This window comes from Proteus sp. fly-1067, from assembly GCF_040139345.1.
GTDB lineage: Bacteria > Pseudomonadota > Gammaproteobacteria > Enterobacterales > Enterobacteriaceae > Proteus > Proteus vulgaris_B.
On the sequence record NZ_JBEEUL010000001.1, the window covers coordinates 563,746 to 621,416 of the forward strand.

51 protein-coding genes and 1 pseudogene (1 of these 52 running past the window's edge) are annotated in these 57,671 nt (G+C 35.6%); 35 read left to right on the forward strand and 17 right to left on the reverse strand.

Translation table 11 applies throughout. The features are described 5' to 3' along the window. Both ABN217_RS02625 and ABN217_RS02630 read right to left on the reverse strand, forming a co-directional pair. Window positions 1–328, reverse strand: the 5' portion of a protein-coding gene (locus ABN217_RS02625; RefSeq protein ID WP_196554204.1) for a fimbrial protein. Its footprint begins 221 nt before the window's first position; the window shows 328 of its 549 coding nt (coding positions 1–328); it begins with the start codon at window positions 326–328; its stop codon lies beyond the left edge, outside the window. A gap of 351 nt (window positions 329–679) precedes the next feature. Next, window positions 680–1,303: an FMN-dependent NADH-azoreductase gene (locus tag ABN217_RS02630; RefSeq protein WP_196552960.1), complete on the reverse strand. Its 624-nt coding sequence runs from the start codon at window positions 1,301–1,303 to the stop codon at window positions 680–682. Window positions 1,304–1,554: 251 nt separating this feature from the next. Between ABN217_RS02630 and hrpA the strand changes: the two genes are divergently transcribed. Continuing rightward, on the forward strand, window positions 1,555–5,433 hold the full coding sequence (gene hrpA / locus ABN217_RS02635) for an ATP-dependent RNA helicase HrpA (RefSeq protein WP_349439201.1): 3,879 nt from the start codon (window positions 1,555–1,557) through the stop codon (window positions 5,431–5,433). Window positions 5,434–5,702: 269 nt separating this feature from the next. On the opposite strand, the gene ABN217_RS02640 is transcribed toward hrpA, so the two are convergent. After that, window positions 5,703–7,097 (reverse strand): basic amino acid/polyamine antiporter, encoded by a 1,395-nt coding sequence (locus ABN217_RS02640; RefSeq protein ID WP_196552962.1) that lies wholly within the window; start codon window positions 7,095–7,097, stop codon window positions 5,703–5,705. Between the two features lie 264 nt (window positions 7,098–7,361). Further along, a complete protein-coding gene (ydgH, locus tag ABN217_RS02645) occupies window positions 7,362–8,315 on the reverse strand; it encodes a DUF1471 family protein YdgH (protein ID WP_196552963.1) in 954 nt (317 codons plus the stop codon). Window positions 8,316–8,701: 386 nt separating this feature from the next. Between ydgH and pntA the strand changes: the two genes are divergently transcribed. Beyond that, the gene (pntA, locus tag ABN217_RS02650; RefSeq protein ID WP_349439036.1) at window positions 8,702–10,231 is read left to right on the forward strand and encodes a Re/Si-specific NAD(P)(+) transhydrogenase subunit alpha; all 1,530 of its coding nucleotides are present in this window, start codon (window positions 8,702–8,704) and stop codon (window positions 10,229–10,231) included. 11 nt (window positions 10,232–10,242) lie between these two features. After that, window positions 10,243–11,631 (forward strand): Re/Si-specific NAD(P)(+) transhydrogenase subunit beta, encoded by a 1,389-nt coding sequence (gene pntB / locus ABN217_RS02655; protein WP_349439034.1) that lies wholly within the window; start codon window positions 10,243–10,245, stop codon window positions 11,629–11,631. 71 nt (window positions 11,632–11,702) lie between these two features. Here pntB and uspE read toward each other — a convergent pair whose 3' ends face one another. Next, window positions 11,703–12,653, reverse strand: a complete 951-nt coding sequence (gene uspE / locus ABN217_RS02660; RefSeq protein ID WP_109408129.1) for a universal stress protein UspE — start codon at window positions 12,651–12,653, stop codon at window positions 11,703–11,705. Between the two features lie 143 nt (window positions 12,654–12,796). Then, on the reverse strand, window positions 12,797–13,555 hold the full coding sequence (fnr, locus tag ABN217_RS02665; RefSeq protein WP_072068170.1) for a fumarate/nitrate reduction transcriptional regulator Fnr: 759 nt from the start codon (window positions 13,553–13,555) through the stop codon (window positions 12,797–12,799). A gap of 572 nt (window positions 13,556–14,127) precedes the next feature. Here fnr and ABN217_RS02670 point away from each other — a divergent pair. The 9 genes from ABN217_RS02670 to ABN217_RS02710 all read left to right on the forward strand — a co-directional run bounded on the left by ABN217_RS02670 (window position 14,128) and on the right by ABN217_RS02710 (window position 26,109). Then, window positions 14,128–16,518, forward strand: coding sequence for a DMSO/selenate family reductase complex A subunit (locus ABN217_RS02670; RefSeq protein ID WP_349439033.1), 2,391 nt, complete (start codon window positions 14,128–14,130; stop codon window positions 16,516–16,518). Continuing rightward, entirely contained in the window at window positions 16,515–17,144 is a 630-nt protein-coding gene (locus ABN217_RS02675) for a DMSO/selenate family reductase complex B subunit (RefSeq protein WP_196552967.1), read from the forward strand. The genes ABN217_RS02670 and ABN217_RS02675 overlap by 4 nt, the downstream gene beginning before the upstream one ends. Next, entirely contained in the window at window positions 17,141–18,013 is an 873-nt protein-coding gene (locus tag ABN217_RS02680; protein WP_196552968.1) for a dimethyl sulfoxide reductase anchor subunit family protein, read from the forward strand. Before ABN217_RS02675 ends, ABN217_RS02680 begins: the two co-directional genes overlap by 4 nt. A gap of 14 nt (window positions 18,014–18,027) precedes the next feature. Further along, window positions 18,028–18,912 (forward strand): 4Fe-4S binding protein, encoded by an 885-nt coding sequence (locus ABN217_RS02685; protein WP_340893042.1) that lies wholly within the window; start codon window positions 18,028–18,030, stop codon window positions 18,910–18,912. Between the two features lie 131 nt (window positions 18,913–19,043). After that, window positions 19,044–20,081, forward strand: a complete 1,038-nt coding sequence (locus tag ABN217_RS02690; protein WP_196552970.1) for an NAD(P)H-quinone oxidoreductase — start codon at window positions 19,044–19,046, stop codon at window positions 20,079–20,081. A gap of 499 nt (window positions 20,082–20,580) precedes the next feature. Then, complete coding sequence (locus tag ABN217_RS02695) at window positions 20,581–22,416, forward strand: tyrosine decarboxylase (protein WP_340893041.1); 1,836 nt, start codon at window positions 20,581–20,583, stop codon at window positions 22,414–22,416. Between the two features lie 460 nt (window positions 22,417–22,876). Next, window positions 22,877–23,776 carry a PadR family transcriptional regulator gene (locus ABN217_RS02700; protein ID WP_349439031.1) on the forward strand — a complete coding sequence of 300 codons (900 nt, stop codon included), beginning with the start codon at window positions 22,877–22,879 and terminating at the stop codon, window positions 23,774–23,776. Further along, complete coding sequence (locus tag ABN217_RS02705) at window positions 23,769–23,924, forward strand: hypothetical protein (protein ID WP_164526352.1); 156 nt, start codon at window positions 23,769–23,771, stop codon at window positions 23,922–23,924. The genes ABN217_RS02700 and ABN217_RS02705 overlap by 8 nt, the downstream gene beginning before the upstream one ends. Before the next feature lie 667 nt (window positions 23,925–24,591). Then, window positions 24,592–26,109 carry a carbohydrate porin gene (locus ABN217_RS02710; RefSeq protein WP_340893038.1) on the forward strand — a complete coding sequence of 506 codons (1,518 nt, stop codon included), beginning with the start codon at window positions 24,592–24,594 and terminating at the stop codon, window positions 26,107–26,109. 120 nt (window positions 26,110–26,229) lie between these two features. Here the strand turns inward: ABN217_RS02710 and ABN217_RS02715 are convergent, their stop codons facing one another. Continuing rightward, window positions 26,230–27,015 carry an ATP-grasp domain-containing protein gene (locus ABN217_RS02715; protein ID WP_196552974.1) on the reverse strand — a complete coding sequence of 262 codons (786 nt, stop codon included), beginning with the start codon at window positions 27,013–27,015 and terminating at the stop codon, window positions 26,230–26,232. A gap of 253 nt (window positions 27,016–27,268) precedes the next feature. Here ABN217_RS02715 and ABN217_RS02720 point away from each other — a divergent pair, with 253 nt between their 5' ends. The 3 genes from ABN217_RS02720 (at window position 27,269) to ahpF (ending at window position 30,403) form a co-directional block, all read left to right on the forward strand. Next, window positions 27,269–27,919 carry a hypothetical protein gene (locus tag ABN217_RS02720; protein ID WP_349439030.1) on the forward strand — a complete coding sequence of 217 codons (651 nt, stop codon included), beginning with the start codon at window positions 27,269–27,271 and terminating at the stop codon, window positions 27,917–27,919. Between the two features lie 284 nt (window positions 27,920–28,203). Further along, a complete protein-coding gene (ahpC, locus tag ABN217_RS02725; protein WP_006536680.1) occupies window positions 28,204–28,767 on the forward strand; it encodes an alkyl hydroperoxide reductase subunit C in 564 nt (187 codons plus the stop codon). Between the two features lie 70 nt (window positions 28,768–28,837). Next, window positions 28,838–30,403 (forward strand): alkyl hydroperoxide reductase subunit F, encoded by a 1,566-nt coding sequence (ahpF, locus tag ABN217_RS02730; RefSeq protein ID WP_349439028.1) that lies wholly within the window; start codon window positions 28,838–28,840, stop codon window positions 30,401–30,403. A 131-nt stretch (window positions 30,404–30,534) separates the two neighbouring features. Here ahpF and ABN217_RS02735 read toward each other — a convergent pair whose 3' ends face one another. Together ABN217_RS02735 and ABN217_RS02740 are read right to left on the reverse strand one after the other, a co-directional pair. Next, entirely contained in the window at window positions 30,535–31,524 is a 990-nt protein-coding gene (locus tag ABN217_RS02735) for a phage integrase (RefSeq protein ID WP_109849561.1), read from the reverse strand. A 66-nt stretch (window positions 31,525–31,590) separates the two neighbouring features. Further along, window positions 31,591–31,890, reverse strand: a complete 300-nt coding sequence (locus tag ABN217_RS02740; RefSeq protein WP_349439200.1) for a helix-turn-helix transcriptional regulator — start codon at window positions 31,888–31,890, stop codon at window positions 31,591–31,593. A 101-nt stretch (window positions 31,891–31,991) separates the two neighbouring features. Here ABN217_RS02740 and ABN217_RS02745 point away from each other — a divergent pair, with 101 nt between their 5' ends. Genes ABN217_RS02745 through ABN217_RS02755 form a run of 3 tightly spaced genes read left to right on the forward strand, consistent with a single transcriptional unit; the run spans window position 31,992 to window position 32,738 of the window. Next, complete coding sequence (locus tag ABN217_RS02745) at window positions 31,992–32,252, forward strand: Cox family DNA-binding protein (RefSeq protein ID WP_349439026.1); 261 nt, start codon at window positions 31,992–31,994, stop codon at window positions 32,250–32,252. Further along, on the forward strand, window positions 32,249–32,440 hold the full coding sequence (locus ABN217_RS02750) for a hypothetical protein (protein WP_109849559.1): 192 nt from the start codon (window positions 32,249–32,251) through the stop codon (window positions 32,438–32,440). Before ABN217_RS02745 ends, ABN217_RS02750 begins: the two co-directional genes overlap by 4 nt. Next, on the forward strand, window positions 32,430–32,738 hold the full coding sequence (locus ABN217_RS02755; protein ID WP_349439025.1) for a hypothetical protein: 309 nt from the start codon (window positions 32,430–32,432) through the stop codon (window positions 32,736–32,738). The genes ABN217_RS02750 and ABN217_RS02755 overlap by 11 nt, the downstream gene beginning before the upstream one ends. Window positions 32,739–32,742: 4 nt before the next feature. Here the strand turns inward: ABN217_RS02755 and ABN217_RS02760 are convergent, their stop codons facing one another. After that, window positions 32,743–33,192, reverse strand: a complete 450-nt coding sequence (locus tag ABN217_RS02760; RefSeq protein ID WP_349439023.1) for a hypothetical protein — start codon at window positions 33,190–33,192, stop codon at window positions 32,743–32,745. Between the two features lie 199 nt (window positions 33,193–33,391). Between ABN217_RS02760 and ABN217_RS02765 the strand changes: the two genes are divergently transcribed. From ABN217_RS02765 to ABN217_RS02795, 7 genes are all read left to right on the forward strand, one after another. Beyond that, the gene (locus ABN217_RS02765) at window positions 33,392–33,613 is read left to right on the forward strand and encodes a DUF2732 family protein (RefSeq protein WP_349459026.1); all 222 of its coding nucleotides are present in this window, start codon (window positions 33,392–33,394) and stop codon (window positions 33,611–33,613) included. Next, on the forward strand, window positions 33,606–33,827 hold the full coding sequence (locus tag ABN217_RS02770) for a TraR/DksA family transcriptional regulator (protein WP_349439022.1): 222 nt from the start codon (window positions 33,606–33,608) through the stop codon (window positions 33,825–33,827). The genes ABN217_RS02765 and ABN217_RS02770 overlap by 8 nt, the downstream gene beginning before the upstream one ends. 76 nt (window positions 33,828–33,903) lie before the next feature. Continuing rightward, window positions 33,904–36,564 carry a toprim domain-containing protein gene (locus ABN217_RS02775; RefSeq protein WP_349459027.1) on the forward strand — a complete coding sequence of 887 codons (2,661 nt, stop codon included), beginning with the start codon at window positions 33,904–33,906 and terminating at the stop codon, window positions 36,562–36,564. A gap of 622 nt (window positions 36,565–37,186) precedes the next feature. After that, on the forward strand, window positions 37,187–37,651 hold the full coding sequence (locus ABN217_RS02780) for a GNAT family protein (protein WP_349439020.1): 465 nt from the start codon (window positions 37,187–37,189) through the stop codon (window positions 37,649–37,651). Between the two features lie 22 nt (window positions 37,652–37,673). After that, on the forward strand, window positions 37,674–38,255 hold the full coding sequence (locus ABN217_RS02785; RefSeq protein ID WP_349439018.1) for a hypothetical protein: 582 nt from the start codon (window positions 37,674–37,676) through the stop codon (window positions 38,253–38,255). Beyond that, a complete protein-coding gene (locus tag ABN217_RS02790; protein ID WP_349439017.1) occupies window positions 38,233–38,607 on the forward strand; it encodes an ASCH domain-containing protein in 375 nt (124 codons plus the stop codon). The genes ABN217_RS02785 and ABN217_RS02790 overlap by 23 nt, the downstream gene beginning before the upstream one ends. Before the next feature lie 611 nt (window positions 38,608–39,218). Then, window positions 39,219–39,620 carry an ASCH domain-containing protein gene (locus ABN217_RS02795; protein WP_349439015.1) on the forward strand — a complete coding sequence of 134 codons (402 nt, stop codon included), beginning with the start codon at window positions 39,219–39,221 and terminating at the stop codon, window positions 39,618–39,620. A gap of 434 nt (window positions 39,621–40,054) precedes the next feature. Here ABN217_RS02795 and ABN217_RS02800 read toward each other — a convergent pair. Further along, window positions 40,055–40,333: pseudogene (locus ABN217_RS02800) on the reverse strand (phage portal protein); the annotation flags it as partial. Between the two features lie 35 nt (window positions 40,334–40,368). Between ABN217_RS02800 and ABN217_RS02805 the strand changes: the two are divergent. The 5 genes from ABN217_RS02805 (at window position 40,369) to ABN217_RS02825 (ending at window position 44,027) form a co-directional block, all read left to right on the forward strand. Then, window positions 40,369–40,689 carry a phage tail protein gene (locus ABN217_RS02805; protein ID WP_502929683.1) on the forward strand — a complete coding sequence of 107 codons (321 nt, stop codon included), beginning with the start codon at window positions 40,369–40,371 and terminating at the stop codon, window positions 40,687–40,689. Beyond that, window positions 40,689–41,786: a phage late control D family protein gene (locus ABN217_RS02810; protein WP_349439014.1), complete on the forward strand. Its 1,098-nt coding sequence runs from the start codon at window positions 40,689–40,691 to the stop codon at window positions 41,784–41,786. The genes ABN217_RS02805 and ABN217_RS02810 overlap by 1 nt, the downstream gene beginning before the upstream one ends. Before the next feature lie 52 nt (window positions 41,787–41,838). Further along, the gene (locus ABN217_RS02815; RefSeq protein WP_349439012.1) at window positions 41,839–42,057 is read left to right on the forward strand and encodes an ogr/Delta-like zinc finger family protein; all 219 of its coding nucleotides are present in this window, start codon (window positions 41,839–41,841) and stop codon (window positions 42,055–42,057) included. A 155-nt stretch (window positions 42,058–42,212) separates the two neighbouring features. Then, window positions 42,213–42,695 (forward strand): hypothetical protein, encoded by a 483-nt coding sequence (locus tag ABN217_RS02820; RefSeq protein ID WP_349439004.1) that lies wholly within the window; start codon window positions 42,213–42,215, stop codon window positions 42,693–42,695. Window positions 42,696–43,034: 339 nt separating this feature from the next. After that, a complete protein-coding gene (locus ABN217_RS02825; protein ID WP_196552975.1) occupies window positions 43,035–44,027 on the forward strand; it encodes an alpha/beta hydrolase family protein in 993 nt (330 codons plus the stop codon). Window positions 44,028–44,121: 94 nt separating this feature from the next. On the opposite strand, the gene catA is transcribed toward ABN217_RS02825, so the two are convergent. Beyond that, complete coding sequence (gene catA, locus ABN217_RS02830) at window positions 44,122–44,763, reverse strand: type A chloramphenicol O-acetyltransferase (protein WP_349459028.1); 642 nt, start codon at window positions 44,761–44,763, stop codon at window positions 44,122–44,124. Between the two features lie 258 nt (window positions 44,764–45,021). Between catA and ABN217_RS02835 the strand changes: the two genes are divergently transcribed. Further along, a complete protein-coding gene (locus ABN217_RS02835) occupies window positions 45,022–45,504 on the forward strand; it encodes a hypothetical protein (RefSeq protein ID WP_340896581.1) in 483 nt (160 codons plus the stop codon). A gap of 88 nt (window positions 45,505–45,592) precedes the next feature. Here ABN217_RS02835 and ABN217_RS02840 read toward each other — a convergent pair whose 3' ends face one another. Genes ABN217_RS02840 through ABN217_RS02850 form a run of 3 tightly spaced genes read right to left on the reverse strand, consistent with a single transcriptional unit; the run spans window position 45,593 to window position 50,074 of the window. Beyond that, window positions 45,593–48,106: a PEP/pyruvate-binding domain-containing protein gene (locus ABN217_RS02840; protein ID WP_349459029.1), complete on the reverse strand. Its 2,514-nt coding sequence runs from the start codon at window positions 48,104–48,106 to the stop codon at window positions 45,593–45,595. After that, complete coding sequence (locus tag ABN217_RS02845; protein WP_196552978.1) at window positions 48,090–48,971, reverse strand: phosphatase PAP2 family protein; 882 nt, start codon at window positions 48,969–48,971, stop codon at window positions 48,090–48,092. Before ABN217_RS02845 ends, ABN217_RS02840 begins: the two co-directional genes overlap by 17 nt. Beyond that, on the reverse strand, window positions 48,965–50,074 hold the full coding sequence (locus ABN217_RS02850; RefSeq protein ID WP_349459030.1) for a lysophospholipid acyltransferase family protein: 1,110 nt from the start codon (window positions 50,072–50,074) through the stop codon (window positions 48,965–48,967). Before ABN217_RS02850 ends, ABN217_RS02845 begins: the two co-directional genes overlap by 7 nt. A 145-nt stretch (window positions 50,075–50,219) precedes the next feature. On the opposite strand from ABN217_RS02850, the gene ABN217_RS02855 reads away from it, so the two are divergent. From ABN217_RS02855 to ABN217_RS02870, 4 genes are all read left to right on the forward strand, one after another. After that, the gene (locus ABN217_RS02855) at window positions 50,220–50,711 is read left to right on the forward strand and encodes a GNAT family N-acetyltransferase (protein WP_349459113.1); all 492 of its coding nucleotides are present in this window, start codon (window positions 50,220–50,222) and stop codon (window positions 50,709–50,711) included. 185 nt (window positions 50,712–50,896) lie between these two features. Further along, on the forward strand, window positions 50,897–51,805 hold the full coding sequence (locus ABN217_RS02860; RefSeq protein WP_349459031.1) for an AEC family transporter: 909 nt from the start codon (window positions 50,897–50,899) through the stop codon (window positions 51,803–51,805). Between the two features lie 113 nt (window positions 51,806–51,918). Next, window positions 51,919–53,181 (forward strand): hypothetical protein, encoded by a 1,263-nt coding sequence (locus tag ABN217_RS02865; protein WP_349459032.1) that lies wholly within the window; start codon window positions 51,919–51,921, stop codon window positions 53,179–53,181. Window positions 53,182–53,255: 74 nt separating this feature from the next. Then, window positions 53,256–54,707 carry an AMP nucleosidase gene (locus ABN217_RS02870; RefSeq protein ID WP_349459033.1) on the forward strand — a complete coding sequence of 484 codons (1,452 nt, stop codon included), beginning with the start codon at window positions 53,256–53,258 and terminating at the stop codon, window positions 54,705–54,707. Window positions 54,708–54,799: 92 nt separating this feature from the next. Here ABN217_RS02870 and ABN217_RS02875 read toward each other — a convergent pair whose 3' ends face one another. Together ABN217_RS02875 and ABN217_RS02880 are read right to left on the reverse strand one after the other, a co-directional pair. Then, the gene (locus tag ABN217_RS02875) at window positions 54,800–55,792 is read right to left on the reverse strand and encodes a tyrosine-type recombinase/integrase (RefSeq protein WP_072068151.1); all 993 of its coding nucleotides are present in this window, start codon (window positions 55,790–55,792) and stop codon (window positions 54,800–54,802) included. A 331-nt stretch (window positions 55,793–56,123) separates the two neighbouring features. After that, entirely contained in the window at window positions 56,124–57,158 is a 1,035-nt protein-coding gene (locus ABN217_RS02880; RefSeq protein WP_197269168.1) for an isoaspartyl peptidase/L-asparaginase family protein, read from the reverse strand. Between the last annotated feature and the right edge of the window lie 513 nt (window positions 57,159–57,671).

Consider the following 57,671-nt stretch of genomic DNA (forward strand, 5'->3'; position numbering starts at 1 on the left):
TACCATTATCTACTAGGTTTTTTAATAAATTTTTTGTTTGTTTTGGAATTTTCAACTGAATATTAGAAAGACTTTCGCTACAATTAGTAAATTGAATGGAAAGCGGTTGAGCATCCGTTTTTGCTATATGATTATCTCCAAAATTATTTGCTTGAACTGGGGGTAATTGAACAGGTTGTATATCTTGTAATTGGCAAGTGGGATTCGCTGTAACAGAACCATTAATCGTAATTGTACCTACATTTTTTTCTGTATATTCAAGCGCATTTGATTGGGTTGATAAAAAAGTTGTAGATAAAATAAGCATTGAGAGTAAATTTTTTTTCATTTCAAATTCCATTTATTGAATTAATAAAATTATTTAATAATCTTCTTATCTCTAGAAGCCAAAAAATATTATTTATTTATCCTTTAAAAATCAAATTTAATTGAATTAAATGTTTTTATTTTAATGGTGAATAAAAGAATAAACAGTAATTAATTTTTATTAAAAACACGGACATTAAACTATTTGTTTAATAAAATAGTTCGTTTTAGAATTATCTTCTTTTAAGGCTTTTTAGTTATAATTTAGTAAGGTCTTTTTTATAAAAACAATTAAGTGGTATTGATATGTTTTTATATATTTAGATATAAAAAAAGCACCTGGTTAGGTGCTTTTATAAAAAGATAAAATTAATTATTTTGCGGTGATATTTTTTGTACTAATCACAGTATCAATTTCTTTTTGTGCTTGCAGATGAGATTGCTGAGTGTGCTCCTCACCAAAGGCTGTACCTTCAGCCATAATAAATTGTACGTCATTGATACCGATAAAAGCTAAAAACTGTGTAAGGTATGGAACAATCAGATCAGAAGGCTTATCTTTATGAATACCACCACGGCTCGTTAATATAACCGCTTGTTTATTTTCAAGTAAACCAACAGAACCCGCTTCGGTGTATTTAAATGTTTCACCTGCACGAGCGATATAATCAATGTAATGTTTTAACTGCGCCGGAATTGAGAAGTTATACATTGGTGCCGTGATAACAATGATATCATGAGCTTTTAATTCTCTAATTAATTCATCAGATAATGCTCTGGCAACTTTTTGTTCATCAGATAGCATTGCTGTTTCTTTTCCAAAAGCGAATAGAGTAGCTTGGTCTAATGTTGGTACTGTATCTTTAGCGAGATCACGTACAGTAATCAGGTCATCTTTATGGTTATTTTGCCAATTTTCAATCAAGTAATCAGCCATTTTATTGCTGTGTGAGTAGTTATCTAAAATACTTGATTTCAGTACAAGGATCTTTTTCATTATTTTCTCGTGGTCTATAAAGTGTTTTATTTATTTAAATTTATTAGTTAATAGTAGTTTACCCAATCTTTAAAATATCACATCACAATCCTTTGAATATGCTATTCAAAATTATTGATTATATGAAATCATAGGCTAAGAAATTTAACCAAGCCTTTATGTGCCAATAGCCTGTTGTGATATCATAAAGGCATTAGTTTTGATTAGAATAACCTCAAAAAGGATAATAAAAGGTGACATTATCATCTGCCATGCTCTATCAAGAAATAGAGCAATTATCGTTGCGGGAGCAGCAACGGTTAAGAAAACGTCTACGTGGCGTCGCTAAAATTAATAATGAAGAGTCCAAACAGGCGGTATTAAGTGCAATTAAGCAAGATATCACCACAGCACAACAGATGATAATTCGCCGCCAAGCTAATTGTCCTGAAATTACTTACCCAGAAAACCTTCCAGTTAGTCAAAAGAAAGATGCTATTTATAATGCAATAAGAGATAACCAAGTCGTTATTATTGCAGGGGAAACTGGCTCTGGTAAGACAACACAGATCCCTAAAATTTGTCTTGAATTAGGTCGAGGGATCAAGGGATTTATTGGGCATACTCAGCCGCGTCGTTTAGCTGCACGTTCAGTGGCTGAACGTATCGCTCATGAATTAAAAAGTACGTTAGGAGAATCTGTAGGTTATAAGGTTCGTTTTAGCGATCATGTTGGTGACAATACACTTGTTAAATTGATGACTGATGGAATTTTGTTAGCAGAATTACAGCAAGATAAACTGTTACTGCAATATGACACGATCATTATCGATGAAGCCCATGAACGTAGTTTAAATATCGATTTCATTCTTGGCTATTTAAAACAGCTATTACCTAAACGTCCTGATTTAAAAGTCATCATTACATCAGCAACTATTGATCCTGAGCGTTTTTCTAAACACTTTAGTCAAGCTCCAATTATTGAAGTATCAGGTAGAACTTATCCTGTTGAAGTGAGGTATCGCCCAATTGGTGGTGATGAACTGGATAGCGATAAGGATATGACTGATGGGATTATTGATGCTATTGATGAATTAAGCCGAGAAAGTGCGGGTGATATTCTTATTTTTATGAGTGGTGAACGAGAAATTCGCGATACTGCTGATGCTCTGAATAAATTACAACTTCGCCACACTGAAGTATTACCTTTATTTGCCCGTTTATCTAACAGTGAACAAAATCGAATTTTTCATCCCCATAATGGCAGACGTATTATTTTAGCAACTAACGTTGCCGAAACTTCATTAACTGTGCCAGGTATTAAATACGTTATTGATACGGGGTTCGCCCGTGTCAGTCGTTATAGTTATCGTACTAAAGTACAACGACTTCCAATAGAGCCTATTTCTCAAGCATCAGCCAATCAAAGGAAAGGGCGTTGTGGTCGTGTTTCTGATGGTATTTGTATTCGTCTTTATTCAGAAGATGATTTTATTTCTCGTGCTGAGTTTACTGATCCTGAAATATTAAGAACTAATCTTGCATCTGTTATTTTGCAAATGACCTCAATAGGATTAGGTGATATTGGTGCGTTTCCATTTGTACAGCCACCCGATAAACGTAATATTCAAGATGGTGTTCGATTATTAGAAGAGCTAGGTGCATTACAAGAGGGAACCGATAACAATGGCGCTTATCGTTTAACCCCTATGGGAAAACAACTTGCACAACTTCCTATTGATCCTCGTTTAGCAAGAATGGTACTTGAAGCACGTAAATATGGTGCTGTTAAAGAGTTGATGGTTATTACTTCCGCACTTTCAATTCAAGATCCTCGTGAAAGACCGATGGATAAACAACAAGCTTCTGATGAGAAACATCGGCGCTTCCAAGATAAAGATTCTGATTTCTTGTCTTTTTTAAACATGTGGGATTATTTAAAAACTCAACAAAAAGAGTTGAGTCATTCCCAGTTTAGAAAACTGTGTCGCCAAGAATTTTTAAATTTTATGCGCGTTCGAGAGTGGCAAGATGTTTATACGCAATTACGACAAGTTGTGAAAGAATTAGGTTTTCCAGTTAATAGTGAGCCTGCTGATTTTAGAAGTGTTCATGTTGCACTCCTAAGCGGTTTATTATCGCATATTGGACAAAAAGATGCAGATAAACAAGAATTCACAGGTGCAAGAAATGCTCGTTTTTCTATTTATCCTGGCTCAGGTCTATTCAAAAAACCGCCTAAATGGGCAATGGTGGCGGAGCTAGTCGAAACATCTCGTTTATGGGGGAGAATTGCGGCTCGGATTGAACCAGAATGGATTGAACCTATTGCTGAACATTTGGTGAAACATCAATATAGCGAACCTCATTGGTCAAAAGCGCAAGGTGCTGTAATGGCTAATGAAAAAGTAACATTGTATGGTTTACCTATCGTTGCCTCTCGACCTATAAATTATAGTCAAATTGATCCGCTTTTATGCCGTGAACTCTTTATTCGACACGCCTTAGTGGAAGGGGATTGGCAAACTCGTCATGCATTTTTCCGTGACAATTTAAAATTGCGGACAGAAGTTGAAGAGTTGGAACATAAATCCCGTCGTCGTGACATTCTTGTCGATGATGAAACAATGTTTATTTTCTACGATCAACGAATACCTCAGGATGTTGTTTCGTCTCGGCATTTTGATAAATGGTGGAAAGAGGCACAGAAAACATCACCTGATCTGCTTAACTTTGAAAAAAGTATGCTTATCAAAGATGATGCTAAACGAGTTAGTGCATTAGATTATCCGAACTACTGGCAACAAGATAATTTAAAATTACGCTTAACCTATCAATTTGAACCGGGCACTGCGGCTGATGGTGTCACTGTCCATATTCCATTACCTATTTTAAATCAGGTAAAAGACGAAGGTTTTGATTGGCAAATTCCGGGTATTCGTCATGAATTGATTGTGGCCTTAATTAAGTCATTACCAAAACCTATCCGCCGTAATTTTGTACCAGCACCTAACTATGCTTCTGCTTTTTTAGAGCGTGTACCTCAAGTTGAAGGTGATTTACTCGATAGACTTGAAAAAGAATTACGGCGTATGACGGGCGTGACCGTTGATAGAGAGAGTTGGCAACTCGATCAAGTTGCCGAACACTTAAAAATGACATTCCGTGTTGTTGGCGATAAAAATAAAACACTGGCAGAAAGTAAAGATCTCAATAAATTAAAAGAGAATTTAAAGGAAAAAGTGCAAGAAACATTATCGGCTGTGGCTGATGATGGTATCGAGCAGCAAAATCTGCATATTTGGAGTTTTGGTGATTTGCCTCAGCGTTATGAGCAAAAACGCGGTGGTTATTCAGTGAAGGCTTATCCAGCACTTGTTGATGAAAAAAATAGTGTAGGTATTAAGCTTTTTGAAACAGAAACTGAACAGCAAGCTTCAATGTGGGAAGGGGTACGACGGTTATTATTATTAAATATTCCTTCACCGATTAAATACCTGCATGAAAAATTACCAAATAAAGCAAAACTTGGTCTTTATTTTAATCCTTATGGCAAAGTGCTTGATTTAATTGATGACTGTATTGCTTGTGGTGTTGATAAACTTATCGCGTCTTATGGTGGTTTAATTTGGCAAGAAGACGAATATCAAAAGCTACAAGAGTATGTCAGAGCAGAACTAAATGATGCTGTGGTTGATATAGCTAAACAAGTTGAAGCAATTTTAACGCAAGTATTTGCCATCAATAAGCGTTTAAAGGGGCGGGTTGATATTAGTGTTGCTTTTGCATTATCTGATATTAAAGCCCAGCTTGGCCAGTTAGTTTTTCCTGGTTTTGTTACCTCTCACGGTTGGAAACGCCTTGCTGATATTCCTCGTTATTTAAGTGCGATTGAAAAACGAATGGAAAAATTGGCTATCGATCCTAATCGTGATCGTGCACAAATGAGCCGAGTTGAAAATGTTATACAGCAATGGCAACAATGGTTAGGCAAATTGACTGAAAAACAAAAACAGCAAGACGATGTACAAAATATTCGCTGGATGATAGAAGAGTTAAGAGTGAGTCTATTTGCTCAACAGATAGGAACACCTTATCCAATCTCAGATAAACGTATATTGCAGGCAATAGAACAAATAAGTTTTAACTAATTAAATAGTGACATGTTTGAACCCACGGGAACTTATGCTTCTTGTGGGTTTTTTTATTCTCTTGCTAATTAATAGCTACATATATATTAGTTACAACATACTATATGTTTCTTGATTTATACGCATCTAACCATCCGTGTAAAAAATAACAGCTTAGCAGGAAAAATTTTCTGACTTAAGTGAGATTGCTTTTGAAGAGAAGAGAAGAGAAGAGAAGAGAGGTAGAGAGGTAGAGAGGTACTGTTTTTTCAGTACCCCTCAGATTATCTTTAGTAAATAGTTAAGTAACCCAATGCCGGAATAGCGCCAAATAAGACAAGAGCTAACAGAATTTTCTCACTTGAGAGTAGCGGTTTTTTATCCTTATACTGTTTGCGTGTATATAAAAACATTAGGATACCAGGTGCGTAAAGTACAACAGATAACAATAAATTAATAACACCTGACGCATAAAGTAACCATAAACCATATAAACTTGCGGGTATAGCTATCAGTAATAAAGCACGGCTACTACGTGCAATAGCAACTTTAAATAGAAAAGCACCCACTAAGAAATAAGGAACAAGGATCATCTCTGAGGCGATAGTCAGTAGTGTGTTGTAGTTACTTCCTGTTAGCCAAATTAATACTAAAGAGAATTGAACAGCTAAGTTGGTAAACCATAATGAAGATGATGGTGCATCATTTTTATTTTGCTTACTGAGTTGTTTAGGAAATGAATGATGCAATGCTGCGATATAGGGAACTTCAGCGGCCATAATTGTCCAGCTTAAATATGCACCACAAACAGATAAAATAAGACCTGCGGCAATAATTATTTCACCCATACTACCAATCAGTTGTACAAGCAGAGGAGCCATTGATGGGTTTTTCATTGCGGCTAAATCAGCTTGACTGACTAAACCTTGTGATAAAAGTGTCACAAGAATATAAATAACCAGAGCAATAACAACAGCAAGTACAGTCGCTAAACCAACATCTCGTCGATTTTTAGCTCTTGCAGAAACGACAACGGCACCTTCAATACCAATAAATACCCATAGCGTGATCAGCATTGTATTTTTAACTTGATCCCAAACAGGAACACCCATATTTATTCCTTGAAAATCAAGGGTAAATATATCCATATTGAAAGCTAATAGGGCGACAATAACAAATAATCCTAGCGGAATAAGTTTTGCCATTGTTGCCATTAAATTAATACTGGCGGCTGTTTGTACACCACGTAAGATAAGAAAATGGACAACCCAAAGTAATATGGATTCTCCTATTAAGGCCTGCCAAGTATTCCCATCACCAAAAATGACATTTTCAGGGGAATCTGTAAAAAAACTGAAGGCTGCAAAAACAATAACAAGATAAGAAACGTTAGCGACAACTGCGCAAACCCAATAACCCCATGCAGAGCAAAAACCAATAAACTCACCAAATCCTTCTTTAGCGTAAGTGAAAATACCACCGTCAAGATCAGGCCGCAGGCGAGAGAGAAGCAATAAAGACGTGGCAAGAAAGAGTATCCCAACACCCGTTATTACCCAGCCGATAATCAATGCAGCAGGGCTAGCAACTTCAGCCATATTTTGAGGCAAACTGAATACACCTGCACCAACCATTGAGCTTAACACTAACGCGGTGAGTGATATTAAGCCAAGTTTCTTATTCAAGGATAATTACCTACGTGATTAAAATTGTAAATAAATAGCGTATTTTCTTATTTTTTGGTCAGTAAATAGAATAAATATGAATATCTCAAATTTAAATAAAGATAAAAACACTAAAAAACAGCGAGATTTTACGGAGAGTTAACTTGGTTGTCTATGCATTAAATCATAAAAATTATGCACTTTTACAAAATGTGGTTTGTTTGATTATATTTTGAGTAAAAAAAACCTCGCATAAGCAAGGTTTTTTTAAATTAGGAAGTTTTATTACTTGAATAAGTCAGCAGTAATAGTGACTGTACCACCATCACTTTGCCATTCATTGGTAATATGGTAATACTTGGCACCTTTTGCGGCAGCACGTTTAGCAACCTGATAAGAAATTTCTGGTGAGTTTACAAAGTATCCGCTAAATGTAATGGTATCAAAAGGATCCATTAACGCAGCCGCAGCTTTGTTGACTTCTTGGATTTCAGTGCCATCAGGTAATGTTACAGTGTAACGACCACCTGTACCTGAAGTTTGTGTATCAGCAAATGCACCTACGTTTCTATCAAAATCAGTGTTTGATGCAAGACCTGGTTTCTCAACTTTATTAGCAGCGACTCCGCCTTCTGCAATAAGTGCGCGACCGGCATCAGAATCATAGGGAACAACCGCTTCTGGTGCTTGAATAGCGCGTTTAGGTGCATCTTTTTTGTAGATATAAGCTGTAACTTCTTGGTTACCACCATCATTTGTCGATACATTACGTACAATAAAGAATGATGCAGCACCTTTTTTAGCTGCCGCTTTTGCAATTGCATCGTTAATATCCGGGGTTGTTGGGAAGTAACCACGGATAGAAACAGTATCAAATGGTTGTAACAGAATTGCTTCAGGTTTTGGTAATTCAGTTACGCCATGAAAAACACGATAGCTTTCTTCTTCTGCTTTGGGTGCATCTTTATGGTATAGATCAGCAGTAACACTCATGTTGCCACTATCACTAATATCATCTAGACCTTGAATGTAGAAACTATCAGCACCGACTTTATCCGCACGACGAGATACCGCATCAGCGGCTTCATAAATAGCGTTAAAACGACCGATAACTGTAATTCTTTCAAATGGTTTTAGTTCTGCAGCTTGTTCGGGGGTTAATTCCTGAGCAGCCTGCGCAACAGTGATATTAGTTAAAGATAACATCGCTGCTGCGATGACTGAGGTTTTCAGCTTCATACAAAATCCTTCCGCCTTGCGCAATTAATATTGGTCATGTGCTGAACGTAGTGGTTTATCACATAGGGATTAATTATTACATGTAATAATAGCATTTGTCGCATTATTTTATTTAGCGAATCACCACAGAGTCAAATGACCAGTATATGTTACCAGATATTTACCTGAATATAGTGAATAATTCATAAATATGCCTTTTCGACTAAAATGATCCAATTAAGTTCAATTTTAGCTTTACACAGATATAGATTATTGGTTTTATTTTCAGTAGGTTATTAGAGCTCCGATTAATGGCATGCATATTATTATTTTTAACATTTTTTTTGCATGAATGTGAAGTTAACGGAGAAGTTTTAACAGAACTCTATGGATAAGAAGGGAAAATTATGCGAATTGGTATACCCAAAGAGCGGCTTTCTAATGAAACAAGGGTTGCGGCAACACCTGCCACAGTAACTCAACTCATAAAATTAGGATTTACAGTCGCAATTGAAAATAGTGCTGGTATTGCTTCAAGTTTTGAAGATAAAGCTTATCAAGAAGCTGGCGCTGAGATCCTCGACCTCCAAAATGTTTGGCAATCAGACATTATTTTGAAGGTAAATGCACCGCTTGATAATGAAATAACATTATTACAAGAAGGTGCAACATTAGTGAGTTTTATATGGCCAGCACAAAATGCGTCATTGCTCGAAAAACTAGCTGAAAAGAACATTAACGTCATGGCCATGGATAGTGTGCCACGTATTTCTCGTGCGCAATCTCTTGACGCGTTGAGCTCGATGGCAAACATTGCAGGTTATCGTGCTGTTGTTGAAGCCGCTCATGAATTTGGCCGATTCTTCACGGGGCAAATTACTGCAGCTGGTAAAGTACCACCAGCTAAAGTGATGGTTATTGGTGCCGGTGTTGCAGGTCTTGCTGCGATTGGTGCCGCAGGGAGTCTTGGCGCAATTGTTCGTGCATTTGATACTCGTCCTGAAGTTAAAGAACAAGTCCAAAGTATGGGCGCTGAGTTTCTGGAACTTGATTTTAAGGAAGAAGCAGGCAGTGGTGATGGTTATGCCAAGGTAATGTCAAAAGCCTTTATTGATGCTGAAATGGCGTTATTTGCAGAACAAGCAAAAGATGTTGATATCATCATTACAACCGCATTAATCCCAGGAAAGCCAGCACCTCGTTTAATCACGAAAGAAATGGTTGATTCAATGAAACCAGGGAGTGTGGTTGTTGATCTTGCAGCCCAAAATGGGGGGAACTGTGAATATACCGTACCGAATGAAGTCTTTACGACAGAACATGGTGTGAAAATTATTGGTTATACAGATCTTGCCGCTCGCTTGCCGGCACAATCGTCTCAGCTTTACGGTACTAATTTAGTCAATTTACTGAAATTACTTTGTAAAGAGAAAGACGGCAATATCAATATTGATTTTGATGATGTTGTTATTCGAGGCGTCACTGTTATTCGTGCTGGTGAAGTCACATGGCCTGCACCACCGATTCAAGTTTCAGCACAGCCTAAAGCTACACCTGCTGCGAAACCACAAGAGAAACCCGTTGCTAAACCTGTTTCACCTTGGAAGAAATACGGCTTATTAGCTATTGCTTTCTTATTATTTGCATGGCTTGCCAATGTTGCACCAAAAGAGTTTTTATCTCACTTTACGGTATTCGCGCTTTCTTGTGTGGTGGGATATTACGTTGTTTGGAATGTTAGCCATTCATTGCATACACCATTGATGTCAGTTACAAACGCAATTTCAGGCATTATCGTTGTCGGTGCTGTACTACAAATTGGGAGTGGTGGTTGGGTTAGCCTCTTTTCGTTTGTCGCAATTTTAATTGCGAGTATTAATATTTTTGGTGGATTTACTGTTACTCAACGTATGTTGAAAATGTTCCGTAAAGGATAAGGGAGACAATTATGTCCAGCGGAGTTGTTACAGCGGCATATATTGTCGCCGCGATATTATTTATTTTTAGCCTTGCCGGCTTATCAAAGCATGAAACCTCTAAACAAGGTAACTACTTTGGTATTGCAGGGATGGCGATTGCACTGTTCGCAACCATTTTTGGACCTTATGCTGGCAATGTAGGTTGGATCATTATTGCAATGGTAATCGGTGCTGTTATTGGTATCCGTTTAGCTAAAAAAGTCGAAATGACTCAAATGCCAGAATTAGTTGCAATCTTACACAGCTTTGTAGGTTTCGCAGCTGTTTTAGTGGGTTTTAACAGTTATCTTGACCACAACACGGCAATGGATCCTGTGATGGTGAATATTCATCTAACAGAAGTCTTTTTAGGGATCTTCATTGGTGCTGTTACATTTACAGGTTCAATTGTTGCTTATGGTAAATTAAGTGGAAAAATGTCGTCGAAACCGATGATGTTGCCTAATCGCCATAAATTAAACCTTGCAGCTTTGGTTGTTTCTTTCTTATTGATGGTTTGGTTTGTTAAAACCGACAGTGTTGGCTTACAAGTTTTCTTAATCATAGTAATGACTGTAATTGCATTAGCATTTGGTTGGCATTTAGTTGCATCGATAGGTGGTGCTGATATGCCAGTTGTTGTTTCGATGCTGAACTCTTACTCAGGATGGGCAGCAGCAGCAGCAGGCTTTATGTTGAGCAATGACCTGTTAATTGTAACAGGTGCATTAGTGGGTTCTTCAGGTGCGATCCTTTCTTATATTATGTGTAAAGCGATGAATCGTTCTTTTATTAGCGTAATAGCAGGTGGATTTGGTACAGATGGTTCAGCTCCAACTGAAGAAGGTGAGATGGGCGAGTATCGCGAAACAACGGCTGAAGAAGTCGCTGATATGTTGAAAAATTCAACTTCTGTTATTATCACCCCAGGCTATGGATTAGCGGTTGCACAAGCACAATATCCTGTGCATGACATCACTGAAAAATTACGTCAACGCGGTGTGAAAGTGCGTTTTGGTATTCATCCAGTAGCAGGGCGTTTACCGGGCCATATGAATGTATTGTTAGCGGAAGCTAAAGTGCCTTATGATGTTGTATTAGAAATGGATGAAATCAATGATGATTTCTCTGATACTGATACTGTTTTAGTTATTGGTGCTAACGATACGGTAAACCCAGCAGCACAAGATGATCCAAATAGCCCAATTGCAGGTATGCCAGTGTTAGAAGTGTGGAAAGCTCAAAACGTCATTGTGTTTAAACGCTCAATGAATACAGGTTATGCAGGGGTTCAAAATCCTCTGTTCTTTAAAGAGAATACACAAATGTTATTTGGCGATGCTAAAGCTAGCGTAGATGCAATTTTAAAAGCACTGTAACTGTAATAGATACAGATAGTGAAAAGCCAGTCAATTCTTTGACTGGCTTTTTTAATGGATACTTTTAACAATCAATCGTGATCGCTATCAACTGTAATAGGACAGGTAAAACCATCAGGTTTGATGGCCAACAAATCACATTTAATATGGTCTATCAGTTGTTCTGCGGTATTTCCTAAGAAGGCTGCTGAAAGCCCCGTTCTTCCTAAAATACCTAAAACAACAATACCTGCATTTAACTCTTCACAAACTTGAGGAATAACTTGTTCTGGTAATCCTTCTTTAACATGTGTTTTCTCTTCTGGAATGCAGAATTTCTGACGAAGTTCTTTCATCGCAATAAGATGCTGACCACGAAGTGCATTGTTATAAAGATTAGGATCAAAATCAGGTAACTCAATCGCAATATTAATCGGTGCAACAGGATAAGCACTGAGTAGATGAACATCAGGGTCTTTTTGTATGCGATGAGATAAATCAGTAGTTAATTCGATAAGTTTTAGATTAAGAGCATCATGGTAAGATTCTTCATTTGATAAATTTGCCGCTACGACAATAGTGCCGTATTCAGGCCATTCTTTATCTTTAACCATCCAAACAGGGCAAGGGCATTTTCTAAGTAATTGCCAATCTAGAGGAGTAAAAATAAGAGAACCTAATTTATCGTGTTGATGAGCCATTTTTATGAGTAAGTCATGTTGATGTGCCACAACTTCTTCAATAATGGCTTCATAAGGGCGATTATGCCAAATGACTTTAATGTCAATTTCTATACCGGCTTCAAGGTAATAGCGAGACTGCTGTTTGATCCAAGCTGCTTTTTGACTAATAACACCTTTGCGCATTGCGTTGCGTTCATCGGGAGATAAAAGGGTTGTCATGTCATAGGAGAGATCATAAACAGGTAGAAAAGCTTTTATCCGCCCACCATTACGCTGAACGATATAGACAGCACGGCGAAGTGCTGGTTGGTCATCTTGGTTAGGATCAATGACAACGAGAAGGTTTTGATATTTTTCCATTGTAATATCCTCTTTAGGGCTGGATTTATCCATCTACAATTTAAAGATAACCCAAGAAGATAAAATGCAATAGTACAAAATAGAAAATGGGGCACAAATTTGTGTGCCCCATTATAAAATTAGCGAGTGAAATGTAACACAGATTAAACTTCAGCTGACGAAGGAAGTTTACCTGCTAGTTCACTTAATAACGTACCATCTTCGATGGTAATGTATTTACCTTTAACGCTTAACATGCCACTTTTTTGGAAGCGACCTAATAAACGGCTAATCGTTTCGACGGTTAAACCCAAATAATTACCGATATCACCGCGGGTCATAGTTAAACGGAATTCACGAGGAGAAAAACCACGCTGAGCGAAACGACGAGAGAGGTTATAAATAAAAGCAGCCAAACGTTCTTCTGCATTCTTTTTCGATAGCAGTAAGATCATCTCTTGGTCACCTTTGATTTCACCACTCATCAGGCGCATCATTTGTTGACGTAAGTTAGGCATTTTGCCTGACAGATCATCCAAAGTCTCAAATGGAATTTCGCAAACCATTGATGTTTCTAAGGCTTGAGCGAAACTAGGGTGTTCGGTATTAATAATGGCGTCAAATCCAACCAAATCACCAGCAAGATGAAATCCTGTTATTTGCTCGTCGCCTTCTTCCGTAATGGTATAACTTTTAATTGTACCAGAACGTATGGCATAAAGTGATTTCAGCTCATCACCTGCTTTAAACAAGGTTTGACCTTTTTGGATGGGCTTTTTACGCTCGATAATATTATCGAGTTGATCAAGCTCATGCTCGTTTAAAGTAAACGGGATGCAGAGCTGGCTAATACTGCAATCCTGACAATGGATTGCACAACCGCCAGATTGGATTCGGCGAACGACGCGTTTTTCTGGGATCATAAGCTTGCTCATTACAAATAAAAATATTGATATGCGTCAATTTTAACACATATTGCAGTAATTGGTAAGGGGAATAACGATACGTGTAGAAATAATTCTGAATGTAACAAAACATGTATCTTGATAAAAACGATGTTTTGCTTAAAGGCTTATTTAGAACAATTTGCGCTAACCCTATACTCAATTGGTATATTATTCGATTTTCTAATGAAGTTATAGTGCTATTACTAAATTATCCTCGTCAAAAGCCAAAAATGAAGGTGTGCTTCAATATTTTCTATCTTTATATTGACATTTAGTTTACGGCTTTACCTTAAATTCGTGTTTTTTATACATAACTCTTTCTTTTATTAACATAAATATAGGTAAAGTTAACTAGATGTATTTTTGATGCAACTTAATGCTAACTTGAATTAGCTTTTCCTTATAAAAAGTGGGGGATCTGCAAAGAAGTGCGGAAAATTGAAACATTCTATTACCTATTAAGTGGTATTGATGTACATCAATGAGGGTTTACCACTATATCTTATCATTTTCACTAATGAGAGTTGTTATGTGAGAATGATAAACTAATGAAAAAAATAGAAAAAAGTGAGAAAAACAAAGGGATGATGTCATTGAGCCGTCGCCACTTTGTTCAAACAAGCGCTGCACTAGTCACTGTGCCATTTTTCGCACGAAATGCATACGCTAATGCAGATAAAAGCTTACCAATGGCAAAAATAGACACCACTCCCGCTACTGTCGTAGCAACATGTAGCACTTTTGACTGTGGTGGGAAATGTGATATTCGAGCACATATAAAGGAAGGAATTGTCACTCGAATTACAACGAGACCCGATAATGAATTAGATGAAACCATGCCAATTATGCGAGCGTGTGTGCGTGGCAGAGGTTATCGTAAATTTTCTTATCATGCTGATAGATTAAAATACCCAATGAAAAGGGTCGGCAAACGTGGTGAAGGTAAATTTGAACGCATTTCATGGGATGAAGCAACAACACTAATTGCAGAAAATGTGACACGTTTAACGGAGAAACATGGTGCTGCAAGTCGTTTTTTAACAGTGAGCACAGCGGTAACAGGAGGGATCTTCTCTGGTGATACCATGATGAAGAAACTCTTTAACTTAACAGGAGGGTATCTTCCTTATTACCATTCAGTCAGTTTAGGTAACACCTTAAAGGTAACGCCTTATACTTATGGTATTGCCAAAACAGGTAGCTCTCTAGACACCCTTGAAGATACACCATTAGTGATTTTATGGGGTCATAATCCGAATGAAACCATTTTTGGGCATACTAACCATTATTTTCAAAAAATGAAAAATAATGGGACTAAATTTATTGTGGTTGATCCTCGTTATTCCGATACCGCCCAATCTCTCGCTGATCAATGGATACCGCTTTTACCAACAACAGATAATGCTTTAATGGATGCAATGATGTATGTCATTGTCACCGAAAATCTTCATGACAAACCATTTATTGATAAATATGTAATTGGTTTTGATGAAGAGCATATGCCAGAAGGTGTTCCCGCTAATGAGTCTTTAGTTGCCTATTTAACAGGCATGAAAGATGGTGTCTTGAAAACGCCAGAATGGGCTGAAAATATTACACGAGTCCCTGCTAACACTATTCGTCAGTTAGCTCGTGAATATGCCATGACAAAACCAGCCGCATTAATTCAAGGTTGGGGGCCTCAACGTCATATTTGTGGTGAACGTAGTGCCAGAGGCTCGTCATTACTCGCAGCCATTACAGGAAATGTTGGTAAGAAAGGAGCATGGGCAGCAGGATATGGTGGTATTGGTAATCGTCAATCTATACATGGGCCTAATATTGGTGAAAATCCAGTAAAAGCCAAAATCTCTATTATGAACTGGATGCAGGCTGTTGAAGATGCAAGTTCAGTTCGTGCTGAAGATGGGCTTCTTGATGCAGATAAACTTGATACTAATATTAAGATGATCTTCTCATTAGCAGGCAATTATTTAGTTAACCAAAATCCCGATGTGAATGCAGCAGCAAAATTATTAGCAGATGAATCAAAAGTAGAGTTTATTGTTGTTAGTGATCTCTATTTATCACCTTCAGCAAAATATGCTGATTTAGTGTTGCCAGAGACCAGTTTTTTGGAACGCTGGAACATAGGCAACACATGGGGAACAGGTAATTATTTTCTACTTTCTGAGAAAGTTATTGAGCCCGCTTTTGAACGCCGTTCTGATTATGAATGGATCACGGAAGTTGCTGAAAAAATGGGTGTAAAAGAAGCGTTCACTGAAGGTCGAAGTGAGAAAGAGTGGATTTCCCACCTTGTTGATACTAACAAAACACGTTTTGAAGATAGACCTGACTTTCCTAATTTTGAAGAGTTACAAAAAACACGCCATTACCTTTTTAAAGATGCTCCTTTTGTTGCATTTGAAAAAAATATTAATGACTTTGAAAATAATCCATTCCCGACACCTTCAGGTAAAATTGAGATTTTTTCTAAACGTCTTTATGACATGAATAATCCTGATATTCCAGCTTTGTCTCATTATGTGCCAGCAATTGAAGGCCCAGAAGACAAATTAGCAGAAAAGTATCCATTGCAAATGTTGACCTGGAAAGGAAAAAATCGAGCCAACTCAACACAGTATGCTAATCCTTGGTTAAAAGAAGCTCAACGTCAAGAGGCGTGGATAAATCCAATTGATGCTGAAAATAGAGGTATCAAAGATGGTGACATGGTGCGTATTTATAACGATCGCGGGATCACTGAGATCCCCGCATTAGTAACACAACGCATTATTCCTGGAGTTGTTGGTTTACAAGCTGGTGCTTGGTGGGCTCCCGATGAAAACGGAGTTGATCATGGTGGATGCCCTAATGTTTTAACATCGACACGAATGACACCATTATCACATGGTAACTCGCATTTAACTGTTTTAGTTGAGGTAACCAAAGCATGAGTGACTTTAAAGAATATGCACCGGTAAGCGATGAACAGCTCGGTTTCTTTATTGACTCCTCTCGTTGTTCTGGTTGCAAAGCTTGCCAAGTAGCATGTAAAGATAAAAATAATTTAGAAGTTGGCCGCCGTTTTCGACGTATTTATGAAGTAAAAGGGGGCGGTTTTGTACCAACAGGACAAGGTGGTCTGGTTAATAATGTGTTTGCATACACATTAACTATTTCTTGTAACCACTGTGAATCACCCGTTTGTGTGAAAAACTGCCCAACAACAGCAATGCATAAACGTGAAGGTGATGGCATTGTTCGTGTTGATACCTCTAAATGCGTAGGTTGTGGTTATTGCGCGTGGTCTTGCCCTTATGGTGCACCACAAATGAATGAAGAGACCGGACAAATGTCAAAATGTGATTTTTGTATTGATTTACTATCAGAAGGCAAAAATCCAATTTGCGTTGATACATGCCCGCTAAATGCAATTAAGTTTGGCAAGATTAAAGAGTTAAGAGCGAAATATGGTCATTTAAGCCAAGTTCAAGGATTACCTGACTTTACGATGACTAATCCAAATTTAGTTATCAAGCCTCATACTGGCGCGACGAAAAAGGGAGGAGTTCAAGCATGAATGAATGGCCATTAGTGACATTTACTTTATTCGTCCAGAGTTCTGTTGGCGTGACTCTTTTTTCGGCTCTTTATTTTTGTTGGTTAGAAAAAGAGATTGGTAATCAAAGAGCCACGATTGCTATGCGACCCGTGTTATTAACTGCCACTATTTTAGGATGTTTAGGATTATTAGCATCAACGCTGCATATGGGATATCCATGGAATGCTTTTCATGCATTACGCCATATTTCTTCATCATGGTTGAGTCGTGAAATCATATTTGCTGCTGTTTATCTTGGTGCATTATGCCTTTATACCTTAGTAATTTTGATTAAAGGACGTATGAACAAAACTTTATTAGCAGTTATTGGTTTGTTTGGCATCATCGATATAATTTGTATGGCATCACTTTATTACAACACATCAATGCTGACATGGATGCATGCCAATACTTACGTTATGTTTATCGGAGCATTATTTTCATCAGGTGCCGCGATAGCATTATTGATCACCGCATTGCGCGTTAAAGCATTTGTGAATGGAGAGTTAGCTAAACGAATTGTAATCAGTGCATTAGTCGTTATTTTTCTTGCAGTGACATTACGTATGGTGGAGCAACCCTTTTATTTAGAATGGATGTCATCAGTCATTTCAACTAATGATGTAATAACATTCCCTCATACGCCTATCATTGCGTATAATGAAACATTCGGATTAAGAATATCTGCATGGATTTTGTCAATTCTTGGTATTTTAATGATGGGATACAGTGTATGGAAATATCATAATGCTGTATTTACTTCAGGATTGCGCATGGTAATAGTAAGTAGCGCAACAATACTGATTGCAGAAATTCTCAATCGTTTTGCATTCTTTATTGTAAAGTAGTGGAGTAGTGATGTATGAGGCGTTTTATTAAGGTGGATCTTCCTCCTGAACCAATTATTAATGATAAATGTGTTAGAAAACGCCTCAAACAAAGCCTATGTGATAGTTGCTCTAAAGTTTGTCCTGTAGGTGCTATCACTTTTAGTCACCTAGAGGTAAAAATAGATAATGAACGCTGTTTTCAATGCGGTAATTGCCTATTTACTTGCCCTGTAGATGCAATAGAAAACATTGCACCTCATGAAAGAACACATCAGGATAATTATCTTGTTGTTAATCATGATGAACCACTAGCCAGTACAGAAGAATTGTTAGTGTGGCATCGTCAATATCACATTAGAGGAATGAAAATAGCGCAACCTTTAGTGGATAAATGGCTTCCTGTTTTAGCGAATTTAAATCTTCAACTAAAAACATTACAAGAGCCTATCTGGCAATTAATGATCATGGAACCTACTGATATTGATAGTGGACGTCGTTTTATGCTTTTTCGTCAAAAACTCGATGAAAAACCATTAAATAAAAACCAAGTAAGAACAGGATTAAATGCAAGAAAACAACTATATCCAGAAGATAGTTGGTTCCAAATCCAGTTAGATAACGAAACATGCATTCTTTGTTCCGCATGTGCCAAGGTCTGTGATGAAGGTGCGATTGAACTCGAAAACAATATATTCAAACTGGATGAAAAACGTTGCACTGGTTGTATGAATTGTGAAGTCGTTTGTTTTCCTAAATCTATTCATGTCAAAGAACATGTCGCTAAAAATAGCGAACCCACTCTTTACCACTATTATGATGCACACTGTGAAAAATGTCGGTTAGCTTTCTTATCATGGAAATCCGACGCAATATTGTGCCCGATTTGCATACAACATCAGAAGCAAGGTTGGTTATAATCTTCCTTTAAATACACTTGATCTATTTATTGCTTAATAGGCGAACACTTTTCTTAAAATAAATAAGATAAGTGATAGAAACAGCTTAATTAGCGTTAAACTCTGAGAGTGGACAAATTAAATGGGAGCATATGATGAATACTGTTTTACCTGCAAAAATGTTAGAGATTGCTATTACAGAACCTGGTGATATAGACAAATTACAAGCAAAAATATCATCCATTCCTTCACTTCCTCCTCATTATCTTTTAATTAAAGTTGCCGCCTCAGGTGTTAATCGACCTGATATTTTTCAAAGGCAAGGAAGCTACCCTCCACCAGAAGATGCTTCGCCTATTCCTGGACTTGAAGTTGCTGGAGAAGTAGTGGCTTTAGGTGAAGGCTGTACTAAATGGCAATTGGGTGATCGGGTTTGTGCTTTAGTCGCAGGTGGTGGTTATGCTCAATATTGTATTGCACATGAAGACATCGCATTGCCATCAATGAATTTAACGGATATTGAAGCTGCCGCATTACCTGAAAACTTCTTTACTGTCTGGGCTAATTTATTCCAGTTAGGCAAACTAAAACAGGGTGAGTCTGTCCTTATTCATGGCGGAACATCTGGGATTGGCTCTACTGCGATTATGCTCGCTCATGCTATAGGGGCAACCATTTATACAACCGTAGGTTCTGAAGAAAAAAAGGAAGTAGCTTACAAAATTGGTGCTGATTATGTCATTAATTACAAACAAGCCGATTTCGCTAAAGAAATTCCTATCTTAACTCAAGGCAAAGGGGTAGATGTTGTACTTGATATTATCGGTGGCGATTATGTCGAAAAGAACTATCAAGTTGCGAGCAAATTTGGACGCATAATACAAGTGGGCATGATGAAAGGGATGCCAAAAAATGTAAATATGATGCCGATGATGATTAAACGATTAATTCATACAGGCTCAACAATGCGTTCTCGTTCAGTAGAAGAAAAAGCTTACATTGCACAAGAATTAAAACAACATGTATGGCCATTGATTACTGAAGGTAAAATTAAGCCAATAATTAATGCCATTTTCCCATTAACAGAAGCAGGAAATGCTCATCAGTTAATGGAATCTGGTGATTTAATTGGTAAAGTTATGCTAGAAAATACGACTTATAACGTAAGTGATAGTAATCAAGGGCGTTAAATATTATTTGTTATAAGAAGTGATGGTTATTTTTTGTTTAAAAAAGCGAATATTCCGAAAAACACATGTTCAATTTATCATGTGTTTTTTTATATATTGAAGTAAAAATGAATAACAATTAAATAAATATATTTTTAGTGAAGCATAAAATTTAATATCTATCCCTTTTAATTGATACTGGGCGATAGAAATATTTATTTATTCTAATTAAAGTAGATTTAAGTATTAACCTTAGTAAAAATAATATCACATTAGCTGAAAAGTAACTTAAATCAAAATTGATAATAAAACAAAGAAACTAACAAATAAAACTAAATCATTTATCATTAGATAGAAAAAACTTTAGTTTGAATTGAAAAAATCTTAACTGATATCAATAAAATAAAGAAGATTCTTACTCATCATGTAGTATATCATTTGAATAGAGATTAATTATTTACGATTAATAAACACAATTCTCATTAAAACAAATAACAAAAATTTATATATAGGTGCGATGATGGCAAATCATAAACAAACCTGTCTGAGTGCTACAGAGCGTGTATACCATACCCGAACCGTTGATACCCTAGCATGTTATCATCGAGAGATGGCAAAAATATTAATGAATAGTGAGTATTCTTTTCCTAATGCAAATAAAGCAAAAAAAAATAATAGTGATAATTTAGAGACTAAAATAAAAAATTGTACGATTGAAAAAAAAGCAGTAGATAATGCTTATGACAATATTTTAGAAACACTAAAACAGCAAAGCAATTTTACTCAATCAGATATTGAGCCTTATTTTTCTCATCATCATTCACAGGTGATGCAATTGGCTAAATTCGGCTACCTTTCTGCATTGGCTTACAATTCAGATAATGTTTTTAATCACCACTCCCCCTTACAAAAACAACAAGAAAAGAAAATTATAGATGATCTCTGTAAATTAATTGGCTATTCATCGAAAGATGCATTTGGGCATATCACGACAAGTCATACCCTTGCTTGCTATGAAATATTATGGGCACTTAGAAATTTAAAAACATTACCAATGGCCATTGCCCGCCATCCCAAGTCACGAGATTTGGTTGCTGATAAAAAAGCATTTGAATTATTCAATATGTCTATCTCAGATATTTTAGCTATGGGTGAACAACTTCATAAACGTGAGATTTTTGATGATGTTAGTTATTTGACATGCCGGGGAACGGGTATGACAAAAACGATGCATTTAGGAAAATTGCTTGTCCCTGTTTCGCGTTTTGAATTTTGGAAGAAAGCAATGGATATATTGGGGTTAGGATATGACAACCTTATTGCATTGCCCATTGATGGATCATTTAAAACAGATACTGAAAAAATGCGTAGTATTGTTTTACGCCTTATTGAACAGGGTGAACCTATTTTGGGTATTATTGGCATGCTAGGATCTCCATCTTATGGCAGCATTGATAAATTAAAACCACTTTTTGAATTAAGAAGAGAGTGTGAAAAAAAATACAAAAATTCTTTTTATATTCATATAGATGCTTCACAATTCGGCTATATGAAAAGCTTATTCCTTGATGATAATTACGAACTTATTCCTTATAAGACATTGTGCAAAAAACTAAAAAAAGAAGCGCCTCTACTTGAATTAACCCCAGAAATATATGAAAGCGTCACACAACTTTCTCTTGCAGACTCTGTCTCTTTTGAGCCTTTTCAAGCTGGTTTTTCACCTTATCCCACGGGTGTCGTGTGTATTAAAGATGCACGCATGAGTCATTTTCTAACTAACCCACCAAGATTATGTCCAGAGCAAGCTGATGGAGTTCCCGAAATTGACGGTATTCAATCAGCACCCGCAGTGGCTTCAATGTGGAGTGTACATCAACTTTATCCCTTTACTTTATCGGGATATGGAAAATATGCCCAGATTCAATGGGAAACACGAGTCAAACTTGAACAATTCTTTAATCAAGCTCAAGCCTTTGAGAAAGAAGGGGAGCATTATTTTATTCGAGTTTTATCAGCATCTGATTTTAATAAATTGAATTTTGCAGTTGTGAAAAAAGGGAATAAATGTTTAGAAACACAAAATAAGCTGAATAAAGAAATATATGAGAACTTAGTTGTAAAAAGTCACTACAGGCAAGACTTAAGCTTACTTACACTTTGCGCTCGTAATAGTGATGATGCGCCTGCACAGTTTTGTCATGAGTGTTGTCTAGATAAAAATGAATGGGAAACAATCAAACATTTAAGTCTGTTACAACTTACCATAAAAAGTACACAAATAGGTGATAAACAACAAATTGAGGCAGGGTACCAATATATTAAGAAGGTCGTTTTATCTGCGTTAGAGAGATAGTTATAACAATAATTTTTTATCACTAAAAAATATTCACCCTAAAAAACGAAGATATGAGTGATATCTCATTATCTTCGCTTTTTTGGGGCTCTATCTACATTTAATGGTTCTCCTCACAAAAAAAGGTGACGTCGTCACTTATCGTTTTCTCTTTATTACTTGTAATCATCAGCTCACTAAAACAGAGCGACAACTACTTCCCTAAAATTTATTTTTTATAGCTATTTTGATTTTTTCTTCTTTTATTTCCACTGATAGCACATAAAAGCAAACTCGATAATGAGAATCATTCATAATAACTCTCTGTCTTATATGTATATAATCATAGATAAATCATATTGTTAAAGATAAAGTGGATTTAGATGCATATTTAGATATATCTAAAACTTGATCATTTAGATATATCGGTTTATATTGCATTATATAAATTCGATATATCTAAAACAATGAGGGAATATTTATGATGATTCGAGCATTACATTCACTTTATCAACAACGCGCCGAAAACGGCGAACATGGTAACCATGGTCACGGAAAAGGACGTTGTGGGGGTAAAGGGAAACAAGATCGACACCATGGAAATCACGGCGAGCATTGCTGTCATGGCGAACATGGGCATGAAGGTCACGGTGAATGTCGTCACGGTGAACATGGTCACGGGCATAAAGGTCGCAGTGAATGCTGTCATGGAGAACATGATCACGGACATAAAGGTCGTGGTGAATGTTGTCATGGTGAACATGATCACGGACATGAAGGTCGCGGTGAACGTTGTCATAGCGAACATGGTTTTGAAAAACAAGGTAAACAACGCGGTCGTGGATGTGGTGGGCGAGGTAAAGGCCAAGGTCGTCAATTAAAACGTATGTTTGATCATGGTGATTTACGAGTTTTATTGCTCAGCATGATTGCGAAAAAGCCGAGCCATGGTTATGAAATTATTCGTGAAATAGATGAAGCCTCGTCAGGATTATATGTGCCTAGCCCTGGTGTTATTTATCCAACACTAACATTACTTGAAGAGCAAGATCTACTGGTTGCCACTATTGCTGAAAAAGGTCGTAAAAATTACAGCATCACACCTGAAGGCTCTGCATTTTTAACTGAACATCAGGAAATAGATGCCAATATTCAAAGAAAACTTGCTTATGCGAGAGACTTGTCTCAAAACGCGGGTGGTGTTTCTGAAGAGATTGAGTCTGCTGTTGGAAAATTAAAGGCTGTATTACGCCATAAACTGGTGTTAAAAGAGCTTTCAGTGGAAAAAGCGGAACGTATTGCTTCTATTCTTAATGAAGCAGTTGAGAAAATCGAAGCTATTAATGAGGCATTGATCTCAGAGGAAAGGGAAGATGAATAAAACAGATACTCAACCACAAAATACAAGAAGACATAATGAAATAGAAAAAGAGGATTTAGAAAATAATCCAGCTGTAAAAGAACAAATTTGCCCTAAAATGCCAGTTTCTTACTTTCGTAGAGCATTACGTAAACCTGGCAGAATATGATAATGATGGACGGAGGTTATCATAATATGACCTCTGTCAGTTTTTTTCTATCTGTTGTTTCTCCTCGCCTACTGCTTTATAAAAATGGTTTTTAAATAACAGAAACCAACAATTTCCTTGTAAAACTCGTTTTATTTCCTAATTACTATCTTAGCAATCACTCCTTTATTTATTTTTATAAGTCATCATTTTTTGATGACCATTTGTAGCATTTTCCTTAGGTTATTGTACTGATATCAAAAAAATCACAAATGATTGTGGAAATGTTCCACATTAGCGATTATTTTATTTAGGTTAGTGAGCCATTATAAAAATAGAAAACGTAAACCAGAGATATTCTTGTAATAACAATAAAATAAATACTAGATCAAAATAATAAACGTTCGTAAGCACTTAAACGAGAATAAGTGCATTACTTCAAACGTATACCTTACTTGATAATACGTGCATTTAATGCACATAAATTAGAGAAAGGTAACATAGATAGTGGTTTATTTATTGTTGAGAATAGAAATAGCGATACGAATAAACGGTTGATATCTATAAAAATATTGCCGCATAAAAATAATAATACGCTATATCAAATAGGACAATCGATCGACTAAGTTGATTGTTATGTATTTGCCGTACCTATTTAATCAACATTTGCTAACTTAGGAATATTCGAATGAAAGTGAAAGCATTATCTGTAGTGATAAGTTTGATACTCGCTACACCGTTATGTGCTAATGCACAAACTGATATAAGTGCTATAGAAGCAAGATTAAATGCGTTAGAACAACGTGCTAATGCGGCTGAAGCAAGAGCTGTTGCAGCAGAACAAAAAGCCGCTCGTCTTGAGCAACTTATTAATTTAAATAATGGTTCTAAAGTAAAACCTGTAAATAACGTTACTGCAATAAATATGGAGCAACGCATTGCTGTATTAGAAAAGCAATCAGATGAAGCTCAAGCTAAAGCCAATATCGCTCAGGCTCAGCTAAATGAACTTCAACAAAAACAGTCAGTTCAGCTTACTAATACAGGAAATAAAGAAGGTACAGGTTTTTTCTCTACTAATACAAATTGGGGTGATCTCAAATTGTATGGAGATGTTGAATATAATATTGATGCAGCAAGTAAAAAAGGTCAATTAACATCAATGAGAATGATGCCTGGTAAGCAAAAAGACTTTGAAGATAATGAAAAATGGTCACTTAATGGGCGGATTTTAATCGGTATTGATGGTGAACGAGAATTAAAAAATGGCAATTATGCTGGTTTTCGTGTTCAGCCTATGGCTGACATGACGGGTAAAATGAATCTAGATGATGCTGCTTTTTACTTTGGCCAACGTAATAAATGGGAATATAAAATTGGCCGTTATGAAGCGTTTGATATGTTTCCTTTGAATCAAGATACTTTCGTCGAATATTCAGGTAATACTGCAAATGATTTATATGGTGATGGTTTTGGCTATATTTATATGATGAAAGAAGGGCGTGGCCGTAGTAGTGATGGTGGTAGCATGATGGTTAACACACATTACAACGACTGGTATTTTGAGTTAAATGCGTTAGTTGAAGATGGAACTTCAGTTTTCAAAGATGGTGAGTATCACGGGCGTAAACTTGATAATCGTAAAAATGTTATTTATATGCGACCAGTTGTTGCATGGCAGAAAGATAACCTAACAATTGCAGGTGCGATAGACGCAAACGTAATAAGTAAAGCTTATGGTTATGAGGATGAATATGGAAAATTCCAAGATCAATCACGTCGCACTGGCTATGGGCTAACGTTAAAATGGGATACTTTAGCTGATGATCCTACTAATGGCATTGTTGCAAACTTAAGTGCTGCTTATCTTGATGCTAAAGATGAAAATGATTTTTCAATAGGTAGTAATATATTGTGGCGTAAATTCCAATTAGGTTATATCTATGCACATAATGATATTAAAGCTTATTATCAAACAAGCGGGCATAATGGGCAAAATGAAACCTATCTAACGCTTAATCCTGGTAAGTACAATATCAATACAGTATTTGCTTCTTACGAACTGCCTAATATCTTGGATATGGATAATTTTAAAACCTATTTAGGTGCTTATTATTCGCGGATAGATGGCAAAGACGAGATAAATGTACATAGTAGCGATAAAGATCGCTACGGTGCTCGTGTTCGCTTTAAGTATCTCTTTTAATTTTATTTTTTGATACTTTATGTTAGGTATTAGTCTTACATCTAAAGACTTCAAATTTTAATGTACTGTTATTAATTGAAGTCTTTGCCTTTTTATATATAGCGATAAGTATGTAAAACCTCAAATACCTGATAAAAGAAAGGCTTTAACGAGTTTTTCAACCTGCCACTCTTTAATGTCAGAAACTTGTCCATCACCAACCTCAACTAAGCGTAATTCTCCAGCCGTGTTTTTGACTACATCTATGGAATAAAAAGGCGTATTTATCTGTTTCGCTACTTTTCTTACAAACTCAGGAATTTCATTATCTGCAGAAAATATTTTCTTATTTAAAACAAAATATCTACGTTCACTATTATTAATAAATTCTTCAACCCGGCGAAGGCTGACGCCACCTTCAATATTTCCCCTAAATTGTGTAATCAATTTTAGTATTTCCCTAATATCATCTGCATTTTTAGCGATAGAGCCTCTCGTTGTCGTTAACGATTTTACATAATCTTTCACAAAATAGGCTGGCCATTGAAGCTGCTTAGTTAACTTTTCAAAATCCGTTTCTGCATTAACAATGACGGTTTCTGGTGTGAACTTTTTACAATATTCATACCAACCCGTTATGTGGTGATTACGAATATAATCTTCTGGTGTTTCAAGCATTTTTCCGCCATGAATATCCACGGCATCGTATAACTGTTGATACTCATTTTTATTTAGCATCCAACCTCGCCAAATAACGGGGTGTTCTGATTTAAAAGGGTGTGAAAACTTATATTTACCCAATGGTATATCTTCAGATGAGAGCAACAAGCAATGAATATTGAGTGCTTTGGCACAACGATATTCTTGCTCAAAGGCCTCATCGGGTTTGCCAGTTTTAGAATAGTCATCAGGGTAAATTATTTGCATAAGTAATTTCTTTTAGTTCGATAAATTTAATTGGATGTATTTTAATGCTTTATTTAATGGTTTGAAGCTTTTTACTCTTAATTACATATTCTCTTTTTTAAGTTGTGAGATCTCTCGATTTTTTGATCTTTTCCCTGCTAGATAACGGATTTTACTCGTGTCATAGTTTTATTTCCTGTCATAATCTGTTTAGCAATTACAGACATAAAATAACGTATTTAAATACGATTAATATTAAGTAGGAAATACTTCAATGCCTTTCTATACACAAAACAGTTATCCAAATAATAATAAGACCTATAAGCAAAATAGAATAAAAACACTATTAATAGGTTTGGCCTTAATTCCTTCCTTCGTATTTGCAGATGACCTGTCACAATTACCACAAAAAGAGCGAGTAGCTTATTTTACTCAAGTCCAGCAAGCCGGGATCACAGGAGTTGCTATTAAAACCAAACCTGTATTGGCAAGGCCGGCTAAAGAAGGCGAGATCATCACAACCATTATTAAAGGTGAAGGTGTTGAAACTGTCTCTGAACCTGCAAAAGTAGGGGATTGGGTTGTGCAAAATATCTGTCCAGAGACAGGTAATGAAGAAATATTGGTAAGAAAAGCTAAATTTGTTCAACGCTATAATGTTGCAGAGAAAAACAAAATTAATTTAATTTCTTATCCTAATGATTATCAAGCTTTTATTCCGAAAGGAATTGAAATGAATTATTTTATTGTGCCAGGATCTACACCCGCTTTTGCAATGAAAGCCCCATGGGGAGAATTGCAACGTTTTCAACCAGGTGATGCGGTTGTTCAATCCACGATGGATAGCCAAGATATTTATCGTATTCAAAAGGCGGCATTTGAGTGTACTTATACTATTCTTAAACCTGCCAAATTAGCACAATAGTATTAAGCTAATCTGTGATAGGTTGAATTATTATTTTTATAATTCATAACGTTATAAGTATATCGCTATTTAAGACAAGGATATTAAATAAAGAGACTGGTTGATAGTAAGTAAGGCATACTGCCATGTTGTTTAGTTGCTTTAATAGCTACATTTCGTTAACCTATCTCTATCAATTTCTTCAACTCATTAGGTAAAACCTATTGAACTGATAGCAGGAATGTATTAGCTATTCTCAAATGGAATAGGTACATTAGTTCCCATACCAAACAGGAGGAAATACAATGTCTTTAATTAATACCCCAATCAAACCATTCAAAAACATGGCATTTAAAGACGGTCAATTCGTAGAAGTGACTGAAAAGGACGTCGAAGGCAAATGGAGCGTTTTCTTCTTTTACCCTGCAGACTTCACTTTTGTGTGCCCAACCGAATTAGGTGACTTAGCGGATCATTATGCTGAGTTCCAAAAAATGGGCGTAGAAATTTATTCAGTTTCTACCGATACACATTTTACCCATAAAGCATGGCACAGCAGCTCAGAAACTATCGGTAAAATCAAATATGGTATGATTGGCGACCCAACTGGCGCATTAACTCGTAACTTCGAAAATATGCGTGAGAACGAAGGTCTTGCAGACCGCGGTACTTTCGTTGTTGACCCACAAGGTATCATCCAAGCAATTGAAATCACAGCTGAAGGTATTGGCCGTGATGCATCAGACCTGCTGCGTAAAGTTAAAGCTGCTCAGTATGTAGCTAGCCACCCAGGCGAAGTTTGTCCAGCAAAATGGAAAGAAGGTGATGCAACTTTAGCTCCATCACTGGATTTAGTTGGCAAAATCTAAATAAGAATTAAGCCACTAAAAAAGTTATTTATCGGGTGTTTCGGCACCCGATTTTATTGAGGGTGCAAAAATGTTAGATAATAATTTAAAAGCTCAATTGAAAGCTTATTTAGAACGATTAACTCAGCCAGTTGAGTTAGTAGCAACATTAGACGACAGTAAACATTCAGCTGATATTCAAGCGCTATTAAAAGAAATCGAACCATTATCCGATAAAGTCACTTATCGTGAAGATAATAACGCTGATGTACGTAAACCATCTTTTCTTATTACTAACCCAGGAAAAGAAACGGGTGTTCGTTTTGCCGGTTCACCATTAGGCCATGAATTTACTTCATTAGTTTTAGCATTACTGCAAACTGGTGGTCACCCATCAAAAGAAGCACAAGAATTACTTGAACAAATTCGTCAGTTAGACGGTGAGTTTCATTTCGAAACCTATTATTCGCTCTCTTGTCATAACTGCCCAGATGTTGTTCAGGCATTAAACTTAATGGCGATTTTAAATCCGAAGGTCACACATACAGCGATCGACGGTGGCATGTTCCAAAATGAAATTCAGGAACGCAATATTATGGGCGTTCCAGCTGTATTCTTAAATGGTAACGAATTTGGTCAAGGTCGTATGACTTTAGCTGAAATCGTTAACAAAATAGACAGCAATGCAGAAAAGCGTACTGCGGAATTATTAAACCAAAAAGATGCATTTGATGTATTGATTGTTGGTAGTGGCCCTGCAGGTGCATCAGCTGCAGTTTATTCAGCGCGTAAAGGTTTAAACACAGGTCTTATTGGTGAGCGCTTTGGCGGTCAAGTTCTTGATACTGTTGATATTGAAAACTATATCTCTGTACCAAAAACAGAAGGTGCAAAACTTGCAGGTGCATTAAAAGCCCACGTTGATGATTATCAAGTGGATGTGATTGATAGCCAAACAGTCAGTCGTTTAATCCCAGGCGCATCAGAAGGGGAATTACACCAAATTGAAACAGCATCAGGTGCAATTTTAAAAACCCGTAGCTTAATTATTGCAACAGGTGCTCGCTGGAGAAATATGAATGTTCCTGGTGAAAATGAGTACCGTACTCGTGGTGTAACTTATTGTCCACACTGTGATGGCCCTCTATTTAAAGGCAAAAGAGTCGCCGTGATTGGTGGTGGTAACTCAGGTGTTGAAGCTGCAATTGACTTAGCAGGCTTAGTCGAACATGTCACAGTGTTAGAATTTGCGCCAGAAATGAGAGCCGATGCTGTATTACAGAAAAAACTGCGTAGCTTAAGCAATGTAGAAGTTATCTTAAATGCTCAAACTACAGAAGTGTATGGTGATGGTACTAAATTAACCGGTCTAAAATATAAAGATCGTACCAATGATTCTATGCACGATATTGCGTTAGCAGGTATTTTTGTTCAAATTGGCTTATTACCTAATACGCAGTGGTTAGAAGGTACTGTTGAGCGTAATAAGATGGGCGAAATTATTGTTGATGCTCGTGGTGAAACTAATATTAAAGGTGTTTTTGCCGCAGGTGACTGTACTACAGTACCGTATAAGCAAATTATTATCGCCGCCGGTGAAGGTGCTAAAGCCTCACTTAGCGCATTTGATTACTTGATCCGCACGACTGCAAAATAAGTAAATCAAAGATAATCAATCAGTTATAGAGAAAGGCATCTTTTTTAAGATGCCTTTTTTTGTACATAAAACCATCAAAAAGGGCTGAAAAGTGCCCCTAAGTGTTCAAGTGTGGACAATATGTGGACACTCTAAACCAGTAATTCTGTACTACCTTTCAAGGGGTTATATTGAATGGCATCTTGTAAGAAGTCTGGAGCAAAGTGTGCATAGGTCAACGTTTGTTGCAAATTAGTGTGTCCTAATATGCGTTGTAACGTAATAATACTTCCGCCGTTCATCATAAAATGGGTGGCGAATGTATGGCGTAATGCATGGGTTGCCTGACCTAATGCCATACTGGGCTTCACTTTTTTAATTGCTCTACGAAACATGTGATAAGACGTTTCAGTAAAGAGCAATCCTGATTTCTTTGTACAAATCATGTCTGCAACAGCTTGAGAAATTGGCACAATTCTTGGCTTATTGGTTTTGGTGTACGTAAATCTCACCTTATTTTGGATCACATGTTCACGTTTTAGCTTGAGTGCTTCACCCCAGCGGGCACCAGTGCTTAAACAGAGAACGGCAACTTTTAGGTTGTCACCTTCCAATAATGCTAATAATTGCTGAATTTCATTATCTGTTAGATATGACATTTCAGTCGTTTGCTGTTTTAACCGTGATATTCCTTGAACGGGATGTTTACTTAAAAAGAAATCCGTTTTTTTAAGCGCCGTAAACATACCGCTGAGTGCTGAGATATCCCTATTTATCGTTGAGGCTTTTACGCCAGAAGCGAGTCTAAGCTCACGATAAAGTACCAATTGCTTATCGGTTAATTGGCAAACAGGGGGATTATTCAGTGATTCAGCAATACGCCTCACTCTTAGGTGTGTCATTCTTCCATAAGGTGTATTTTTGCCGAACACTTCCCACCAAATATCAATTAAATCGCTAAGAGGGCGAATATCGGTTGATGTTTCTACCCAATCTTTTGTTTGCTGATTAGCCAGTGAATAACGTTCAAATAAAATAGCTTCTTGCTTCTTTTCAAAGCGTCGTCTGATCCGTTTTCCGTGACGGCCAGCCGGTCTAATGTCCACTTCATATTGACCATTTTCGAGTTTCTTAATTGTCATAAGAAAGCCCTCCAATGGAACAAATGCTTTGCGAATCAATAAATTCGCAAAATGCTTGATGTATTGTTATCCAATTTTCTTGTCTGAGTGGGATGATTGCGTGCTGTCTTGCCCACTGTGTGCGAGTGCCGGTGCGATTTGCCCAGCATCAGGATTAACTTCATCGAACATAAACCAGTCTCGATATTTCCTGAATACTTTGGCGGAAAAGATTTTCACACCTGATTCAAACGTCATTTTCGATTTGTCATTTTCATAACCGTGGTAGGTTGCATAATTTAGCCCAACCAAATCAGCGAGTTCCCTTTTTGTCATCTGTTCGGAGTTACGCATTAATCGTAATTTCTCACCTTGCGATCTTGATATTATGTGGAGTTCTCCATGTTGTATCGAGTATTAGATATTTCCTTGCAATGAAGCAAAGAGTACGAAAGCGCTATAAAGCGCCTGACATAAGAGGGTAGCAGATGAGAGAGAAAATCGTAAGTCTGTCAGATGGCGTGACTGAGGAAAAATTTGCTGAATTAATCGGTAAGCCGGCGAGTGCAGTTGCAGATATGCGCAAAGCAGGAAAGTTACCCATTGTTCAAATGAAAAGACCGGGTTCAAGTAGAGCCGAAAACTATGTTTATCTGCCTGCATGGAATAACGGTTTAAAGATGGCTTATGAATCTTTACCAAAAGAGATGCGTGACGGTTGGTTAGTGTGGTTAGGACTGAAATCATGATACGACAAATAACTGAGCATAGTTTTCTGTATCGTGGCTTTACGATTATTAAGTTGCCACGAAAAGCAATGAACCCAGTTACTCGTTATCACGTTTGGCTAGATGATCAGTCATTCGGTAAGTTTGATGCAATGGCTGAGGCGGTTAAATATATTGATGGGTTAAGGAAAGCTAAAAATGAAAAGTAATTCAATCGTTAAGAATACACAAAATGGGGTATATATTTGTATTGAAGATAAATATTCACCAATAAATAGTATTGTTTTTGAATTATCACAGTTGATACATTTTATTCCAGTTAATAATATTGGTAATACAGTTTTAATTTCTGTAAGTGGAATGGCTGACTTTAGCCCAAGTATTCCGTTTGCAAAATTTTTAAGTTTTTTTCGTTATATCATTGAGCGAAGTCAGAAACTAAATAGCCACTCACATTTATTTACGATAACAATAAATAAAGATTTGTCTTGTGAATGGCAATGTTAGTTAATTAAAAATGTTTACGGCGTGCAGATGGATGTAAATCACCAATATCAAATTTAGAAGAGAATTCTTTTGAAAAATGCATATTGGGAATTAATACGCCAGCAGAATCGACAATAGGGGATGAAATGATTTCATTTTTAAATATTTCAGCTTTTAAGCGAGCTGTCTCATATGAAGGCAGATGCGTTTCTTGCTTTATAACTAAGTTGGTTATGCCGTTGAAATCAGAGAGTGCGATCCAGTGCCAACCATTGGATGTTTCTTCAAATTTAAAATATATCAGGCTCTTATCGTCACAGACATCTAAATCAGCTTGCTCAGTATATAAAATAGTTTCTTCTAAATTATCAATGGATTCCATTCTAGAAGAAAAAGCTGGACTAGCTATTTTTAAATCATTATATACCAGCTCCCAATAAGAGCTTTGTTTAATTACATGAACATAAAATTTCATTGGATTTCCTTTTTTGCAATGGTTTTTATGCCTGTTTCCTGTCAAGAAATTGCAGGCATAAAAAATATACCATACACCATGTTTCCGATCATGGATAAAAAATCGGTTCAAACGATTTAATTAGATTATCAATATTTAGAAATTAAATAATGACCTTTATCGGTCAGGGCTTTTTATTACCTAAAAATGAGGTTTTAAAATGAGAAATATTTCAGAACCTATATTTACGCCTGTAGCTGAAAATATAAAAGCAAATAGAGAAGATGAACGTAAATCATTAATAAATCATTTTGCCGATCGTCAGCGTCAATTAGCCAACAAAGTATTAATAGATAAATTAGATTACGCGCAGGTTCACCAGTTATTAATTGGTGAGGCAGATAAATTGGAGTCAGAAGCAGGAGAACTTAATTATGTCTGATGCAGTTGATCGTGCCAATGAATATGCAGAGCGAGTGCTGGAACAAAATATTCAAGCAACGAGAAAGGCAATAAAGAGTGTATCGGCGTTTAAATGTGAGAATTGTGATCATCCAATACCTCAAGCCCGTCGCCAAGCAGTTATAGGCTGCACATTATGTATTGATTGCCAAATATTGCTTGAGCTAAAAGAAAAACATTATCACAGCATATGAGAATCATTTTTTATAAGTAAATAAAAAGCACACAACCTGCGGGATAGGCAGTTATTGTGTGCTCTAAGGTTATCTCATGAAATCATACCATATTCAGGCGTTATTACCTCGTCTTATACACGATTTTCAATTCAAAGAGCAAAATGGCTATTTGCGTCAAGGTGTTTGCCCAAGCTGTAAGAAAAAAGAGTTATTTACTTCAATTGAAATGCCGTTTGTGTTGCGTTGTGGCCGTGAGAATAAATGTGGTGCTGAATTGATCGTAAAAGAAATTTATCCCGATATATTTGACGATTGGTCAACTCATTACCCTAAGACACAACAAGCACCCAATGCGGCAGCAGATGCCTATTTACAGCACGCTAGAGGGTTGAACATTGAGCCATTAAAGGGGCTCTATTCAGAATCTAGTTATCATGCTAATGGGTTAGGTGCTGCAACAGTTAAATTTGCGTTACCAGAGGGCGCATATTGGGAACGTATTATTGATAGACCATCAAGATTTGATCGTAAAGCTAACTTTTTTGGTTCTTATAAAGGGCATTGGTGGTCATTACCCCAACAAGATTTAACACAAGCTAAAGAGATCTGGCTTACTGAAGGTATTTTTGATGCGCTAAGTCTTATTCAAAATGGTATGACAGCAGTTTCACTGATGACTTGCCATAATTATCCTGAAATTGCTTTAGCCAAGTTAAAAGCAGAAATTGGTAGCAATAAAAAACCGTTATTGATTTGGGCATTAGATAATGGTGCAGCTGGCGAACGGGCTATGAGTAAGTTTGTTGCGCGTAGTCATGAGGAAGGTTGGAAAGCGACTGCCACCAGACCAGCAGAAGTTGATAATGGGAACGATTGGAATGACTTGCACATGAAAGGCAAGTTAACTGAACGAGATATGGCTCGTTATCGTTATTATGGGAAGTTGCTATTAGCTTCCACTGCGTTTGAAAAAGCACGTTTAATGTTTAATTGGACGGAGCGTTCAGAGTTTGATTTTCAGCATGATAACCGTTTGTATTGGTTTAAGTTAGATATCGACAAAATGATGAAGACGATTGAGCGTATTCATGATGCAGAGCCTGATTTAGATGAGGATGAAGCCAGACAAAAAGCCGTTAAAGAGTCTGGCGCCGTAATTGAAATAGCCAACTGTTACCCCACGCCATTATATTTCCAAAAATCGGTAGAGACCGATGAATCATGGTATTACATCCGTGTTGATTTTCCTCGACAGCCACAAGTTAAAGCGACTTTTACCGCCTCACAATTAACGAGTGCCAGTGAATTTAAAAAGCGTTTATTACATGTGGCAAAAGGGGCGGTTTATACAGGTACAACTTTACAATTAGATCGTATTTGCAAACAGGCATTGCCTGATATCAAAGAGGTGATCACTCAAAATTATGTGGGCTACAACAAAGAATATGGTGTGTATGTATTTAATGATGTGGCAATACAAGACGGTAAGTGTTTTACGTTGAATGAGGAAGATTATTTTTCTTTAAATAAACTCGATATTAAGACGTTAAGCCTTAGCCCATCATTATCTATTAATACGGATTTTAGCGAATTTGATACCAATTGGTTAGGCTCTCTTTGGGAGGCTTTTGGTGTGAAGGGCTATGTTGTATTAGCGTTTTGGGTTGGGTCCCTTTTTGCTGAACAAATACGAAGAACACATAAGAGTTATCCTTTTTTAGAGATTTGCGGTGAGCCGGGTTCGGGTAAAAGTACCTTAATTGAGTTTTTATGGCGTTTATGTGGTCGTGCAGATTATGAAGGGTTCGATGCATCAAAATCGAGTGTTGCAGCTCGGGGGCGTAATTTTTCACAAATTAGTAATTTACCAGTGTGCTTAATTGAAAGTGATCGCGTACAAGATAACGCAAAACTAAAAGCGTTTGATTGGGAGGAGTTGAAATCTTTGTATAACGGCCGTGCAACTCGTTCGTTAGGGGTAAAAAACAGTGGTAATGAGACTTATGAGCCATTATTTAAAGGCAGTATTGTGATTGCACAGAATGCCGAGATTAATGCCTCACGAGCTATTTTAGAGAGAATAATTCATCTTTATACTGATAAGGCTGAGCAAAGCGTAGAAACCCGTTATGCAGCCATTGCTCTTGAACGTTATCCCATTGAAAAGTTATCAGGTTTTTTACCTAAGGTATTAATGAAAGAAGCTGCAATATTAAAACAATACAATGAGCGTGTAGATGATTTGCAGGCGCAGTTATTTGCGGATAAGGCGATTAACCATGAGCGGATCGCCAAGAATCATGCACAGTTAATCGCATTATTGGAAACATTAGCATTGGTATTGCCAGTAAAAGATGCGCATATCCGACAGACACGTAACTTTATTATTGAGTTAGCTAAACAACGTGTTCAAGCCATTCAGTTGGATCAACCGTCAGTTATGGAATTTTGGGATATGTTCGATTATCTACAAGATAATGAGCCATTTGGTGTTAATCATAGTATTGAGCAGGGCGTTTATGCAGTGAATTTTAACCATATTGCGCAGGTTGCCAGTGAACACAGACAATCAATGTTATTAAATACTGATATTAAAAACTTACTGAAAGCAGGGCGTATGCGTAAGTTTGTGGGTATTAAGACTGTGAGGAGTGTAGTAAACAGTCAATTTAATAATTCACTGGCGATAGGGAGTGCGCTAAAAAGACCTGAAGTAATTAAGTGCTGGGTATTTCAGGAAAACAGCGAGAGTTAGTTTCTCCCTTCATTCATCTAAAGGCTGCCGATGTGTAGCCTTTCTTTTATCTATAGAAAATCATCAAGTCATTATCATAATTACCAAGAGCAACAAAATAGAGAAGATATAAATATTTGTACAATAAATAATCATTGTTAAGTGTCTTTTATATAAATAGAAAATTAGTGGGAGGGGTTCGGAAAGCGGTTACAATGGTTACAAAATTAAAATAGGCTTATATCTTATTGATTAAACGTAGAAATATAGGAATTAGGAAAGGTTACAAATGAGTTACTTTGTAGTTACGTGTAACCGTTTAAAGAGGTTACAAATAAAAAATATAACTTATTGTTTTATAAGGATGTAACTTTTTAACCCCTGTTTTGTAACCCGTTGTAACCTGTAAAAAGTTACAACAGAGTTTTTTGTAATTAGTGAGTTAGAGGTGGTTTTTGTAGGGTGTAACCATTGTAACCGGTTTCCGAGAGGGGGGATATAAATAATAGTTTCAATTAATTATTGTCTATTTCACTTCGTAAAATCGAGATAATCATGTTCATGAATAAAATTTAAGTATTGTGAGTACGATCATTTACATTCTACTAAATGTGAATAATATGAGCATATTTAAGGGGGGGGTATGGCATTAGTCGAAAAATTATTTTCATCAATAGATTTAAGCGATCCATTTTTTGATTCACTGAAAAGTGATTATCCGGAGTTTGAAAATTGGTTTAATAAAAAAAGAGACCATAATGCTATTGTCTCTATTAATGACTCCGGAAGAATCGATGGTTTTCTATACTTAAAAGAAGAAGATGAATCTTTAGATGATATGGAGCCTAGTTTTCCTAAAGAGCAAAGATTGAAATGTGGAACATTCAAAATTGATGGGCATGGTACAAGGCTCGGAGAGCGTTTTGTTTCAAAGTTAATCAATTATGCTCTTAAAAAAAGAATAAATACCATATATGTGACCATCTTTGATAAGCATGAAGGCTTAATTAGGCTTTTAACATCTGTTGGATTTGAGTTACGTTCAAGAAAGTTAAAGGAAACACCGAGTGGTAGAGAAGGTGTATATTTTAAACAAGTTACTGAATGATATTAGAAAAGGAATTGATAATATGTCTAGTTCGTTTCCTCGAATCAGATTAAATAGTCGAAATTTTTTGCTAAGTATTTATCCTGAGTTTCATACAAAATTATTTCCAGAATCAAAGTTGAATAATGAAGATGAGTCGATTATCCAAGATACTGTTTATGCGAATAGTGTAACTAAAGTATATATAACAGGAATGAGAGGTATTGATAATTTACGTATCGGCGATAACTTATTAATTTATAGAACAACTGATGGCGCGGGACCTGCAAGATTTCGCTCTGTTGCAACGTCAGTTTGTGTAGTTGCTGATATGAAGAATATTAATGAATTTTCAAGCCTTCAAGAGTTTAAAAATTATTGTGGGCAGAATACAATTTTTGAAGAACATCAACTAGATGATTTCTATCAAACAAAAAGATATCCATTTATTATCAAGTTTAGATATCATTTTTCTTTGGAGAAAAGGGTAATACTCAATGACATCGTAGATATTACAGGCTACGATATACAGGGTACGTATTGGGGGTTTGTCCCGTTGAACAATGCTCATTTTAGACAGATTTTAGAAACAGGACAGGTAAATGAAGGTCTTATTATCGATTAAGCCAGAGTATGCAGAATTAATTTTATCTGGTGAAAAAAAATTTGAATTCAGGAAGGTTTTGTTTAAAAATCAGGATGTTAAAATTGTTGTGATTTATGCTAGCCATCCTGTTGGTAGAATTATTGGTGAATTCGAAATTGATGAAATAATATCCTCCTCCCCTGTAGATATATGGAAAAAAACTGAAAAATTTGCAGGAATAAGCAAAGCATTTTTTGAGAAATATTTTCACGAAAAGGTTACGGCTTTTGCAATAAAAGTGAAAAACCCAAAGCGCTATAAAAATCCGATGCTTATAAGTGATTTTTTACCTGGAACTAAGATGCCACCACAGTCATTTAGGTACATCTAAAAAATGAGCACTTAGTGCTCATTTCTTTACTTCAAATAAATATCATTTATAAAGTTATTAAAATGATTTATATCATCAGAGTTAATTATTTCCAACCTAATGTTATCAGTTTTTGATACTTCTATAGCATTTTATCTTTCTTTTTTAATTAGCTCATCTAATGAAAATTAGATTTCAGCATTCCTTCGTTTAAATCTTTCTTTGATTATATCGGCATTATTTTCCAATAAAACTATTGCTGATAGTTCCATTTTTTTGTAAATAGAATGGTCGAGTTTCATTATTTCATTGTTTCATCGTTTTTATTAATTAAATAGAAATGACCATCTAGCAAAATATTTTTTTATGGTTATATTTTTCTAATTCGTGCAAAAGCGCTGATTGATTTTCTTCTGGGGTTAAAGCAATTTTTTTGTTATCGCCAATTTTTTTGGCGAACCTGTGATATTCATTCACTTGAGCTTAAGTGAATGAAATTATTGTTTGATTTTACAAATTTATCACATAAAAAACTTTTCTCTACCCCATGAACGCCTGAAATAAATATTTTCATTAATGTTTATTTCCTTATGTTAGAATATAAAATATTTATTTTATATAGGGGAGGGGTAATGTCAATATATATAAATGCATTATCTATCGTATACCCAGCAGTTACTAATATAATCGAAAAAAAGAAAAACGTAGAAATTAGGTCTTGGTACCCACAAGAATTACCTTTATATAATTTATTGTTGGTAGAGAATAATATATATCTTAATAATGATGATGATATGGATATGAATGCTACTGCTATTGCTATAGTTGATGTGTTTTCAGTGAAAAGATGGACATTACATGACTTTATAAATCAAACTGAAGAGGTAACGCTAAATAGAGTATGGAAAGACAACTATTATATGTGGGATATAGGTAATGTCCGGATTTTAAAAAGATCTTTTAAATGTTATGCGAAGAAAGGTATATATCAATTAGAAATAAATAAGCCTGAGCTATTACAATATAAAATGTAAATAACCTCACAATTTCGCATAAAATTGCACAAATTTAACGTTAACCAATTTGCTACTCTGCACCTTTACTGGCGTGGCTTGCTATCATCGGCACAATTGCACAAAAATATCCCCCTTTAGTGCGCGGGCGTGGCGGGGTCACGATTGCGTTTTGAGGGAGTTAAAAACATTATTTCTCGCAAATTTCCAGCGCGTAGAGCGATTAAAGCAAGAAAAAGTTATCTAGGTGTCAAATAAATTACATGCGCTTAAAATGGATTGTAGGCGAATTTAATACAGGTTTGAGAGGGTGAAAATTAGGCGGATTCGCCTTATCAGGATGTAAACGGTATAATAGAATTGGGTTACTATTATTATTAGTCAGACCGATACTTATATCTTACAGGTAAAAAAATACCGCCAGTGTCGGCGGTATTGTTCTTTATGCGGTGAGGTTACTCATCATCTAGCGTGTACTTATCAAACTTAATCACTTCTTCACCTAGCCAATCATTAATCTGTAATATCTTGCTTTGCAGTGGCGCCAACTCATTACGAAAGAAAACCTTTGCCGCTTTTTCTACGTCACCAAAGCCACCGGTATTCTGTGGAATGATCCCCATCATTTGAGGCGGTACACGGTGTGCCGCTAACATATCGTCACGGCTAACATTCTTGATATTGAGAAATTCATCTTTCGCCGCAATCTCACTGAGTGGAATAACTTGTACGCCGACCGGCACAACAATTTATTGGCCCTGATACTGATGTGATCACTTTATCGGGAGCGCTTTATCCCTCATTAACCGGCGGTAAAGTGTCGTTGTTGGCATTGGAATTAATGGCGGATAGTGGTAAAGCGTGGTCGTTTATTGATGGTACGGGCACCATTCACGGCATGTTTGTGATCACCGATTTACAACGCACTCACACCGAATTTTTCCAAGACGGTGCCGCAAGAAAAATTGATTTCTCTCTGACATTAAAACGGGTGGATGACTCCATCAGTCAGATGTTGGGAGATTTAAGCGACCAATTAGGCATGATGGCCAATGGTGCCGGTGAAGCAATGAAAGGGGTTTTATCATAATGTTGCCAGAAATGATCACCGGTAAAAGTAGCACGCCGGCTTTTGTGTTAATCGCTGGTGATGAAGATATCAGTGCCAAAATTCAAGGGCGATTAATTTCGCTTTCATTAACGGACAATCGAGGCTTTGAAGCTGACCGGCTTGATATTGAGTTAGATGATTCTGACAGCGCGTTAATGATGCCAAAGCGGGGTGAGGTATTAACTTTACATCTTGGTTGGCAAGGTGAAAACCTTATTCATAAAGGCTCGTTTACGGTCGATGAGATAGAGCATTCAGGTGTACCGGATAAAATGACATTACGCGCTCGTAGTGCCGACTTTAGGGCAACGCTGAATGTTCGCCGTGAAATGTCGTACCATCAAAAAATATTAGGCGATATCGTCAGAACCATTGCAGGGCGTAATAATGTCACGGCGGTGGTTGATCCTGGTCTTGATACGGTGAAGATTGAACATATCGACCAGACCAATGAGTCAGACGGCAGTTTTTTAACGCGTTTAGGGCAATTGAACGGTGCCACCGCCTGTGTTAAAAACGGTAATTTGCTGTTTATGGTGCAAGGGAGCAATACCACCGCTAGCGGTCAAGCATTACCGTTAGTACAAATCACCCGTAGTGTGGGGGATGGGCACCGTTTTTCATTGGTAGATAGAGGCGCTTATACCGGTGTCACCGCCAATTATTTAAACACTCGTAAACCGCAAGAGAAAACACAATCACAAATTCGGCGCAGAAAACCAACTACTGATAAACCGAAAAAAGAAGAAGAGAAACAAGGGGAGTATCTTGTTGGTGAAGAAGGTAATGTGATGGTGTTGTCTCACACTTACGCGAGTAAAACCAATGCCGAACGCGCCGCTAAAGCCGCATGGGAAAAAATACAGCGAGGCGTTGCTTCATTTAGTATTACCCTTGCGAAAGGGCGTGCAGATCTCTTTCCTGAATTACCGGTACAAGTCAGCGGTTTTAAACCTGAGATTGATGAAGCCTATTGGACGTTGGTTACGGTGAGTCATTCACTGAACAATAGCGGGTTTACCACCTCGTTAGAATTAGAAGTCAAAAGCAGTGAGATAGATATGGATAAGGAATAGTGCCTGTGTATAATTACAGGTAATTTCCACATCATAAAGAGGTAACCCGTTTATGATGATTTGTCCTGTTTGTGGTCATGCCGCGCATACTCGTAGTAGTCAGCAAATATCTTCCGATACCAAAGAACGTTATAACCAGTGCCAGAATATAAATTGTGGCGCAACGTTCGTCAGCCATGAAACCGTAACACGGTTTATTTCAAAACCTCAATTGATTGAACGGGTAGAGCCGCATATTGATAAGTGTTGTCAGCAGGTGTTGGGGATTTGATGAGGATGTATGAAAGATACTAAGTATGACGGTATTTTTTCTTCTCATATTAATTATTGTAATTTTTTCATATTCATCTAATTTTGAGGTATCTATTGAAAAGATTCTTTTAATAAGAACATATTCTATATTTATCTCGGTTTATGGAGTGTTTTATGTACAAAAAACATATTTTAGCGTTATCTGGTACTAGTAACTCAGGGAAAACGACAACGATAAAAGTAATACACAAAAAATTACTTAAACATTTTGAAGGTCATTGCATAGAAACTAATTATCTAAGTAAAAGGGCAACCACTGAAATTTTGCGTATTATTCAAATAGATGAATTTAAGATTGGAATAGTAAGTAAGGGTGATCCTATGGATATATCAGATCCTACATGCCTTAAAAATAGTTTAGCCTTTCTTATGAAAAAAGGATGTCATTTAATTATTTGTGCATGTAGAACTAAAGGAAAAACGGTTGAATACATTCTGGAATGTAAGCCAAAATATGCATCTATATTCTATGATAAAAATAAAGAAGCTACTGAACTAAAGGAAGATAAATGGAAGGAGGTTGCAAATAAAGTATTTGATAAAACGATTTGTTTTTATAAAAAATTTGTTGAAGAGAATAATAAACTTAAGAATTAACTTAATAAATAGTTTTTTATAAAAAGCCAGTCAATTTGAACTGCACCCCAAAATGTGGTCAACATGTGGACATTGACGCTGATTAAATCCTTTTATATCAATCTATTAAAGTAGTATAAAAAGCCTCACTTAGCGCCTTTGATTACTTGATTCGCACGAGTGCAAAATAAGTAAACTAGACTTAAAAATTAACTATCTTGCATTGTCAAAAGCATCTCAATTGAGATGCTTTTTTTCTGCCTTGACTTGTTGATTTATCGAAAAATCTCTATTCATAAACCTCAAACAACCTATGCTATTATCTCATAACTTAAATAATCTATAGGGAAGTTGATTGATATGAATATAAAAATTATGAGTTTTAAACAAATTGTTCCTGCAATTCTTTTTTCTTTAGCGAGTATTAGCTCTTTTTCTGTTAATGCAGATCTCGAAGTTCGTGATGAAACTTTATTTGAAGCACATCAGCGTTTTAAAACCGTAATTATAAATGACAGTTTTGATAATATTGATCCACCTTGGGAAGCGCCACCAGAAATATTTAATGTTATTAAATATCCAGCTAAACCTGGTGATATGTATGCTTATTTAACACCACCCCCTACAGATAAAAAAACGAAATTACCTGCCGTGATCTGGTTAAATGGAGGCTATGGTGGAATAGGGGGAGATGACTATTTTTGGCAACCTAAACCGGTTGATAATGACCAAACGGGGGCTATTTTCCGTGATCCTAATATGGTGCTGATGATCCCATCTTTTCGAGGTGAAAATACCAATCCTGGCCGTTATGAAATGTTCTATGGCGAATTGGAAGATTTAGAATCAGCGAGAGAATATTTAGCATCATTACCTTACATTGACGCTAAACGTATCTATGTCGTCGGTCATAGTACTGGGGGAACACGTGCATTATTAGCGAGTGAATATAGTGATAAATTTAGAGCTGTTTTCTCCTTAGGGGGAATACCTGACCTAAAATTACGTGCTGAAGGTGATATGATCGTTGAGCTACCCTTTGATAGTAATAAAGAAGAAGAATTTAATGTTCGCTCAGTATATCGCTATATTAAATCGATAAAAACTCCAACATTTTACTTTGAAGGACGTGGTTATTTTTGGAATGAGTTTAACGAATTACGTGCAGTGGCAATGGTGAATGATATTCCATTAAAAATCTATAGCATCAAAAATGGGGATCATTTCAATATTATAGTACCTGTTAGTAAGTTAATTAAAGACAAAATTTTATTAGATACTGATACAAATAAAGAAAGCAATATTCGATTTACTAATGAAGAAATAAAATGGATCAATAAACAAGTTAGATAATAATTTAATTTATATTTGAAAAGGTTTATTTTAATAAATCGCTCTTTTATTAAATTGATAAAAGAGCGAATTTCTTATCTAAATTTCAATATGCTCAAACTGAAAAATCATCACATAACTCTTGAAGTTTATTGGCCATTCTTGCTATATGAAGGCCATCGCAAGTAGCATGATGTACTTGAATGGATAATGGTAATAAAAATTTGTCATTTTGTTGAATGAATTTACCCATCGTAAAAATAGGTGGGTAATAGTCTTTCACATTCGCAATATTTAAATTAAAGCCATCAAAACTAATCCATGGGATCATCGAAATACAAAAGTGATTTTCAGGAAAGTTAGGTTTTGCAGATAAGTTAAGATTATTTTTATATTGTTGAAAATCTTGATTATATCCTTGTAAAAAAGTATCGAAATCTTCAATGTATTCACTCCATAACTCTGAAAAGGTTTCAGTTTCTGGATGAAAAATCGTATATGCAGGATTGGTATAATCCCAAATAACCAATTCATCATTCTTTATAGCCATTCTAGATTCAGGATAATAATTAACCGTTTTTGCAATCAAATAGACCATTGCAGGATAAAACTTAAGATTGTTTTTAGTTAATATAGCCTTTAAGGCAGTAATATCTATCTTTGTTGTTAAGCTAAAACCACATTGCAAGTTATGACGGTAATGTAAAAAGTGTTCTTTTCTATTCCATTGTTCTAAATCGATTTTTTTATAATTCATTTTTAAGCCCTTCTTATTAATTTATAAATATGTTTTTTTAACGAAGAAGGGCAAAACGGGTTGTCTGTATAGGCTGCATAATAATTCCTTACGTGTTTTATTATTATAAAAGATAATATAACGTATTATTACACTAATTATTAAATGTTAAAGGTATTTTTTGTGCTGACACTAAATTATAATAACATTGTTTTGGAGAAAGACATTAAGTGTATTATGATAAAAAGGATTACTATTTGAAAAATGAAGGGATTTATGATGCAAGCTAAACTTGCTTATCAATGGAAACAGCAAAGACGTGGAAGGCTCTCTTTTTTAGGTTTAGAAATTGCTTGGTCAATTTTATTTGCTATTGTCGAAAACTTAGTATATCGCTGGTATATATTATATTATCCTGAAAATGCAGATTTAATAATTGAAAATATCTTTTATTATCAATTTTCTTTTACGTCATATGGCTTAATCGAAATCGTATTTTTAATAATACAGATTTACATATTCACTCTGATTTTATCACAACGAGTGAGAGATATTGGTATAAGTTATCCAGTCATCATTTCACTTATTTTTACAGCTAGTCCTATATTATTAATGCCATATTTACTCTTTAATGCGCCAACCATGTTGATGGTGCTTTTTGTTGTTTTATTAATAGGTGGGTTGGTTGCCTTACTTGCACCTTCTGCTTATAAAGTTGATATCGACATTAATAAAGTGCCAGAAGAAAAAGAAAATAATTAGTCAAAAAATGTGTTGTTTGAAACGAGAAAAGCATCTAAAAAGATGCTTTTTCTGTTCAAGGCGTATGGCTCATGATGTTTTCAAAGAATTAAGATAAAATCTCAATGACGCCTTTTTGTCCATCAACTCTGACTCTTTGTCCATTTTTTAATATATTCAATATATTACGAACGCCCATAATGGCAGGTAATCCTAATTCTCTGGCAGTAACAGCACCATGAGATAATGGGCCACCACTTTCGGTAATAATGCCCGATGCGCGATAAAAAAGCGCTGTCCAAGCCGGATTTGTTGTTCTTGCAACTAAAATGGCATTTTGTGGAAACTCGGCAAAATTTTCAGGGCCATGAACAAGATAAACTTCACCTTCAACAATGCCTGCACTTCCAGCTAATCCTTTTAATAGGTGCTCATTTGTATTAAGTTCATCACTGCCATCTTCGCCATAAACCCACTGCGGAGTAACTGATTTTGCTTTTAAATACTCAGCCTTATTTTGGTATATATGATGGCGTAACTTATTCCAAGTCGTAGGATTATCTGCAAGAATTGCTTCAGCTAAAGGTTTTTCATTAGCAAAATAAATATCCATAGGGCAGTCTAAGACACTACGAATAACCAGTCGTTCTCCTAATGCTTTTAATCCGCGACGCATCGGTAAGGCTAATCGTGTTGTTTGATAATGCTCTAAGTCATCAAGTGCAGTATAAACTCGAGCTAATCGAATGATCTCTTGTAAGAAAAAACGTAACTCTTCAGGGGCATCAGAAATAATTGAAAACTCAGTTTCTGATTGTAGAATTTTTTTACCTAATGGAGAGTCTGCTTGCTTATCATCAGCTAAATCTGCCATAGCCTTAATTTGAGTCAACACAATGTGCGGGGCATCCAGCCAAGTTGGATGATACGCATCAAAGTCTAATTCTCGATGACCGTGGTTTGCTAAAAATAAGGAAAATTGCTGGTGAAAATGGGGATCACATTCTTCAATTTCTTGCATAATGTTTTCGGGAACAATAGATGTTATAAGTTCGAGAAGTTTAGGTTGCTGACGAACATAACGAGAAAGAGTCCAAAGTTCTACGTTCACTTGTCCAGTTTTAGTTTCAGACATTGCAATTAAATTATCGAATGCAATATGTGCATATTTTTCCTCTTTAAAAAAGAGTTTTAGCAAGGCCATAAGTGCGGAATAGAGAGAGCGTTGAGTCAATGATATAGCAATATTAGGTAAGAAGTAGTCAGCACCTAATTTATTAATTCTTTGCACATAATCCCATAGTTGGGACAAGTTTTTTTCTTCTAATGGTTCATTCATTAATGCTCCGATTGAGATTAAGTATTTATCTAAATCGCGCATCCAAGTAATAGGTAATTCTTGTACCCAACTAAATTTTTGTGCTATTTCAGGCAAAGATTTTAGTAGGGTAGGTAAATCATTCATCATTGAGGTGGGAAGCCGATTACTATACAAAGAAACCGCATTTTGGTTGCCATAAATATAATAATCTTGCATTCCGAACCATTTACCATTAAATGAAGGAAGCCCCATAAGATTAAGGCTAAAGTTTAATGATGAATGAAAACCTGCTTCACACATATCCCATGTTAATGGCGTGATAGGATTAGGAAATCTTTCTGCTGATTCTTCTCTTGTCCAAATTGGCGCAATTTGTGTCACATTTCGTGATTGTAAAAGCCATAATTTTCCATCATGAAATGCCCACTCTATATCCTGTGGAAAATCAAAATATTTTTCTGCTGAAATAGCTAGTTTAGCCACTTGTTTACACTGTTCAGGTGTTAAGGAAGGTATAGATTGATTTTGAGGTTCGAGAGGTAAAATTTCAGTACCATTATTCACCATCACAATGGCATTTATTTTCTGAGAAATTGTTGTTTGCTTTAATTCTAAACTTTCTCTATCAACGATAAACTCATCTACAGGATCTTCACCTGCAACTACGGTTTCACCTAAACCGAAGGCTGCATTAATTAATACGGTAGAAAGAGAACCTTGAACGGGATCAACAGAAAAAGCAACACCTGCTACTTCTTCTTTTTGAACATCAATCATCCTTTGTAGTACAACAGCCATTGATGCTTGAGTATGCGGTAAATTTAAATGTTGACGATAAAGCATGACGTGAGTATGCCATAAAGAGGCATAACATTGGCGAATAGCGTCTAGTAAATGAGGTAACGTTTTAATTCCTAATAACGTGTCATGCTGGCCAGCAAAAGCTGCTCCGGGCATATCTTCTAATGTTCCGGATGATCGCACGGCCAAAGCGGTATCATTCAACTGAAGGTTATTTAACATTGTACTTAGAGAATGAATTAAACTTTCAGGCATAGGTGTTTGTAAAATAAGATGCTGAATATTATTACTAATTGATTCAATTTCTTGCTTTTTATCTGATAATAAAAGATTAATTTTAGGGAGCAAAGGCGTAATAAATAACTGATAAGCTTGGCAAGAAAGAATTAAACCATCAGGAACAGGCAGTGATTGAATCGTTTTCGCTAAACTTGCACCTTTACCTCCGCTAATAGAAACTTCTGAAGCAATAGGCTCGTTAATTTTATAAATGAGTTCCATATTCGACCTTATTATTTTTACCTGTGATGTAAAGTACCCATAATGCAAGCAAAGCACCGACAATAACATCAATGCCATAATGGTAATGCAAATATACAGTCGCCAAAATCAGCCCTATTAAGATAGGAAATAAACAATAAGCTGTTTTTTGATAACCTGATAAATAGAAAAAACCAACAATATAGAGCGTTATTCCAGTGTGCAATGAAGGAAAAACATCCATTCCTGTAATGCCTTTATCAACGAGATCTGTCAGAAATAAAGTCATGGCACCAGAGTAAACGGGATAGTTAAAATCAGAAGGAAATGCAGAGTAAGGGCCTGCGGCTGGAATAGTAAAGTAACCAATAAATCCAAAAAAATACATCAGCATTAAACCGAAAAAATAGTTTTTAGTCAGTGCGTTATTTCGGCTAAAAAAGAAGAACAGGGCACTACCAATAATTAAAAAATAGAAACTAAAATAGCAAAAAGCAAGGAGTTCACTTAGCCATCCTGATTGTAAAAAAATGGACCATTCGGGTAAGCTTTTTCCAAACCACAAGAATTTATCCAAAGCATATAAAATATCATCAAAACTCCATTGGTATAATCCATAGCGGATTGATTTAAACAAAGGAAAAATAGTCCAACATACAATTAGTTGTAACAAACCTAGCCAATAAAATCGCGAATGACGTGTTGAATGTTGATTTTTATATCCAACAAAAACCAATAAAATCCACAAAAACAAACCTAAGAAAATAGGTGTTAGCATTTCTGTAGCATGAATTAACCAACTGCCATAAGTGCCAAGTCCCCAAATAATAAAGAGTTGTACAGAAAATATATGGTTAAAAAGCATCCTAGCTTTAGTCGTTAACATATTTGAGCGCCTTTCTTCCTTATCAATATGAAGCCGAATAATGCACTGACTAAGCTTATACCAATAAATAGAGGTGAAAAGAATAGGAGCATGACTAAGATTGGAAGCCAAACAGCTGAAGCAATAGCGCCACCTAATATTTTAAAGAAGCTAACGGTATTGCGTGCATCAGCAAAATGAGATGCGATAAATGATGAAAGTAATATTGGGAATAAAATATACATAAATAAAAATGAAATATAACGCCAAATTAAAATAGAAGATTGAGAGGTCTTTTCTATAGTCTTATTGCTATTATCTTCTTGAGATAGATTATTTTGATAATCAATAAAGGATTCAGCATAAGAATATCCTTCTTTATTTTTATTAAAAGCATAGGCTGAAGCTTTTTCAAAAATATCAATCGTTGGGCAATTAACGGAAATTTTATTTAATGCATCAGATACTTCTTTATGAATATTTTGCTCCCATTCTCTGATTGATAAATTATCTTTTTTCGAGTCTATACATATATTTTCTCCAATATAAACTTCAACTTTTGAACTGAATTTGTCAGGCGCGATATAAAACAATCCCATAGGAATAATATCAAAATTAACTCCCTCACTGATTAATGTTCTAATAATTCTTGCCGCTCCTCGTTGATAAGGTAAAGGCTTGAAACCCCACTCACTACTACCTTCTGGAAATAAAAGTAGGTCTCCACCTGCTTTTATATGTGCAATTGCCGCATCTGAAGGGCTTGAAAATATATTTGTATTTATACCTAAACGTTGTCTATCCTTTTTTCTAACGACGGGAATACCCGTAAAAAAAGTCTTCATTATGTAGCTATTTAATAATTGTATTGATGCTAAAGCCTGAGCTCTAGGGAATGCCTTCAAAGCAATGTAACCATCAAAAGCACTGTTCCGATGACTACAAAGAATTAGCTTTGGAAGTGTATTTTTGGTTTGATATCCATTATGGTAAATAAGTGAAATGTTTGAAAAATAGATTTCTCTAATTGAAGTAGATATGAATTGATAATAAAAAGGAAGCTCAGAACCAGCAACAAAAGAGGAGGTTTTTTTTATTTGGGAAGGTAATATTGAATTAGGCATAAGATTTCCTTACATTATTCCTTCTACAAAAACATATCATGCTCTAAAAAAAAGTAACACCAAAAAATTAAAAAATTTAAAATGCACTATTAGAATAGAGTTTTTTACTGGTTTAAGGCTTTTAATTCTAATGAATAAGATGGAAGTGAGTATGATTCAACTTAGACTTGCTGAACCACAGGAAGCAAAACGATTGTGGTATTTACGAAATCAAGCTTTACGATTTGGTTGTGAAAATGTTTATCCAAAAGATATTTTAGCTGCTTGGACTCCCGATGAAATGCCAGATGGATATCGACAAGCTATTATAGATAATCCATTTTATGTAATTGATTATCAAGAATATAATATTCCCGTTGCTTCTGGTTTTTTAGATGTCAAAACAGGTTTTGCTGAAGCCATTTTTACATTACCAGAATATATGGGGAAAGGATTTGCAGGGCTTATTTTAAAACAGTTAAAACATGAAGCAATAAAGAGGGGGCAAAAAAAGCTATTTTTGGATGCAACACCTAACGCAGTAATATTTTATTTAAAACAAGGTTTTAAGGCATTAGAAGAACGTGAGTATTATTCTGATTTAGCGAAAGCAAATTTACATTGTTATCGAATGTACATTGATTTAGATAAGCTTTAGGATTTTATGCTCATAAAAAGAAAGTTTGTACTTAATCATATAAAAATAAAAATGTTATTCTAAAAATGCGATATTAGTATATTTTTATCATATTTTGAGTTGCTTATTGTATTAACAACATAAAATAGCAATCGCTCTGATGTTGCGATATTGTAAAGAATCACGATATCTTTAGGATAAATATTATGCAAAATGTGTTGTTAACGTTATGGCCTTTATTTGCGTTAATTGCGCTAGGTGCAATTTTAAGAAGAAATAAAACGTTCGAGCCTGCTTTTTGGGTTGGGGCTGAAAAATTAAATTATTTTTTACTTTTTCCTGCTTTACTGATCAATAGCCTAGCAAATGCACCTTTATCTGATCCTCAATTACCCCACCTTGCTGGGGCTATTTTTTCTGTGGTCATTATTATCACGCTGTTATGTACTGTATTGAAAAAAATTACGGGTTGGCGTGCAGGGCGTTTTGGTGCAATTGTTCAAGGTAATATTCGGTTTAACACTTATTTAGGTTTAGCGATTGTTGCTGATCTATTTGGTGTTGAAGGATTAGGAATAGCCGCATTAATATTGGCAACGCTAGTTCCATTATCCAATGTCACTTCAGTGCTTTGTTTAACCGCGGGACAAAATGTGACTTTGCGTCAATTAATAGTACCTATCATAAAAAACCCTTTAATCATCTCTTGTGTTATTGGGATCATAATAAATCTATCAGGGATTGGGCTTCCTTTCGGTAGCGATCAGTTTCTTAAGTTGTTAGCTGCAACTAGCTTGCCATTGGGGCTTATTTGTATTGGTGCGGCATTACATTTATCAACACTAAAAGCAGAAAGTAAAATGATTGGTATTAATACTGTTACTCGTTTACTTATTGTGCCAATCATTGCGTATAGTGTTGCTTATTTTTTAGATTTATCTTCATTAGTTATGGTGCTTCTGGTTGTTTTCTTTTCTATTCCAACAGCCCCAACTTCTTATATTTTAACCCGACAGTTAGGGGGGGATTCGGAGCTAATGGCAGGCATCATTACTTCTCAAACTATGCTTGCGGCTATTACCTTACCGATCGTATTAGGTTTTTTAATCCCATAATTTTTAAGGGAATACGACTGATTTAATTTATATTGGATGATTTTTTATAGAATAGTCTCAATAAAAATGTTCTTCTCTTAAATATAAATTTAATTATTTGAGAGGAATTTGCGATGAATGTGAAAATTAATAAAAATGATATTTCCACTTCACAAATATTAAGAATATCACAAGGAAAAGAAATAAAAGATGTTATGTCTTTGTGGGCTAAAATAAAAGATTGGTTTCAATCAAACAAAAGAGAAAAAGCTCTAAAAATAATTGAAAATATTGTATCTAAGGCACAATCTGATGATAAGAACCATTTTAAAATGGCATATCATATTTTAATGTTAAAAGCGATGTCCTCGGATGCATATAAAGAAAGAATAAAAATTTCTATTGATGATAGTTTAGATAATCATAATAATATTACTATTTTAATTGATGATTATAATATTTTTATAAAGGATGTAGATAATGAGCAGCTTAGTAAAATATCAAAAATAATTAATATATTTAATCGACATTCATCAGTTTTTTCCAATGAAATCGCATTAAAATGTCTATATGAAAAATTAGATCAAAATGAGAGTGAAAGTAAGGATAATGATCGGATTTTTGCTGAATTATATCTTGAATTAGATAAAAAAATAAGTTCTGGTGAAATAGATTTAGCGCTTAATAAAAGTAATTTTAATCAAGTTGATTTTTATGCAATAAGCGGGCTTGTAAACAAAGCAATCGATAAAAATGATACTAATTTAGATATAAAAAAGGCACTCAGAAAAGATATAAATAGAGATACTTATATTGTCAATGGTGAAAAAATAAAAAGCAAAAATCAAGAAGAGGCAATGCAACAATTTGAATCTTTAATACAAAATTTATCAGAGAAAAATAAAAAAGCAATCTACTATTTACTAAATCAAGAAGGTATCACCTTAATTAAATCATATAATACCGCTCTTGATTACTACACATTGACAACATCTTTTTCAGGCGATGATATTGTTAAGCAAGAAAAAGTTTATAGCATAAAGAGTCTTTCTAATAATCTGATAGAAGTAAAAATAAAATATTTAAAAAAAAGTAGCGATAAAAAAAATCATAATATTATCTTAGCTAAACCATATGAAAGTAAGTTATATAATTTTATATATGATATGGTAGTTACTAATAATAACCTCGAGCCAAATGATGATAAGCGCTTAAATAAAAAGATCCAAGAGATAAAAAAACAACTAAATGAGAAAGAACTCAACCTAGGCGAGAAGTTCCTAGATCTATTGTATCGAGATAAAATAATTAATGAAGATAGTATTGATATTACGCTAAAACTAAATAAAGGAGAGTTAGTCTCTTTAGATGGAGAATGCACATATAGATTTTATTAATCTTATCCTTTGGTCAAAACAGAGCTTCTTGCTATTATGGTTATAAAATCAATAATAAGTAAAAGGCTCTCTTTATGTCACAACTTCATTACCTTGAAATTCAAAAAATTATTATCAAATTAAAACAACAATATCAAAACTCCGTTGACGCTTTACGTAATGCAATTGTTGATTATGCACAAAATGGAACATTACCCGATGTAAAGCAAAGAGCTGAAGGGTTATTTGCTTATCCTCAATTAACGGTATATTGGTCTGGTGAAATAAAAACAGAAGATAAAACGAGAGCTTATGGACGTTTGTCTCGTTCTGGTACTTATTCCACCACTATTACTAATCCTGCTTTATTTGAAAATTATTTGTCAGAACAACTGCAACTTATTGCTGATGCCTATCATGCAACTTTTGAAGTCAGTGCATCAAAACAAGAGATCCCTTATCCCTTTGTAATTGATGGAACAGGTATTGGTTTTGATAGAAAAATGAGTGCCTCTTTAGCAAAATACTTTCCAACAACTGATCTATCTAAAATTGGTGATGAAATTACCGATGGTTTAATTTGTGATAGGGAAATATTGCCACTTTCTCATTTTGATGCTTTACGTACTGATTTCTCACTGGCACGCTTAAAGCATTACACTGGTACATTACCTGAAGATATTCAACCCTATATTTTATATACGAATTATAATCGTTATGTTGATGAATTCGTTCGTTGGGCATGTGATCAAGTCGCGGATGAAAATAGTCCATATTGCGCACTTTCCTGTGCTGGATTTCAACGAATTACAGCAGACACTGTTGATCCTGAAAAGTTAATATCAGATTTAACTTGGAAGAAATATCAAATGCCTGCCTATCATTTAATTGCTAAAGAAGGTCCCGGAATAACATTAGTTAATATTGGTGTTGGCCCTTCAAATGCGAAAACAATTTGTGATCACTTAGCGGTTTTACGGCCTCATGTTTGGTTAATGATTGGTCATTGTGGTGGATTACGTGAAAGCCAACAACTTGGCGATTATGTTTTAGCCCATGCTTATTTGCGAGATGATCATATTTTAGATGATGTTTTACCACCTGATATCCCGATCCCAAATATTGCAGAAGTACAACGTGCACTTTATGACGCTACTAAAGCAGTCAGTGGAAAACCAGGGCATGAAATAAAACAAAGATTAAGAACAGGAACCGTTGTTACAACGGATGATCGTAATTGGGAATTACGCTTTTCGGTATCAGCCAGACGATTTAATTTAAGTCGTGCGGTTGCTGTTGATATGGAAAGTGCCACTATTGCGGCACAAGGTTATCGTTTTCGAGTGCCTTATGGCACATTATTATGTGTATCTGATAAACCATTACATGGTGAAATTAAATTACCCGGTCAGGCGAATCATTTTTATGAAGGTGCGGTATCCGAACATCTGCAAATTGGTATTCAAGCGATTGAGTTACTTAAACAAGAAGAAAGTAATTTACATTCTCGAAAATTAAGAACATTTAATGAACCACCTTTCAGATAAATTATAAGTATAAAAGCCCCAATTTATAATTAATTCAACAAATTGGGGTTTTTATTTAATATCATCAAAAATAAGTTATTCAAAAATAAAACTTAAAAACGTAAATGACGCGCTGCTTTTCTTAGTCGATCATCTCCACGTCGGTCATAACGCTGAGTTGTCATAATACTGGCATGACCCATTGCATCTTTTACAGTCACAATATCTTCGCCATTATCAAGCATTGCGGAAGCAAAAGTTCTTCGAAGATCATGGGGAGCAAATTTATCAATGCCACTTTCTTGCTGACGAGTTTCTAAAATATAGTAAATAGCTTGGTCTGTAATTCGTTCAGTTGTTACGTCGTCAAAACGACGAATTCGAGTGAAAAGGGGACCATCTTGAGTACCTCTTATTTCATCAATCCATAACTGAACACGATCCCAAGTATCATCGGGCATATAAGACATTCTTTCTTTATTACCTTTACCTCTGACAAGAAAGGCTTGATCACGAAATTGAATATGCTCGTAATTAATAGCGACTATTTCTGAACGGCGTAATCCACAACCCAATAGCACACTTAATATTGCAGCATCTCTTAAACCTTTCGATGTGTTGTCTTTTTCACAGCTTTTAAATAAAGAACGAATTTCATGACTTGTTAATGCGCGACCTTTAGGTAATCGACTTCCTCTGACAGATTTAACTTGGCGGATATGCTGATAACTTTCAGTATCCATCTGTTTCATTGCCCATGCTTCTAAAGCAACACCTTTTAATGCAGCAAGATAAGTATTGATTGTGGCAGGGGCTTTATTGGCATCAGATAACATATCAATAATAGCTTGAATATGATGACGACGAAGAGCACCCCATTGGCAATTTTTAAGAGAAGAAAAACCAATCATTTTGGCCACAATAGTTAAAAACGATCCCATCGTTTGACGACTACGTTTCGATCCTAAACTCATTAAATAAGCCATTGCGGGATTTGTGTGAGATGGAGTGGTGAATGTTGCATTCAGATCCAATAATGCTTGTTTTTCAGACAGCACTAGCGATGTTTCAGGTGTTAAATCCCGATCGTCGTGGTGAAATTCCACTGTGATTTCCTTATTAAATCAACATAACCATGGTGAATATTCTAACAGATCCAAAAAAGAAAAAAGCTACTTTTTCAAAGGATCATTTTAATAAGTAGAGTTGATCGTGTTTGTTTTTACATCACTTAGTGCGTTAATTGAACGCAATTGGTGTGAATAGTAATCAAGCTGAGTTGGCGCTAAAATTAAGAATAAATCTCTTTCAGAAAAAATGTAGGAAATAAGACGAGTAATAGGAGATTGGCTAAGATTTCGTACCCAAGATCTTCATTTTTTCGGTTTAAAAATAAGAGGGAAATTGGGTACGAAATAGAAAAATGACTATTTAAATTTACTCTTTATAAATAGCAACAACAGGTTTTCCATCATTACCGATAGTGCCACGGTACATACCTTCAGAATTAAAACTCATCGTATAGTTGCCAGATTTATCTAATACGATAACACCACCACTTCCATTAATAGCTTTAACTTCATCAAGTGCATTTTGTGCCGCTTTCTCTAAAGGTAGATTTTGATATTTAACTTGGGCTGCAATATTAAAGGCGGTTAATGTACGGATAAACATTTCACCAGAACCTGTTGCGGATACAGCAACTGTTTCATTATCGGCATAGTTTCCTGCACCAATAATAGGGGAGTCGCCAACTCGGCCATAGCGTTTATTAGTCATTCCCCCAGTTGAAGTTCCCGCTGCTAAATTACCATGTTGATCCAGTGCAACAGCACCTACTGTGCCATATTTATAATCGTACATCATCGGATCAATAAAAAGTGCAGCTGTTTTTCCATCATGATCTAAAACGACTTGTTCTTTTTCTATCGCTTTTTGAAGTTGTTGCCAGCGATGTTCGGTACGGAAATAAGAAGGGTCTACAATGGTCAGCCCTTGTTCTTTAGCAAAAAGATCTGCACCATTTGACACCATTAAAACATGAGGGCTTTTTTCCATTACCGCAATAGCAGCATTTATAGGATTTTTAACTGTAGTGACACCAGCAACAGCACCGGCATTGCGTGTTTTCCCATCCATAATAGAAGCATCTAGTTCATTGCGTCCGTCATGGGTAAAAACGGCGCCTTTTCCTGCATTAAAGAGAGGAGAATCTTCCATTACGTTAATCGATTTTTGAACTGCTTCTATACTAGTGCCTCCGCTATTCAAAACAGCATATCCCGCATTTAATGCTTCAGTCAGTTTTTCTTTATATTCTTTTTCTTGTTCAGGGGTGATCGTGTCTTTAGTAATTGTGCCTGCACCACCATGAATAACAAGGCGAATTGGGGATTGAGTATTAGCAAAAACAGAGGTAGCAAATAGAGTGCAAAGTGTCATTGTGGTGAGTTTATACTTAATATTATTCATATAACCCTTCTTATTTTAGATTAAAATTAATTTGATATTTTCATATGTTTTCTTATCGATTTGTTTCTAAATTTTAATTAATTACGAAATTTGGCTGTAATAACTAACTGCAATAATCACTATATAAAAAGTTTAGGACATGAGTGGTCTGAACACTTGAATTTATTGTTGATTTATCGATCTCTGTCATAGAGTGATTTTACCTTGTGATTTATTTCATAAGTTATTCAATGGGTTATGCTTTTAAAGCTTATTTTTATATCAAAAGAAATATATTAAGTAAGTGATAATAAATTACATTTAAAATTAACAATGATATTTTCAATAGATTACTTCTAGGTATCTAAAAATAGGCCTCAATTAATTTTATATAATAAATTCAACCTGTTGTCATATGGGATCACATTGTAGTTAACTAATAATTAGTTATTTTATAAAAGAAAATAAAAATACAAATGTCATTTTAATATTGATAGGTGGTTGATAACTAATTGTTATTATTTCGTTTGTATT

What these genes read in the sequence shown, in the direction of transcription:
- ABN217_RS02840 (WP_349459029.1), bottom strand. Translation starts at nt 48,106, where the DNA reads ATGGAACTCATTTATAAAATTAACGAGCCTATTGCTTCAGAAGTTTCT.
- ABN217_RS02870 (WP_349459033.1), top strand. Translation starts at nt 53,256, where the DNA reads ATGTCACAACTTCATTACCTTGAAATTCAAAAAATTATTATCAAATTA.
- ABN217_RS02695 (WP_340893041.1), top strand. Translation starts at nt 20,581, where the DNA reads ATGGCAAATCATAAACAAACCTGTCTGAGTGCTACAGAGCGTGTATAC.
- ABN217_RS02795 (WP_349439015.1), top strand. Translation starts at nt 39,219, where the DNA reads ATGTCAATATATATAAATGCATTATCTATCGTATACCCAGCAGTTACT.
- ABN217_RS02770 (WP_349439022.1), top strand. Translation starts at nt 33,606, where the DNA reads ATGTCTGATGCAGTTGATCGTGCCAATGAATATGCAGAGCGAGTGCTG.
- ABN217_RS02880 (WP_197269168.1), bottom strand. Translation starts at nt 57,158, where the DNA reads ATGAATAATATTAAGTATAAACTCACCACAATGACACTTTGCACTCTA.
- pntB (WP_349439034.1), top strand. Translation starts at nt 10,243, where the DNA reads ATGTCCAGCGGAGTTGTTACAGCGGCATATATTGTCGCCGCGATATTA.
- ABN217_RS02790 (WP_349439017.1), top strand. Translation starts at nt 38,233, where the DNA reads ATGAAGGTCTTATTATCGATTAAGCCAGAGTATGCAGAATTAATTTTA.
- ABN217_RS02835 (WP_340896581.1), top strand. Translation starts at nt 45,022, where the DNA reads ATGCAAGCTAAACTTGCTTATCAATGGAAACAGCAAAGACGTGGAAGG.
- ABN217_RS02775 (WP_349459027.1), top strand. Translation starts at nt 33,904, where the DNA reads ATGAAATCATACCATATTCAGGCGTTATTACCTCGTCTTATACACGAT.
- ABN217_RS02630 (WP_196552960.1), bottom strand. Translation starts at nt 1,303, where the DNA reads ATGAAAAAGATCCTTGTACTGAAATCAAGTATTTTAGATAACTACTCA.
- ahpF (WP_349439028.1), top strand. Translation starts at nt 28,838, where the DNA reads ATGTTAGATAATAATTTAAAAGCTCAATTGAAAGCTTATTTAGAACGA.
- ABN217_RS02765 (WP_349459026.1), top strand. Translation starts at nt 33,392, where the DNA reads ATGAGAAATATTTCAGAACCTATATTTACGCCTGTAGCTGAAAATATA.
- ABN217_RS02825 (WP_196552975.1), top strand. Translation starts at nt 43,035, where the DNA reads ATGAATATAAAAATTATGAGTTTTAAACAAATTGTTCCTGCAATTCTT.
- ABN217_RS02680 (WP_196552968.1), top strand. Translation starts at nt 17,141, where the DNA reads ATGAATGAATGGCCATTAGTGACATTTACTTTATTCGTCCAGAGTTCT.
- ABN217_RS02670 (WP_349439033.1), top strand. Translation starts at nt 14,128, where the DNA reads ATGAAAAAAATAGAAAAAAGTGAGAAAAACAAAGGGATGATGTCATTG.
- ABN217_RS02745 (WP_349439026.1), top strand. Translation starts at nt 31,992, where the DNA reads ATGAGAGAGAAAATCGTAAGTCTGTCAGATGGCGTGACTGAGGAAAAA.
- ABN217_RS02850 (WP_349459030.1), bottom strand. Translation starts at nt 50,074, where the DNA reads ATGCCTAATTCAATATTACCTTCCCAAATAAAAAAAACCTCCTCTTTT.
- ABN217_RS02675 (WP_196552967.1), top strand. Translation starts at nt 16,515, where the DNA reads ATGAGTGACTTTAAAGAATATGCACCGGTAAGCGATGAACAGCTCGGT.
- ABN217_RS02845 (WP_196552978.1), bottom strand. Translation starts at nt 48,971, where the DNA reads ATGTTAACGACTAAAGCTAGGATGCTTTTTAACCATATATTTTCTGTA.
- ydgH (WP_196552963.1), bottom strand. Translation starts at nt 8,315, where the DNA reads ATGAAGCTGAAAACCTCAGTCATCGCAGCAGCGATGTTATCTTTAACT.
- uspE (WP_109408129.1), bottom strand. Translation starts at nt 12,653, where the DNA reads ATGGAAAAATATCAAAACCTTCTCGTTGTCATTGATCCTAACCAAGAT.
- ABN217_RS02690 (WP_196552970.1), top strand. Translation starts at nt 19,044, where the DNA reads ATGATGAATACTGTTTTACCTGCAAAAATGTTAGAGATTGCTATTACA.
- ABN217_RS02710 (WP_340893038.1), top strand. Translation starts at nt 24,592, where the DNA reads ATGAAAGTGAAAGCATTATCTGTAGTGATAAGTTTGATACTCGCTACA.
- ahpC (WP_006536680.1), top strand. Translation starts at nt 28,204, where the DNA reads ATGTCTTTAATTAATACCCCAATCAAACCATTCAAAAACATGGCATTT.
- ABN217_RS02750 (WP_109849559.1), top strand. Translation starts at nt 32,249, where the DNA reads ATGATACGACAAATAACTGAGCATAGTTTTCTGTATCGTGGCTTTACG.
- ABN217_RS02700 (WP_349439031.1), top strand. Translation starts at nt 22,877, where the DNA reads ATGATGATTCGAGCATTACATTCACTTTATCAACAACGCGCCGAAAAC.
- ABN217_RS02810 (WP_349439014.1), top strand. Translation starts at nt 40,689, where the DNA reads ATGTTGCCAGAAATGATCACCGGTAAAAGTAGCACGCCGGCTTTTGTG.
- ABN217_RS02815 (WP_349439012.1), top strand. Translation starts at nt 41,839, where the DNA reads ATGATGATTTGTCCTGTTTGTGGTCATGCCGCGCATACTCGTAGTAGT.
- ABN217_RS02820 (WP_349439004.1), top strand. Translation starts at nt 42,213, where the DNA reads ATGTACAAAAAACATATTTTAGCGTTATCTGGTACTAGTAACTCAGGG.
- ABN217_RS02760 (WP_349439023.1), bottom strand. Translation starts at nt 33,192, where the DNA reads ATGAAATTTTATGTTCATGTAATTAAACAAAGCTCTTATTGGGAGCTG.
- pntA (WP_349439036.1), top strand. Translation starts at nt 8,702, where the DNA reads ATGCGAATTGGTATACCCAAAGAGCGGCTTTCTAATGAAACAAGGGTT.
- ABN217_RS02720 (WP_349439030.1), top strand. Translation starts at nt 27,269, where the DNA reads ATGCCTTTCTATACACAAAACAGTTATCCAAATAATAATAAGACCTAT.
- ABN217_RS02860 (WP_349459031.1), top strand. Translation starts at nt 50,897, where the DNA reads ATGCAAAATGTGTTGTTAACGTTATGGCCTTTATTTGCGTTAATTGCG.
- ABN217_RS02865 (WP_349459032.1), top strand. Translation starts at nt 51,919, where the DNA reads ATGAATGTGAAAATTAATAAAAATGATATTTCCACTTCACAAATATTA.
- fnr (WP_072068170.1), bottom strand. Translation starts at nt 13,555, where the DNA reads ATGATCCCAGAAAAACGCGTCGTTCGCCGAATCCAATCTGGCGGTTGT.
- ABN217_RS02785 (WP_349439018.1), top strand. Translation starts at nt 37,674, where the DNA reads ATGTCTAGTTCGTTTCCTCGAATCAGATTAAATAGTCGAAATTTTTTG.
- hrpA (WP_349439201.1), top strand. Translation starts at nt 1,555, where the DNA reads ATGCTCTATCAAGAAATAGAGCAATTATCGTTGCGGGAGCAGCAACGG.
- ABN217_RS02735 (WP_109849561.1), bottom strand. Translation starts at nt 31,524, where the DNA reads ATGACAATTAAGAAACTCGAAAATGGTCAATATGAAGTGGACATTAGA.
- ABN217_RS02755 (WP_349439025.1), top strand. Translation starts at nt 32,430, where the DNA reads ATGAAAAGTAATTCAATCGTTAAGAATACACAAAATGGGGTATATATT.
- ABN217_RS02715 (WP_196552974.1), bottom strand. Translation starts at nt 27,015, where the DNA reads ATGCAAATAATTTACCCTGATGACTATTCTAAAACTGGCAAACCCGAT.
- ABN217_RS02705 (WP_164526352.1), top strand. Translation starts at nt 23,769, where the DNA reads ATGAATAAAACAGATACTCAACCACAAAATACAAGAAGACATAATGAA.
- ABN217_RS02780 (WP_349439020.1), top strand. Translation starts at nt 37,187, where the DNA reads ATGGCATTAGTCGAAAAATTATTTTCATCAATAGATTTAAGCGATCCA.
- catA (WP_349459028.1), bottom strand. Translation starts at nt 44,763, where the DNA reads ATGAATTATAAAAAAATCGATTTAGAACAATGGAATAGAAAAGAACAC.
- ABN217_RS02685 (WP_340893042.1), top strand. Translation starts at nt 18,028, where the DNA reads ATGAGGCGTTTTATTAAGGTGGATCTTCCTCCTGAACCAATTATTAAT.